At 52.5% G+C, this 57,671-nt stretch carries 50 protein-coding genes (1 of these 50 running past the window's edge); 26 read left to right on the forward strand and 24 right to left on the reverse strand.

What is annotated here, in order from left to right:
* Positions 1 to 314 precede the first annotated feature (314 nt).
* The gene (locus tag IC230_RS31085) at positions 315 to 773 is read left to right on the forward strand and encodes a nuclear transport factor 2 family protein (protein ID WP_191042983.1); all 459 of its coding nucleotides are present in this window, start codon (positions 315 to 317) and stop codon (positions 771 to 773) included.
* A gap of 284 nt (positions 774 to 1,057) precedes the next feature.
* On the opposite strand, the gene IC230_RS31090 is transcribed toward IC230_RS31085, so the two are convergent.
* Positions 1,058 to 3,418 (reverse strand): ABC transporter permease, encoded by a 2,361-nt coding sequence (locus tag IC230_RS31090; protein WP_191042984.1) that lies wholly within the window; start codon positions 3,416 to 3,418, stop codon positions 1,058 to 1,060.
* A gap of 36 nt (positions 3,419 to 3,454) precedes the next feature.
* The gene (locus IC230_RS31095; RefSeq protein ID WP_191042985.1) at positions 3,455 to 3,709 is read right to left on the reverse strand and encodes a hypothetical protein; all 255 of its coding nucleotides are present in this window, start codon (positions 3,707 to 3,709) and stop codon (positions 3,455 to 3,457) included.
* A 230-nt stretch (positions 3,710 to 3,939) separates the two neighbouring features.
* Here IC230_RS31095 and IC230_RS31100 point away from each other — a divergent pair, with 230 nt between their 5' ends.
* A complete protein-coding gene (locus tag IC230_RS31100) occupies positions 3,940 to 4,149 on the forward strand; it encodes a hypothetical protein (RefSeq protein ID WP_191042986.1) in 210 nt (69 codons plus the stop codon).
* A 76-nt stretch (positions 4,150 to 4,225) separates the two neighbouring features.
* On the opposite strand, the gene IC230_RS31105 is transcribed toward IC230_RS31100, so the two are convergent.
* Positions 4,226 to 5,302: a Fic family protein gene (locus IC230_RS31105; protein ID WP_191042987.1), complete on the reverse strand. Its 1,077-nt coding sequence runs from the start codon at positions 5,300 to 5,302 to the stop codon at positions 4,226 to 4,228.
* A gap of 752 nt (positions 5,303 to 6,054) precedes the next feature.
* Positions 6,055 to 6,342, reverse strand: a complete 288-nt coding sequence (locus IC230_RS31110) for a hypothetical protein (protein ID WP_191042988.1) — start codon at positions 6,340 to 6,342, stop codon at positions 6,055 to 6,057.
* Between the two features lie 104 nt (positions 6,343 to 6,446).
* Here IC230_RS31110 and IC230_RS34265 point away from each other — a divergent pair, with 104 nt between their 5' ends.
* The gene (locus IC230_RS34265) at positions 6,447 to 6,839 is read left to right on the forward strand and encodes a transposase (protein ID WP_223860969.1); all 393 of its coding nucleotides are present in this window, start codon (positions 6,447 to 6,449) and stop codon (positions 6,837 to 6,839) included.
* The gene (locus IC230_RS34270; RefSeq protein WP_223860970.1) at positions 6,814 to 7,026 is read left to right on the forward strand and encodes a hypothetical protein; all 213 of its coding nucleotides are present in this window, start codon (positions 6,814 to 6,816) and stop codon (positions 7,024 to 7,026) included. The genes IC230_RS34265 and IC230_RS34270 overlap by 26 nt, the downstream gene beginning before the upstream one ends.
* 216 nt (positions 7,027 to 7,242) lie before the next feature.
* Here IC230_RS34270 and IC230_RS34275 read toward each other — a convergent pair whose 3' ends face one another.
* The 19 genes from IC230_RS34275 to IC230_RS31185 all read right to left on the reverse strand — a co-directional run bounded on the left by IC230_RS34275 (position 7,243) and on the right by IC230_RS31185 (position 22,188).
* Positions 7,243 to 7,488, reverse strand: coding sequence for a hypothetical protein (locus IC230_RS34275; RefSeq protein WP_262893198.1), 246 nt, complete (start codon positions 7,486 to 7,488; stop codon positions 7,243 to 7,245).
* Positions 7,489 to 7,532: 44 nt separating this feature from the next.
* Complete coding sequence (locus IC230_RS31120; RefSeq protein WP_223860972.1) at positions 7,533 to 8,129, reverse strand: esterase; 597 nt, start codon at positions 8,127 to 8,129, stop codon at positions 7,533 to 7,535.
* Between the two features lie 49 nt (positions 8,130 to 8,178).
* Positions 8,179 to 8,715 (reverse strand): (R)-mandelonitrile lyase, encoded by a 537-nt coding sequence (locus IC230_RS31125; RefSeq protein WP_191042989.1) that lies wholly within the window; start codon positions 8,713 to 8,715, stop codon positions 8,179 to 8,181.
* Positions 8,716 to 8,746: 31 nt separating this feature from the next.
* Positions 8,747 to 9,304 (reverse strand): DapH/DapD/GlmU-related protein, encoded by a 558-nt coding sequence (locus tag IC230_RS31130; RefSeq protein ID WP_191042990.1) that lies wholly within the window; start codon positions 9,302 to 9,304, stop codon positions 8,747 to 8,749.
* A 7-nt stretch (positions 9,305 to 9,311) separates the two neighbouring features.
* On the reverse strand, positions 9,312 to 9,707 hold the full coding sequence (locus IC230_RS31135; protein WP_191042991.1) for a (R)-mandelonitrile lyase: 396 nt from the start codon (positions 9,705 to 9,707) through the stop codon (positions 9,312 to 9,314).
* Positions 9,708 to 9,754: 47 nt separating this feature from the next.
* Positions 9,755 to 10,525 carry an SDR family oxidoreductase gene (locus IC230_RS31140; protein WP_191042992.1) on the reverse strand — a complete coding sequence of 257 codons (771 nt, stop codon included), beginning with the start codon at positions 10,523 to 10,525 and terminating at the stop codon, positions 9,755 to 9,757.
* Positions 10,526 to 11,337: 812 nt separating this feature from the next.
* Complete coding sequence (locus IC230_RS34280; RefSeq protein ID WP_223860981.1) at positions 11,338 to 11,511, reverse strand: hypothetical protein; 174 nt, start codon at positions 11,509 to 11,511, stop codon at positions 11,338 to 11,340.
* Positions 11,462 to 11,644, reverse strand: a complete 183-nt coding sequence (locus IC230_RS34535) for a hypothetical protein (protein WP_262893201.1) — start codon at positions 11,642 to 11,644, stop codon at positions 11,462 to 11,464. The genes IC230_RS34280 and IC230_RS34535 overlap by 50 nt, the downstream gene beginning before the upstream one ends.
* Positions 11,645 to 11,678: 34 nt before the next feature.
* Positions 11,679 to 13,520, reverse strand: a complete 1,842-nt coding sequence (locus IC230_RS31145) for a xanthine dehydrogenase family protein molybdopterin-binding subunit (protein WP_262893199.1) — start codon at positions 13,518 to 13,520, stop codon at positions 11,679 to 11,681.
* Positions 13,459 to 13,710 carry a hypothetical protein gene (locus tag IC230_RS34285; protein WP_223860973.1) on the reverse strand — a complete coding sequence of 84 codons (252 nt, stop codon included), beginning with the start codon at positions 13,708 to 13,710 and terminating at the stop codon, positions 13,459 to 13,461. Before IC230_RS34285 ends, IC230_RS31145 begins: the two co-directional genes overlap by 62 nt.
* A gap of 40 nt (positions 13,711 to 13,750) precedes the next feature.
* Positions 13,751 to 13,903, reverse strand: a complete 153-nt coding sequence (locus IC230_RS34290; RefSeq protein ID WP_317171881.1) for a hypothetical protein — start codon at positions 13,901 to 13,903, stop codon at positions 13,751 to 13,753.
* Positions 13,833 to 14,732, reverse strand: a complete 900-nt coding sequence (locus IC230_RS31150) for an FAD binding domain-containing protein (RefSeq protein ID WP_223860974.1) — start codon at positions 14,730 to 14,732, stop codon at positions 13,833 to 13,835. Before IC230_RS31150 ends, IC230_RS34290 begins: the two co-directional genes overlap by 71 nt.
* 76 nt (positions 14,733 to 14,808) lie before the next feature.
* Positions 14,809 to 15,432: a (2Fe-2S)-binding protein gene (locus IC230_RS31155; protein ID WP_223860975.1), complete on the reverse strand. Its 624-nt coding sequence runs from the start codon at positions 15,430 to 15,432 to the stop codon at positions 14,809 to 14,811.
* A 193-nt stretch (positions 15,433 to 15,625) separates the two neighbouring features.
* Complete coding sequence (locus tag IC230_RS31160; RefSeq protein WP_223860976.1) at positions 15,626 to 16,924, reverse strand: PQQ-dependent sugar dehydrogenase; 1,299 nt, start codon at positions 16,922 to 16,924, stop codon at positions 15,626 to 15,628.
* A gap of 412 nt (positions 16,925 to 17,336) precedes the next feature.
* Positions 17,337 to 17,690, reverse strand: a complete 354-nt coding sequence (locus IC230_RS31165) for a hypothetical protein (RefSeq protein ID WP_191042993.1) — start codon at positions 17,688 to 17,690, stop codon at positions 17,337 to 17,339.
* A 61-nt stretch (positions 17,691 to 17,751) separates the two neighbouring features.
* Complete coding sequence (locus IC230_RS31170; RefSeq protein WP_191042994.1) at positions 17,752 to 18,993, reverse strand: PQQ-dependent sugar dehydrogenase; 1,242 nt, start codon at positions 18,991 to 18,993, stop codon at positions 17,752 to 17,754.
* 159 nt (positions 18,994 to 19,152) lie between these two features.
* Positions 19,153 to 20,184 carry an SMP-30/gluconolactonase/LRE family protein gene (locus IC230_RS31175; protein WP_191042995.1) on the reverse strand — a complete coding sequence of 344 codons (1,032 nt, stop codon included), beginning with the start codon at positions 20,182 to 20,184 and terminating at the stop codon, positions 19,153 to 19,155.
* Between the two features lie 362 nt (positions 20,185 to 20,546).
* Complete coding sequence (locus tag IC230_RS31180) at positions 20,547 to 21,647, reverse strand: alpha/beta hydrolase (RefSeq protein ID WP_191042996.1); 1,101 nt, start codon at positions 21,645 to 21,647, stop codon at positions 20,547 to 20,549.
* Positions 21,648 to 21,675: 28 nt separating this feature from the next.
* A complete protein-coding gene (locus IC230_RS31185) occupies positions 21,676 to 22,188 on the reverse strand; it encodes a cyclophilin-like fold protein (RefSeq protein ID WP_191042997.1) in 513 nt (170 codons plus the stop codon).
* 230 nt (positions 22,189 to 22,418) lie between these two features.
* On the opposite strand from IC230_RS31185, the gene IC230_RS31190 reads away from it, so the two are divergent.
* The 22 genes from IC230_RS31190 to IC230_RS31295 all read left to right on the forward strand — a co-directional run bounded on the left by IC230_RS31190 (position 22,419) and on the right by IC230_RS31295 (position 57,272).
* Complete coding sequence (locus tag IC230_RS31190) at positions 22,419 to 23,306, forward strand: helix-turn-helix domain-containing protein (RefSeq protein WP_191042998.1); 888 nt, start codon at positions 22,419 to 22,421, stop codon at positions 23,304 to 23,306.
* A 46-nt stretch (positions 23,307 to 23,352) separates the two neighbouring features.
* Positions 23,353 to 23,835 carry a (2Fe-2S)-binding protein gene (locus IC230_RS31195; RefSeq protein ID WP_191042999.1) on the forward strand — a complete coding sequence of 161 codons (483 nt, stop codon included), beginning with the start codon at positions 23,353 to 23,355 and terminating at the stop codon, positions 23,833 to 23,835.
* Between the two features lie 35 nt (positions 23,836 to 23,870).
* A complete protein-coding gene (locus IC230_RS31200; RefSeq protein ID WP_191043000.1) occupies positions 23,871 to 24,530 on the forward strand; it encodes a hypothetical protein in 660 nt (219 codons plus the stop codon).
* A gap of 7 nt (positions 24,531 to 24,537) precedes the next feature.
* Complete coding sequence (locus IC230_RS31205) at positions 24,538 to 26,691, forward strand: xanthine dehydrogenase family protein molybdopterin-binding subunit (RefSeq protein ID WP_191043001.1); 2,154 nt, start codon at positions 24,538 to 24,540, stop codon at positions 26,689 to 26,691.
* A 130-nt stretch (positions 26,692 to 26,821) separates the two neighbouring features.
* Positions 26,822 to 27,949 carry an XdhC family protein gene (locus tag IC230_RS31210; RefSeq protein WP_191043002.1) on the forward strand — a complete coding sequence of 376 codons (1,128 nt, stop codon included), beginning with the start codon at positions 26,822 to 26,824 and terminating at the stop codon, positions 27,947 to 27,949.
* A gap of 29 nt (positions 27,950 to 27,978) precedes the next feature.
* On the forward strand, positions 27,979 to 28,623 hold the full coding sequence (gene paoA / locus IC230_RS31215; RefSeq protein WP_191043035.1) for an aldehyde dehydrogenase iron-sulfur subunit PaoA: 645 nt from the start codon (positions 27,979 to 27,981) through the stop codon (positions 28,621 to 28,623).
* 60 nt (positions 28,624 to 28,683) lie between these two features.
* Positions 28,684 to 29,634 (forward strand): FAD binding domain-containing protein, encoded by a 951-nt coding sequence (locus tag IC230_RS31220; protein WP_191043003.1) that lies wholly within the window; start codon positions 28,684 to 28,686, stop codon positions 29,632 to 29,634.
* A 1-nt stretch (position 29,635) separates the two neighbouring features.
* Entirely contained in the window at positions 29,636 to 31,846 is a 2,211-nt protein-coding gene (paoC, locus tag IC230_RS31225) for an aldehyde oxidoreductase molybdenum-binding subunit PaoC (protein WP_191043004.1), read from the forward strand.
* A gap of 60 nt (positions 31,847 to 31,906) precedes the next feature.
* Positions 31,907 to 33,568 carry a carboxylesterase/lipase family protein gene (locus IC230_RS31230; protein ID WP_191043005.1) on the forward strand — a complete coding sequence of 554 codons (1,662 nt, stop codon included), beginning with the start codon at positions 31,907 to 31,909 and terminating at the stop codon, positions 33,566 to 33,568.
* Positions 33,569 to 34,085: 517 nt separating this feature from the next.
* The gene (locus tag IC230_RS31235; protein WP_191043006.1) at positions 34,086 to 34,916 is read left to right on the forward strand and encodes a helix-turn-helix domain-containing protein; all 831 of its coding nucleotides are present in this window, start codon (positions 34,086 to 34,088) and stop codon (positions 34,914 to 34,916) included.
* A 78-nt stretch (positions 34,917 to 34,994) separates the two neighbouring features.
* Complete coding sequence (locus tag IC230_RS31240; protein ID WP_191043007.1) at positions 34,995 to 35,534, forward strand: SgcJ/EcaC family oxidoreductase; 540 nt, start codon at positions 34,995 to 34,997, stop codon at positions 35,532 to 35,534.
* 470 nt (positions 35,535 to 36,004) lie between these two features.
* A complete protein-coding gene (locus IC230_RS31245; RefSeq protein ID WP_191043036.1) occupies positions 36,005 to 36,769 on the forward strand; it encodes an oxidoreductase in 765 nt (254 codons plus the stop codon).
* Between the two features lie 47 nt (positions 36,770 to 36,816).
* Entirely contained in the window at positions 36,817 to 37,608 is a 792-nt protein-coding gene (locus IC230_RS31250; RefSeq protein WP_191043008.1) for an IS5 family transposase, read from the forward strand.
* Positions 37,609 to 37,697: 89 nt separating this feature from the next.
* Positions 37,698 to 38,537, forward strand: coding sequence for an AraC family transcriptional regulator (locus IC230_RS31255; protein WP_191043009.1), 840 nt, complete (start codon positions 37,698 to 37,700; stop codon positions 38,535 to 38,537).
* Positions 38,538 to 38,859: 322 nt separating this feature from the next.
* Entirely contained in the window at positions 38,860 to 40,605 is a 1,746-nt protein-coding gene (locus tag IC230_RS31260) for a tetratricopeptide repeat protein (protein WP_191043010.1), read from the forward strand.
* 91 nt (positions 40,606 to 40,696) lie between these two features.
* A complete protein-coding gene (locus tag IC230_RS31265; protein WP_191043011.1) occupies positions 40,697 to 45,988 on the forward strand; it encodes a choice-of-anchor Q domain-containing protein in 5,292 nt (1,763 codons plus the stop codon).
* Positions 45,989 to 46,592: 604 nt separating this feature from the next.
* Positions 46,593 to 50,744: a hybrid sensor histidine kinase/response regulator transcription factor gene (locus tag IC230_RS31270; RefSeq protein ID WP_191043012.1), complete on the forward strand. Its 4,152-nt coding sequence runs from the start codon at positions 46,593 to 46,595 to the stop codon at positions 50,742 to 50,744.
* 199 nt (positions 50,745 to 50,943) lie between these two features.
* Positions 50,944 to 55,320, forward strand: coding sequence for a beta strand repeat-containing protein (locus IC230_RS31275; protein ID WP_191043013.1), 4,377 nt, complete (start codon positions 50,944 to 50,946; stop codon positions 55,318 to 55,320).
* A gap of 17 nt (positions 55,321 to 55,337) precedes the next feature.
* The gene (locus tag IC230_RS31280; RefSeq protein ID WP_191043014.1) at positions 55,338 to 55,487 is read left to right on the forward strand and encodes a hypothetical protein; all 150 of its coding nucleotides are present in this window, start codon (positions 55,338 to 55,340) and stop codon (positions 55,485 to 55,487) included.
* A gap of 216 nt (positions 55,488 to 55,703) precedes the next feature.
* On the forward strand, positions 55,704 to 56,108 hold the full coding sequence (locus IC230_RS31285; protein ID WP_191043015.1) for a LytTR family DNA-binding domain-containing protein: 405 nt from the start codon (positions 55,704 to 55,706) through the stop codon (positions 56,106 to 56,108).
* A 247-nt stretch (positions 56,109 to 56,355) separates the two neighbouring features.
* Positions 56,356 to 56,781 (forward strand): type II RES/Xre toxin-antitoxin system antitoxin, encoded by a 426-nt coding sequence (gene parS / locus IC230_RS31290; RefSeq protein WP_191043016.1) that lies wholly within the window; start codon positions 56,356 to 56,358, stop codon positions 56,779 to 56,781.
* An 11-nt stretch (positions 56,782 to 56,792) separates the two neighbouring features.
* Positions 56,793 to 57,272: an RES family NAD+ phosphorylase gene (locus IC230_RS31295; protein ID WP_262893200.1), complete on the forward strand. Its 480-nt coding sequence runs from the start codon at positions 56,793 to 56,795 to the stop codon at positions 57,270 to 57,272.
* A gap of 150 nt (positions 57,273 to 57,422) precedes the next feature.
* On the opposite strand, the gene IC230_RS31300 is transcribed toward IC230_RS31295, so the two are convergent.
* Positions 57,423 to 57,671, reverse strand: the 3' portion of a protein-coding gene (locus tag IC230_RS31300) for a hypothetical protein (protein ID WP_191043018.1). 150 nt of this gene lie beyond the right edge of the window; the window shows 249 of its 399 coding nt (coding positions 151–399); its start codon lies beyond the right edge, outside the window; it ends in the stop codon at positions 57,423 to 57,425.

The raw sequence follows: 57,671 nt of genomic DNA on the forward strand, positions 1-57,671 counted from the left end.
TCAAAACAAAAACTGCCCAATCGCCCTTAGCGTTCAGGCAATCGTTCAACTAACAGGCCCTCGTGCTGTAGTTGATCAAGAGGTTGATGTAAACAGTAAAGATACGTCCCCTCTATGTAGCCGAAGCAAAACACTGCCTGAAGAGCCGTCTCAGTAAAGGCTCCTATTTGTAACGAGATGGATAGTCCTGCCCATAAATAGGGTTTTTGTAGTGATAACTGGTTAGGGCGCAACATCAAAAATTTGTCCCAAAAGCGTTAGTTGAAGTCGTGTTTTCCAAAGTCGCTTTTAACTTTGAGAAAATAGACTCTTCTATGAAACCAACACTCATCCTGTTTTTAGTAATTCTAGGCAGCTACAAAGCCTTTGCTCAGATCGATACGACCAGCTATCCTACCGAAAGACAAGAAATTAGGGAACTCATGGGTCATCGAAAACCAGATGTACCCATTGACTGTAATGACTTCATCGCGGTTGGCCCAAAAGGCGACATTTCCTTTTCCCATCAACAATGGCAAGGGGCACAAGCGAAGGAAAAGGCCGTTTTTAAATCGGTGCGGCCCATACCGGGCCATGAATTTATCCGCATCTACGAGGGTAAGATGGCCGTGGTCAATTTTCTAGCCAATGTCCAACTGGTGGTCGATGGCCATGATGTGAATTTGAAGGTGAGACGATTGGAAGTGTATCATAAAACGTCTAGTGGCTGGTGCCGGGTAGCCGGTCAGGGCACCGAAGTAGACGAGAAGCTGTTTCCGGTAAAAACGAATTAACCCAGGTTTTGTAGAAAGCACCACTTCGCTACCAGGGAGATATTCTCACGAAAATGCTCCTGTATGAGATGAGTGGGAATCTGTCCCTAAATAAGTCATTAAAACGATAGTGACCTTACCAACGGGTAGGGGCAAATGTACCCAATTAATGGGCATCTCAGTGGAACGCATGGTACGCCCCGGCCACATCGGCCCTGGACCCGCTACACTTCAATCAAGAATCCAAATTCTTTGGCAACTCAAGTCATTTAGCCTAAAGACCGGTTCGGGCAGGTTACCCACAGTTACTCGAGCTTCAACGTTGTAGTGGGATTGGCTTGAGCGGCTGCGCTTGAAAAATAGCCAACTGCCCCTAAGGCAACCCCGACAACCAGCAACCACAGTAGACCCATTATCCCATAACTTAACCCATTATTGAAGACAAAATACGTATTCATATACATCCCAATGGCGATTCCACTCGGTAGAGCGATGATCGTCGCCAGGGTCAACAGGTGAATAAACTCCCTCGACATCAACTTGATGATTTCCCCTGTAGTAGCTCCAATGACCTTTCTGATCCCGATTTCTTTCGCTCGTTTTTCTACACTGTATGTCAGTATACCGATGAGCCCCAAGATGGCAATCACGAAGATAACCAGGCCTTCCAGGCCCATTAATTGCATGTCATGGCGAGGGAAATAACGCTCATACATGTCCTCATCTAGCCACGAGAAAGCCATCTCCTGCCCAGGATTGCGTTTATGCCATAAGCTTTGCAGGCTGGCTTCGACCAATTTCCGATCACTGACGGGGTTTGTCTGCAAACACAACACCTTAAATAAGGAAGGAGCGTATTGGAAAACGACCGGCTCGATCTTGCGTTCATAATCATAGTGACAAAAATTAGCCACCACTCCTATGATGGTTGCTGAGAGGGTATCATGTAGTGTAACGAGTTTGCCGATGGCTTCCTGTGGTGAGCCAAGGCCCAGTTTGTCGACTGCCTTTTGATTGACCACAATCAGTGGTGACGCCTGCCCGCCGTGACTGGGCACTAAGTTGGTTCCGGCCACGAACCTAAGGCCCATGTTGTCGATAAAAACAGGGTCGGCCGCATAATAAAACGCCAAATGGGCAGTTTCGCTTTTTAGGGGTTTAATCGTGGATTGTGGGGGTTTATTGCCAAAGGTTAGCGAACTATAGCCTACCTTCTTTACCTCCTTGAGGGCATTAATGTCATTGGCAAAGGGTTGATAGGTGGGGGCCGGTAAGTTGATAGTAAGGATATGATGACGCTGGTAGTTTTCGTTATCGTTGGCCATATACTTGATTTGATGATAGGAATGGCCCATAAAAAATAGATAGATCAAGGCGATAGCAAATTGAACGACTATTAACGATTTGCGAAACCCTAGTTTCCCAAAACTGGCGGGTGCAATGCGTCCCTTCAAGACCTTTACGGGTTGAAAGGAGGACAGAATCAGGCTAGGCGTAGCCCCAGCCACTAAGCCCAACAACAGATTGAGAATCAGGAAGAGCAGGATCAGGTAGCCTAAATGATCAATATCCCAGGTGAGCCACGAAACAGGAAGATAATGCTTGACCAACCATAAGATCAGCAGTCCAACACTCAGGGCTATATACGAAACCAGCACGGATTCGATCAAAAATTGAAAAACCAGCTGCGCTTTCGTGGCACCGGCTACCTTCCGCACCCCAACCTCCCGGCTTCGGTTCATCGATCGGGCCAGGGTTAGATTGATGTAGTTTAACGAGGCCAGTAAGAGGATAATGAGCTGAAAGGCGAAATTGATGGCAATACTTCGAATATCTTGAATGTAGGGATCATTTAGGAGTATCTCGTTGGCGGGTGAAATGTCAGCCAGGTATTGCCCTTTGAAATACAGTTTCTTCCCAACGGATGGTGGGAGTAAGTCATTGATGGTACTGGAGGTTTTGACCAGCTGTTGAGTCAAGTTGGCAAGGGTCATTCCGTTGGCTAGTTTCAAGAAGGTATGCGCCTTTAAGTCGGCCCAGTCATTGGGTTGATACATACTTGCCCTATGACTAGCTATGGGTATAAACACATCGGTTCTGAACTGGGTTTTCTGCGCATTGAATGGTTTTAAAATACCCACGATTTTAAAACTGCCTAGCTTGGGATGTTCCAGGGTATTGCCAATGGGATTGACATCGTTAAAAAACCACCGAGCCGTCTCATGAGTGAGCACAATCGTATTAGGCTCTGTTGGGTAGGAACCTGTTTCTAGTGGAAAGTTAAACAGCTGAAAAAAGAAGGTATCGGTATAAATTGCCTTACTATTTTTTGTTTTAAGTCCGTTACTTAATGTAAAATCAAGCTCTCTGACCAAGGTGGTGGCCTTCTCAATGCCCGCCAGATTTTCTTTGACATAGGTAGCCAATGGTAGCGGACTCGAAGCCCAGCTGGTGATGGAGCCATCGGTAAGTTTTTCGTCGGTTATGAGACGCACAATGCGGGCTTGATCGGGGTGGAAATCATCGTACTCGTAATAGTTGACAATCTGAATTAAGCCTAGTAAGGCGGTCGGAATAGCCAGACTCAATCCGATAATATTAATTAGCGAGAAGAGCTTATATTTTACCAGGTTTCTCCAGGCGATTTTGACGTAATTGTGTATCATGGTCAGGCAGCGATTTAAGAAAAATGTAGTAATGAATTAAGGGTTGGCAGAGCCTTTTGTGTTGTTTGGCCCCAGGTTGGTTTTATCGGCATTTAACTCAGTCAAGACCAGCGCCTTGACCGGACTTAGCTTAATGTCGTACCAGGCATCAATGAGTTCCTGTTTCAGCAGGACTTCAGGAGTATATCCTGGACAACTAATAATGATTAAATCGGTGTCTTCGGCGGCTGACAGGTCGACTTCAAAGCAACCAGTTGGGTTCACCTGGCAGCTAATAGGTTTGTCTTTCACCTGAATGCTAGCCTCTTTTAAAGGTTTATAGGTCCGGTTATCGCCTATTTGTCCATGAAATTACTGAGGCATGGCAAGCCTAGCCAGTAAAACCAAACCAGCCAATAAGACAGCTTTAACCAAAATCATACAAGTAGAAGTTAGTGTATTAAGCAGAATATGTTCCATAGTTAGTGTATAGCATAGTACTGTGCTATACATATTACATGAATGGCTCTATTTCTCGATCTATGGTAAACATAGGTGAAGGCCCTCTCATGGGAACAATCAATCTAGTTACGTGGATGATTGGAAAAACCTTGATACGTGTTATCACAACGCTACGGGTAGCCAGTCTTGGCTTAAACTATTTCGGTAAAGTTATCATCACGCTGAACGTACTGGCCGTCCCGCTCCCATTGGATTTTGCAGGTGAATCACAACCTCGCCTGAAAGGTTAATAATCTCACCAAACGCTCCCACGTGAGACAGAGGAGCGTTCATGTATCGATTTTTGCTTAAGGCATTCAAATGTCATCAACTTGACTTGGTTGGTTTAACCAGGTACACCGTTGCCTTTAATGCCCCAAGCTTTTCAAGCATGCCTTGTTGAACCATGTACTGTAAATCCTTTTTCAGAGTGTTAATCGATAGGTGGGGGAGTCGAGTGGATAAGTCGCTGACCTTAAGGGGGTGGTGCTCTTGTAGAGTAACTAAGATTTGCTGTTGACGCTCATTCAGATACCCCCCTTTATCTTTGTAAAGAGCGTACTTGCTTTCTAATCGGCTTGTTAAGGTTTGTAGACAGTCTAGGAAAGAGATTATCCAATCGCCAATAACCTCCTTCTCGGTACCTCGGTGCTGCTGACCCGCCATCAGTGCTCGGTAGTAGTCGGCCTTGCGCTGCTCGATGATGTTCTCGAAGGATACGTACTGGGCAAAGTCATAACCCATTTTTAACAGTAATAAGGTGGTCAACAACTGGGATAAGCGGCCATTGCCATCCTGGAAGGGATGAATAGAGAGAAACTCGTAGATAAAAAGTCCGATGACGATTAAGGAATGGATTTGGCCACCTTCCAAGCTTCCCCCAACCCATTTGATCATTTGGTACATCTGGGTTTCGGTCAGGTGGGGCGCTGTGGTATTGAAAATGACCCGCTGACTGCCATCCGGATAGTTAGCCACTACCTGGTTTGATAGCGTTTTATAACCACCCCGATGCCGCTGGTCTTTACCGCTATAGCGGAGCAAAACACCGTGTAGTTGCTTAACGTACGCTTCGGTCAGGTCAATCTCTTTGGCATGATCCAGAATCAGATCCAGCGCTTCATAATAACCGAATACCTCCTGTTCATCGCGTGTCTTAAACTCGGTGATCTTTACATTTTTGATAAGTCGCTCTACTTCTTCATTGGTTAAGATAGCCCCTTCAATCCGGGTAGATGAGCCAATACTTTCAATTGTGGCTACCCGCCGTAATTCTCGTAGATAACGATTGTTTTTTTGCTCAATGGCTCCCCACTTTCCCCTAAAAGCATCAATCAACCCAACTCGTCGGATGACTTCCTGCATGGTAGAGAAGTCAAATTCAAGTTTATTTTCAGACGACATGTTTATATTGCATCTGTATTGTATCTGTAAATATAAATTATTGAAGTCAACTTGAGGTTATGTCTGGCTTGAATTTGGCCTCTGCAATGGATGTGGCAAAAGCGTATCATCAAATGATCTTATAGAAATAGCTGACGCGTCCTGGAGTCTTGGCCAGCAGTAGGCAAGCGCAGTCAACGATTTCTTGGAGACAAAGAACTGATTGTAGCACTAGCTATTATGAAATAGCATAGATTAGATTAGCCGTTACCTCAGAATGAACGAGCCACTGTTGGAAACTTCGCTTCACTGAGATTTATGTATTACATCAAAAAAGGGGCGTTTGTAGATACGCTTTCCTAACAATTATTCTAGGCTTGATATTGGCATAGCTAAACAAAGAGGCGGACGGCCGCTGCCGCCAGACCACCACTGCGGCAAAATCATAACCACAGCGGTGGGCCGCATGTATCTGGAAGGTAAATGATGCTATTGAACACGAGAAAGGTGTGCTGAAATAATCACGACAATTCAACAGTGCATATTCTATCGATAGCTTTCATCTAACTGGCCAAAAAACTAGTTATGAGTGACAATTCGTGGGTCACTTAATTGAGCGGTTTTTCTAGCCGTAATAAAGCCAGTTTGCGACAATCTTCCTGCTACTTGGTTACCGTCCAGACTAAAGGTCATAAAACGTAAAAGCGTCATGATTCTATTAGATTGAAATGGATTTATAGTAGCAGATACCAGCATGGTGATCAGATGTTTAGTTAAAAATTTTTTTGTGTAAATTCCGTCAGGTATTTACGCCAATTTGGCCAGGTGTGGCCCCCATCGGTTTCTTTAAATTCATACTTCGTACCAATAGTATCCATTTTCTTTCGGAAGTCCCGAATACCAGCCAGTAAGATGGGAACGTCATCCCGGCCAACAGCCACCCAGTATAATTTGTAGCCATTGTCCATCTGCTTTTTTAACTTTAAATCCAGCTTCTGATACGCCAGTGACTGAGGATGATCTTCCGGTTTATTGTTAAGGCCGGGGGAGAATAAGCCCATATAGTCGAAGGTATTTGGGTAATTCTGCGAGATGTAAGAGCATGTTGGGGAATTTCAAAAAGCTGGTAGTCAGGTCAACTTTGTAGCGACCAAGCAACAAAAGAATGACCTCTCAGTGGCAACCACTGACCGACTACCAGTGGGTAGCAATTTCGCCTTTTTTCGATCTAAAACGCAAGCGTAAGCACGATTTACGTCAGATTATGGACGCTATCTTGTGGCTACTTCGTACCGGTTGTCAATGGCGCAACCTACCGCCTTGCTGGCCGCACTGGCAAGCGGTCTACTACTATTTTGACCAGTGGAAAAAAGCCGACCTTTTTGAACGTATCAATGCAGCACTTAACCAACTGGACCGTCAACAGACGGGACGTATGCCACTGCCTTCAGCATTATGCATTGACTCACAGTCTGTTAAGCTCGCCCCTATGATCTGCGAGTTGCGGGGCAACGATGCTCACAAACTCGTCAATGCGGGGCCGCCCGTGCGGCCGTAAGCGCACTTTTGTAGTCGATATGCAGGGGCGGTTATGGATGGCCGATGTGGATACTGCCAACCGAGCTGATGGGACCCTGGCGGTGCCGTTAGTGTTGGGCATCTTGTGGCGAGTTGGCGAGCGGCTGGAAAAAGTCTTTGGAGACCAAGCCTACAATGGTGTTTTCGCGGCTGAATTAGCCCAGTGAAGTATCGACTTTGCGAAAGCATCCCGTCCTGAATCAGCTCGTGGTTTTGTGCCCGTCGCCAATCGCTGGGTCGTTGAGCGGAGCATTGCCTGGACCAATCGCTCGGGCGACCCCGTTCTTTCGTAGGGTGATCAAAGATTACGAGCACACAGTATCTTCTTCGGTGGCTTGGCTCTATTTAGCCAACAGTCAACTTATGTTGCAACGGATCGAGGATTACAACCAAACATGATTTCCCAACATGCTCTTAGCTGTGTGATGTCCGCCCATAGACAACCCGGCAATCGCTCGCCCAGCTTTGGTTTTCCGGATCCGGTAATTACTGTCCACGAAGGTGAGTATATCCCCGAAGGTTTCTTCAAATTTGCCATCCATTGTTTGGGGTAGCATAAAACTGGGTTTCGTATACCCATCACTTCCTTCACCGGGCGCAGCATCCTGCGACACATTGCCATTGGTCATGACCACGATTATGGGTTTTGCTTTTCCCTGGGCAATCAGGTTATCTAAATCTGGGAAGCTCTGCCTAAACCCATCCAAGCTTCCTCATCGCCCCCAATCCCATGCATCAAATACAGTACCGGATACGTTTCTTTGCCCATTTCATAGCCAGACGGGGTATAGATGGTAATCCGACGAGACTTATCGTTGCCTGGTGAGTTGTACCAGCGACGGCTCACTGATCCGTGAGGTACGTCATTCACTTTGTACAGATTGGCGAACTCTCCATCAATCAGCAGCGCATTCGACACATTGGCAACATCCCGGATGACATGGGCATTGTTAGGATCAATAGCTCTTAACCCGTCCACGGAGAAGGAATAGGTATAGAACTCAGGCGACAAAACGTCCGTGGTATAAGACCAGATTCCATCCACTCCTTTTTGCATCGTTGCGGAAGGACGAGCGAATCCCTCACTGCGCATCCAGTTACCTGAAATGGTAGCCGTCGTAGCCGTTGGAGCCTTTAGCCGGAACGTTACCGAATGGTTATCATGGATTTCAGGAGAAACGAGCGGAGGCTCTCTAGTCAGCGCCTGCTGACCTTGACTGGTGGTGGACAAAACCCCAGTCAATAAAACGAGTAAGGCGTACTGTTTCATGTGTAAACGGGGTGAGGTCGATAGGTTTGACTGAAGATGGACTAACGGCTTATTTTTGATTGTATTCCTGATCTGTGACGGCCTGTAGCCACTTGACAATGCCTTTTTCGGTGTTTGGGATGATATACAGGTGGGTCATTTTACTGTCGGGACTGGCTCCGTGCCAATGAACTACATTAGGCGGGCATTTCACGACGTCACCTTTGCGAATCACTTGCCTAGGCTCCCCTTTGATCTGGTGGTAACCGATCCCATCCGTAACAATGAGGATTTGCCCGGCCGGATGAGAATGCCAGTGCGAGCGGGCACTTTTCTCAAAGGCGACACTGCCCGAAATGGTCGTAAAGATCGAGTCATTGGGGACCAAGCTCGTCACCCAAACGGTTCCCGTAAACGTGTCAGCAGGACCTTTTTTCGCTGCCTGCGGACCTGTCACGGTGTTAGCCGTCTGGCCTGAAGCCAAACCAGGCCAGACGGCTAAGACGATGAATACGAACAGCAGGTTGAATGCCCGGCCGGCAAGCTGCGGCCTAGCTACCGGACGACCGGTGATGTGGATTATCTTGTTGTCGATTGAATAGTTCATGATCGTTTCGTTTGTCTTTCTGTTGCTTTACTTATAGGGTCTTCACCACCTTCGCCGGTACCCCGGCAACGACCGTGTTGGGTGGTACGTCCCGACTGACGACAGCTCCGGCGGCCACCACCGCGTTTTCGCCAACTGTAACGCCTGCCAGAAGGGTGGCACCTGCACCAATCCAAGCATTCCGTTTGATCAGAATAGGTTGAAGAAGGAGTGTTTTGCGATCAGCGGGGTCTAGCGGGTGATTTTCGGACGTGAGCTTGACGCTGGGACCGATCTGTACATCGTCTTCTATCATAATCCCACCACTATCCAGAAACGAACAGTTGTGGTTGATAAAGACGTTTCTGCCCAGGCGAATGAACTGACCAAAGTTGGTATAGAACGGAGGGAAAATCGTTGTCGATTCGTCGATCTCAGTGCCAATGATGGCACTCAACTGGCTGCGAACCTGATCCAGCTCGGTGGCCGTGGCGTTCATCCGGACGCATAACTGAATGGTACGGGCCACGACCTGGCTAAACCGGCCATAGTCAGGATCATCTTTCCGGAGCGACTCACCAGCCCGCATCCGTTGAAAAATTGTTGTCATGTTGGGGTCAAATTGCGTACTCACGCTCACTTACTTTCTCTAGCCAGGTTACCACTTCACCGTTTACCTCCTCCTGAATGGCTAGGTGGCTCATGGCTTTCGTTGGCGAAGCACCGTGCCAATGCTTTTCGTTGGGTTCGAACCAAACGACATCGCCGGGATGAATTTCTTCAATGGGGCCTCCTTCGCGCTGTACCCAACCTATCCCGGAGATAACAAGAAGTGTTTGACCCGCCGGATGGGTGTGCCAGGCCGTTCGGGCACCGGGCTCAAACGTGACACTGGATGCGGCCCCACGTCTTGCTTCGTTGGCACTAAACAGGGGGTCGATCCGCACGGCTCCGGTGAACCAGTCTTCGGGGCCTTTGGCGGAAGGCTGTGAACCTACTCGGGTGATTTCCATGTGTGTGTCTTTATTAATTGGCATGAAGTGAACACAGACTGAATGTACTAGACGGTCTGACCGCCATCAACCACCAGCGCGTGACCAATGGCAAAGCCCCCCCCCTCGGAACACAGCCAGATGACAGCACTGGCAATCTCCTCAGGTTTACCCATCCGACCAATAGGTTCCTGCGCTATCACCTGCTGACGACCTTCTTCAGTACCGCCGCTAAAGCGATCCATCATCGGGGTTTCAATGATGCCCGGACAAACAGCATTAATGCGGATGTTTTGTGCAGCATAATCCAAGGCGGCTGATTTGGTCAGACCGATAATGCCGTGTTTGGCCGCCGCGTAAGCACCCTGGCCCGGAATCCCTTTGACCCCAGCCCCGGATGAGGTATTTACAATAGCTCCGCCCCCCTGCTGGAGCATCAATGGAATTTGATACTTCATGCACAGAAAAACGCTACGGAGATCGGTATTAACGATGCGGTCCCATTCTGCTTCGTCAATATCGGCCAGTGGTATTTTGGGCTGCTCCACGCCAGCATTGTTGAAGGCATAGTCCAGCCGACCAAACGTGTCAATTACCTTATCCAAGGCAGCCTTTACCGCTCCGGTCTGGGTTACGTCGCAGGGGATGGCTAGTGAGCACCCGCCCTCTTGCTCGATCAGTTGAGCGGTTTGCTGAAGTGTTTCCGCCGTAACATCAGTTATAACGACGCTAGCTCCCTGGCGTGAAAAAGCAAGAGCTGTTGCCCGACCAATTCCGGTGCCCGCGCCGGTAACGAAGGCTACCTTACCCGTAAAAATTTTGTTTTCTATTGTGTTCATAGCGTTGATGGCATTATCTGCCTCAATTGGAAATTGGCATAAAAAAAGCTAATTCACTGATTTTCAGAAAGGCGGTACTTCGTAAAAAACCGTCCTCAGAGCTCCACGAATGAAAGTCGATTGTTGTCACGATACGTCGTCTCTACGCCGGGATGGAAAAACAGAGGCCGGTGGTAAATCCGACTCCTTATCAGGTTACCGTTTGCATTTCGTTATCAGGTGTAACAGGCAATCGTTTTGTCGATCACCGTGAGCTGTTAGCATTCATCGGCTCAATTACTTAGCTGTTTAGTAAACTGTTGCAAAATTAGCTGATTCTAATACCATAAGATTTATACATTCTACGGTTTCACTTACCACTTTTACTGGTGCCGACGGGGGGCAATAGATACGTGAGTGATTTAGGCTGGAATAAGCCGGAAGAACTAGTGACGGCGAACGTCATAAGCCCTGCGGAAACGGGGGATTGACCCCTGAACTGGATCAGCAGGTTTTGTTCGAAGCGATGTGAGTTAATGCGCTTCTTGAAGAAATCAGAATTAGATCACATGCTTCTTTATAGGTACAGGTCGTTCTCCATAGCGCTTCCTTTTTATTCGCGCTGTCGGTACCAAAATGTTGCCGTCGCATACCGAGTGAACTTAGCAACAGCCCCGGAGATAAATGCTTATGGTTGTCGTAGAATCGGGTAACACCGGGCATCTGACCCAGCTATGATCAGGGCTGGTCAGGTATCACCGGGCTGCATAATGACACAGTATAGCGGGTAAAGCATTGGCAGTTTACTGCCGCCACTTTACCCGCTATACTGATTAGACGGGCTGACGCAACGCTTCTAGCATTTTATTTGGCGTGATAGGCAGGCTGCGTAGCCGCCGACCGGTAGCGTGGAAGATGGCATTACCCACGGCTGCTGAGGTGCCCACCATCGAAATCTCACCAATGCCTTTCACCCCCCATCGCGTTAATGTAAGGATCCTTTTCATCAATGAACTCAACAATCATATTGGGAATGTCGGCATTTGTACATATGTGATAATCGGCCAGGCTGGCGTTGGTGTAGCGGGCCAGATTCGGATCACGCACGGTTTGCTCCATGAGAGCTGCTCTAATACCCATTGTGCTGCCACCGATGATTTGGGAACGAGCCGTTTTAGGATTCAGAATGCGCCCCCCCACCAATGACGCTCACCCATTTCGTGACGCGCACAGTGCCCAGTTCGGGGTCGACATGCACCTCGCAGAAGTGAGCCCCAAACGAGTGCATTGAATGCCCCGCATTTTCTTCTTTGCCCGCGTCATCGCTCTTTGCGTTGCCGCTTTTGCCCGACGGAGCCGCACCGGCAAACTGGGATGCCTCGTAGTCTGCGCCCACATGGCCTTGTCCCAGCCCTTCCACATCGAAAATCTGGCCGCGCTGCATCAGAACTTCAAAATTTTCACCCTTGACCGGATCGACTTTCAGTTGCAGGCGACCTTTTCTCACCTCTACGTCGGTAGGCCTGGCTTGGTAAAGTGGCGATTTTTTATCGGCTATGGCGACCTTAATGAGCTTCTGCCACACGTCTTGAGCCGCCACATATACTGAAGAAGAAACAGTGCCCGCTACCATCGAGCCGCCCGAAATAATCGTGGTTGGTAACATCGTATCACCCAGTTCAAAGCGCACTTTATCGGGCGCAATACCCAGCGAATCGGCCGCTACCTGGGTAATAACGGTGTAAGTGCCCGTACCTAAATCCGTGGCCCCCACCTGAACCACGGCATGACCATCGCCGTATAGACGTACGCGGGCGTTACCCTGCGACGTATTGACGGGGTAAGAGGCCGTAGCCATGCCCCAGCCCACGAGTAGTTTGCCCTCGCGGGTAACCCCGGCTTTGGGGTTGCGCCGGCTCCATCCAAACAGTTCAGCCCCCCGGGCATAGCATTCCTTTAAACTTTTACTGCTCCAAGGATGACCGTTGCTAGGGTCCTTGTCGGCGTAGTTACGCAGGCGGATTTCGATAGGGTCAATCCCTAGTTGGGCGGCCAAATCATCCATAGCGCACTCGATAGCAAACGAACCAGGTGCTTCGCCGGGCGCCCGCATCCAACTCGAGGTCATCACATTTGCTCGTGCTAACTTAGTCGTAGCCTCGAAGGCGGGGCACTGGTAAAGCATCCCAATGATTTTACTGTTCGACTCAGCGTAGTCATCCCATTGTGAGGTAGTGGATTGCTTTTCGTGGAGCAGAGCCAGCAGCTTACCGTCCTTAGTGGCACCCACCCGAAGGGTTTGCTCTTGGTCTTCACGGTGGCCCATACTGGTAAACATCTGGGGCCTGGTGAGCACCAGCTTTACCGGACGACCCACGGCCTTAGCTGTCAGGGCCGTTAGCACGGTGTGGGACCAGATCGGACCTTTGCAACCAAAGCCACCGCCGAGGTATTTGGTAATGACCCGTACCTGATCAGTGGGCAGGCCCAGGAAGGCAGACAAAGCACGTTGCTGCCACGATACACCCTGAGCCGTATCGTAGACGGTGAGCCGGTCGGCAGCTTCCCAATGGGCGATGGTGGCACCCGGCTCCATTGGACTGTGATGGTTGGTTGCGTGGGAATAGGTAGCCGTTAGTTGCACCGGGGCGGCAGCGAAGGCAGCAGCGGCACCGCCCCGGCGCTTGGTACCCTCAGCATCACCGTTGGGGGCTTTCGATGGGTTGTACAGCTTCGTCTTGGGGTCCAGATAGGAGGCTACAGGCGTTTCGGGAGCTATTGTTACACGCAGTTTTGTCGCAGCCTGCTGGGCGTGCTCCAGCGTATCGGCCACGACAATAGCTACGGGCTGAGCCGCATAAAAAATCTGATCCGACTGCAGGGGCATAAAGGTCATCTGGACTGATGGGCCAATGGCTTTTTTGCCGGCATCCGATTGGGCCGTGAGCGTAGGCTTAGGCAGGTTCTGATGCGTAAGAATGGCCAGTACACCGGGTTCGCGCTGCGCTGCTGTCAATTGCGGTAATGCGCCCCCTGGCTACATTGCTGGTCTTGATGACAGCGTGTACCAGACCAGACAGTTGGTTGTATTCGGCAGAATACTTGGCTGCTCCGGTCACTTTGGCCCAGCCATCGACGCGGCTTAGTGGCTGACCGACGGCGACGGATTGGGGATTGGTTTGCGAAAATGTTGGGTCGTTATCCATAAAAGAAAATGGCTGTAAACACGTGTTGAGTAAGACCGGATCAGGCATTGACTAGTTGCTCCAAGGCGCGTACCAGCGTGTTTTGTGCCAGTTCTACCTTGTAAGCATTATGCTCACGGGGCTTAGCCCCTTGCAGAGCTGCCCCTGCCGCTGCCCGGAATGTAGCTTCGGTAGCCGGGGCACCGATCAGCACTTTTTCCGCTTCGCGCGAGCGCCAGGGTGTTGCGCCCACCCAGCGCAACGTGGGCCGCTCGTATGGTACCGCTCTGTACGTCCAGCCCCACAGCCGCCGAGGCCAAGGCGTAGGCATAGCTGGCCCGCTCGCGCACTTTCAGGTATGTTGAGCGTTTGGCATGAGCTGCCATCGGAATGGTCACGGCCACGATCAACTCGCCCGGTTCCAGCACCGTTTCTTTCTGGGGAGTGTTGCCGGGCAACAAATAAAAATTCGTCACGAGCACCTGGCGCTGCTTTCCCTTGGTGTTTTCCAGGGTCAGCACGGCATCGAATGCGGCCAGGGCTACGCTCAGGTCACCGGGGTAGGCGTTGGCAATGCAGCTCTCGCTCACCCCCAAGATAGCCAGGTTATGGTTGTCACCGGTCAGGGCGGGACAGCCTGAGCCGGGTACGCGCTTGTTACAGGGAAAGGCCGCATCCCGGAAGTAACCGCATCGAGTACGCTGTAGGATATTCCCCCCGATACTGGCCATGTTGCGCAGCTGAGGGGAAGCCGCCAGCAATAAAGACTCCGATACAGCAGGAAACAGTTCCTTCACTAGCGGATGCTCGCCCACGGCGTTCATCCGCTCCATCGCTCCAATGCGCAGTCCGTCTTTGGTCTGCTCGATGCCCGTAAAGGGTAGCCGGGTGATGTCAACCAGGCGCGGGGGCTCAGTCAAGTTAGCCTTCATCATATCCAGCAGCGTGGTGCCGCCAGCAATGTAAGCTGACTGAGGTTTTTCGGTCAAAAAGTTTACAGCGTCTTTGGCCGTTGTGGCCTGCGCATAACTAAAGTCGTTCATCAATAACGCTGTTTTAAGGAGTGAGAAACGGACTGATAACCAGGTATTCTACCAATCCGAGATACCCTGTTTCGATTTAAGCCTTATCGGCAACTTCACGCACAGCGGCCAGAATGTTAGCATAGGCTCCGCATCGACACAGATTACCGCTCATCCACTTGCGGCACTGGCTATCAGTTTTGGCATGACCTTCCTTTACGCACGCCACACCCGACATGATCTGGCCCGGCGTACAATACCCGCACTGAAACCCATCATGCTTCAGAAAAGCCTCCTGCATGGGGTGTAACGTATCTCCTTTCGCCAGCCCCTCAATAGTGGTAATCTCTTTGTCCTGAACCATAACGGCTAAGGTCAGGCAGGAATTAACCCGCTGACCGTCGATGAACACCGTACAGGCACCACACTGACCGTGATCACAGCCTTTTTTGGTGCCCGTCAAATCCAGCCGTTCGCGCAAGGCGTCGAGCAGGGTCACGCGGGGTTCAGCCTGCACGGTGCGTGGCTGTCCATTAATCCGTAGGGTCATCTTTGTGACAACTTCTAAAACGGGGGAATTAGCCATTAGCGAATCAGGCTGGCCAGCCAGCGGTGGGGCCAAGGCGAATCCAAGCAACCCGCCCGCCTGTTTCATAAACGAGCGCCGGGAGTCATTTTCGGCCTTCGGGCCCCCCGTATCAGGAAATAGGTCAGATGACATAGGATACTGGTTTAGTTGTTGTTACTATTAAGCGGCCTGTTTATGACCAGTTCTTATCTACATTATGAAACATGCTTATCGGCGGTGCTCTTCATCAGTTAGTTCTACTTGTTAACTAGAATAAAGGGGCAACAGTCTGTGAAAAGCTTGACTCTTATTTCCGTAGGCTCAGAAGGAGCAGCCCTGTTTGAATTTACTTAGCGGATATGCGTAGCAGACGACCATTTTCAGCGTCCGAAACCACCCACAAATTGCCATCTGGTCCCATCACCACATCCCGCATGCGCTGGTGCTGGTCCAGCAATAACCGCTCTTCGCCAACTACTTTATTATCCTTAATTATAAGGCGTACCAGGTGTTGGCCCGCCAGGGCACCAATGAATAAGTTGTTTTTCCATTCGGGCATTGCGGTGCCCGTGTAAAATGTACAGCCCGAAGGCGCAATCGTGGGGTCCCAATAATACGTCGGTTGGGTTAAACCCGCTTTCTGGGTAATGTCTCCCTCAATGGGTTTCCAGTCGTATTCTACGCCATAGGCAATCACGGGCCAGCCATAATTCTGCCCAGGCCTGACGATATTGACCTCATCGCCCCCCTGCGTACCATGCTCATCTTCCCACAGATCGCCGAAAACGGGATGAAACGCCAAGCCCTGCGGATTGCGAAAGCCCACTGCCCAAAGTTCAGGTAGCGCGTGGGTGCTGTCGGCAGCAAACGTAGGGTTTCCGGCTGCAGGTGTGCCGTCGGTATTAATGCGCAGAATTTTACCCAGTGACGACGATAGCCACTGGGTTTTCAACCGTGTTTTCTCAAACATCCGCTCACTGGTAGATACGAGTAGTTTTCGTTCCTTGTCGAATAGCAGCCGCGACCCGTAGTGGGCATAGCCTCCACCGGTCGAATCATTGACCCGGTAAATGACTTTCATCTTTTCCAGGTGAAATTCGTCATCAGCTAGTTTTGCCGAAGCTACGGCTAGCCCCGTAGCTTTTCCCCGTTTTTCAACGAAGGTGAAGTACAGCATTTTGTTATTCTTGAAGCTGGGATCAATGACAATATCGAGCAGGCCCGCATCCCCACTGTAAGCAATGTTTTCTGGCAGCCCCTTTAAGGTATCGCTGACCAGACCGCTTTGTGTGACGATGCGCAACGTGCCGGGCTTTTCGGTCACCAGCATCCGTCCGTCGGGCATAAAGGCCAGACTCCAAGGGTGCTTTAATGTAGTAGCGATCACATCTACTTTGTAGGGCGTTTTGGTAACGACGGCCCCAACGCGGGTCTGCCCAGTGAAGGCGGGTTTCTGTCCCTTTCCGTAGGGCGTGCGCTGTTCCCAAGGCTGACCCACCACGGGCGTTTCGGCGGGGGGGCGTGTGCCTGCCACGTCCATGCCGTTGCCATTTATATTCTGAGCCCCTACAGGAAGAAGCACCAGTCCGTTTGTTACCACCAGACTAGCTACCAGAAGATAGGCATTTATTTTAAAGTGTTTCATTTGTTGTTGAGTGTGAGCAAAAAGTGAACTAATTATTGGAATAAAAACGAGTAGAGTCTGGTAAACCTGTGCCGCAGAATCAGACGCCAACGAGTACCTGGTTAGAATAAGCCCGTTCATGAATCGGGGCCCTACGCGCTGAGTTAGAAAACCATCTGAGCGCTCCCTAAAAAAAAGCGTTGATTTCGCCCAGAATCGACTAGCAAATCGATTATTTCCCCATTCGGGAATCAGATAGGCCGTCATACTTGTCATTCCACTCGGAGAAAAAGATGGGTCGTACTAATAAACGGACTACTCCAATCCTTCTTTCCTGGTTTCACCACCTAGCAAACCGCCGGTATTGACTTGCCCTTACTAAATAGGGGACCAACCCCACACTAACCGGGTGATCTGCTGATAAATTGATTGCCTAATTCAATCCAGCCTCAGGATAGTTTTGATAGAAGCTTGACAGGACGGGGAGAGGTACGAGCATCCAAGCTAAAACCGTATCGACCGGTTCGTATGTCCATGCCAGGTTTCTATTAATGGTGTTAACTGTATTGTATTGGTCAGACAGTTTATTCGTCAAGCCAAAATAACGTTCGCAATTTTTGCAAAACTGGTTTTGTTTATGGTCATAAAAACCCGCGACCACGCCAACAAGCGCAATGTTTAGAATGAGTTGGTAACTCATTTCTTCTTCCAGACTTAATTGGGGCGGTTTTGCGCTTCCCGGATACCAGGCGTAGGGTCTTATTTTTGTTAAGAAATGGCCTTCCATACGATTTCATTAGTTGGGATATATCAGTGTATGTTGGTAATCCGATTGCAGTTAAAGACCCTTATCGCCGATCGATCCGATAGAGTCTGCCTCCGTCAGTAATCGCATACAAGGCCCCATCTATCCCCTGGGTGACGTCCCGGAAACGCTGCCCCTCACTCACCAGCAATCGTTCTTCACCCACTACCCGATTATTTGCGGTCACCAGGCGTACCAGGTGCATCCCACTCAGTGAACCAACGAACAGATTATTTTGCCATTCTGGAATCTGGTTACCAGCATAAAACGTCATCCCGCTGGGGGAAATAACGGGATCCCAATAATAGACGGGCTGTTCCAGTCCTGCCCGTTGCTGGATACCCTCACCGACACGGGTACCACTGTATTCTATGCCATAGGTAATGGTCGGCCATCCGTAATTAAGCCCAGGCTGAACGTAATTAATCTCGTCACCCCCCCGGGGCCCGTGCTCACTTTCCCACAGCTCACCCGTTACCGGGTGAATCGCCAGCCCCTGCGGATTTCGATGGCCAATGGAAAAGAGTTCGGGCAACACCCCGGTAGTGGTGGTGTAAGGATTACTACTGACAGCCCCCCCATCTTTGGTGATTCGAACGATTTTACCCAGAGCCGAGCCGATGGACTGCGCTTGTGGTCGGGTCGTTAAATCTGATCGCTCGCCGGTGCTGACCAGCAGGTTTCCATCCCGATCAAACACCACTCTACCACCATAGTGCGCCGTTCCCTGATATGCTGGCAGAGCTCGGTATATGACGGTTGCTCCCTCAATTCTTGTTTCGTTGGTGGATAAAGTACCCCTGGCCACAGCCGTCAGGTTGCCATCAGGACGCGATTCTGAAAACACCCAGTAAACCATTCGGTTCGTCGCAAAAGCAGGATCTATCCGAACACCCAACAATCCTCCCTGCCCGGCAGAATTAACCACTGGAATACCGGTGATAGGTTCGCTGAGTTGGCCGGTTGGGGTTACGATGCGCATTGTGCCGGCTTTTTCGGTGATGAGCAGTCGCCCGTCGGGCAGACTGGTTATGCCCCAGGGACTTCTGAGATTCTGCGTTAATACGGTGCTCTGGTAATTGGTCAGGGTTCTGACACCAGCAATGCGGGTCTGGCCCGAAAAGGCCGGACGATAGGTTGTATTGGCCGGGTCTGTTTCGACCGCTGAGGAGCCAGAAGACCCAGGGGCGGCATTTGAGGGATTTGCGTTGTCTACCCCGTTGGTATTACAAGCTGTCAACGCAAAGCAGGTGCTGGCGACGATAATCAGCATGTGTTTTTTCATAGTGAGTTGAGCGTTAAATTGTCATGGATCAGTTAAAAATAAACGTAGCCAAGCTGGTTGGACTATCCACAGAGTAACCCGGATCTATCGGTATCGCCTGCGATGGTTTTCCCAGGCAAGACCATACTGACTTTTCCCAACGATCAACGGCTGATTTTATCATCTTGGGAAGGATGCGCCCAACCCTTTCCCAAACACTTTAGCGTGAAATATGGCCGCTCCCTGGCCCCCTACGCCATCGCTGGTGACTGCATACAGGTCGTTTGTGCCGGGACGGATTGCCAGGCTGGTCGAGTGCAGGTTGTGCCCACGTTCGCGGTCGGGCAACAGCACCTGACCGATGGGAATGCCGTTTCGGTTGAATATAACTATGCGCCCCTGCCCATACATGGCTACGTACAAGTTACCGTCAGCATCAGTGCGCATCGAATCCGGGGCCGGGCCGACGAAGTGATAAGCGACAGCTGAGCCAATTGACGCGATAGTCGTCGCGTCGGATAGCGTAATTCGGTGCAGTAGATTACGGCCAAACTCGGTCGTCCATACCTGCTTGCCATCGGGGCTGAGCGCAACACCATTGGCCATCGCCAGGTTCGGCACGACCACCTTGATCGAGGAGAGGGTCGGACTGGCGTAATAGACCCCACCCTTCGGCTCGGTCGACGTGCCCCGGAAGTCAGTAAAATAAAAGCCGCCCTGGGCGTCAAACACTAGGTCATTGGGCAAGTATCCAGCCGCTGGGGCAATGATCGTATGTATGCCTGAACCGTCAGGATTCACCGCGAAGACAGCGCCCACGTTTTTGTTCAAGTCCATAGCAGCAATGAATAGCCGCCCATCTTTGTGGAAGGCCAGCCCCCCCGGAGCCAGTGACTCTAGGGTAGTAATGGTGATTAATCGCTTATCGGGTGTTAAGCGTAGCACACGCCGACCCGATACGTCGCAAAATACCAGATTACCCTCTTGATCGAAGATCGCTCCTTCGAGTACCCGGTCTTCGTCGGACACCTTAAAATGAAGTTGCGCCACCACAGTCTGCAACAGACGCTCAGAAGGCGGAATTGGTACCGCACCCCGCGTCTGCTTATCATAAACCAAGCCGACGGAAGCCGGGGTCTGCTGGGCTGATGCCTCTACCGAAGCCCATACGCCCGCAAGCAAACATAGAGTAACAATCCTTTCAAATCTCATGGTACCTTTCTGAATAATTTACGGGGCATCTGCTCAAAAAAGGCGTGTCCAGTGTCTTCGACCTGGATATATTGTACGGGCTGTCCGGCCTCTTTTAGCCCATCTACATAGCGCTGCACCATAGTATGGTTTACGATTGGGTCTTTTGTCCCCGTACCATGAAGTGCGAAAGGCTCCGGTCACCTACCGGGGGTACATGCTTTTTGGAAGAAATAGCATCCCAATAACCCTGGTCGTTTTGTTCCAGGCAGTAGAGGATTGCTTAAGTGCCTATGCCCTGCAACTAATACTGAACCAGGTTATCAAAGCAAACCAGCTAATAAGGAGGTTTCATAATAGCCTTTTTTAGATGCTACTTGGTGTCAATTGGCCGAACCATATGCGGCTACCTTTTCTTTCTGGGCAGGCTTGCCTGATTTTAGGTGTTCATTAAAGAAAGAGGTCAGCTTATCAAAGGGAATAATATCCAGCTTATCATACAAATCAACATGACTGGCTCCAGGAATAATCAGCAGCTCTTTGGGCCCATCGGCTGCTTTGTACGCATCTTCGCTGAAATAACGGAAGTGGGCCTTTTCCCCGGCAATCAGCAAGATCGGGCGTGGTGCGATTTCGTTAATATATGTCAGCAACGGCATATTCATGAACGACAGCGCAGAGGTAGCGGTCCACGAGCCGTTTGAGTTGATTGAGCGGGGATGAAAACCACGGGGTGTTTTATAATAATTGAAATAATCGACCACAAATTGAGGCTCGTTGCCCTGTAGCTTTTGGGGTAGATTATTAGTGGATGGAGCCGGTGTTCCCTTTTCGGCATCTATCCAACGCTGCTGGCTCATTTGCTCCAGCATGTTCGTGCGTTGTTCGGTGGTTAGTTTGTCAAAATAGCCTTTTGCCATCAGCCTAGACATATCATACATACTGGTGGTGGCAACGGCTTTGATGCGTTTATCCACAGCGGCAGCATTGAGTGCCATGCCTGCCCAACCACAAATACCAATGATGCCGATCCGGTTTCGGTCCACCAAAGGTTGCAGACCCAGAAAGTCTACGGCTGCACTGAAATCTTCGGTATTGATGTCGGGGGAAGCAACATGGCGGGGCTGGCCACCGCTTTCACCGGTATAGGACGGGTCAAAGGCAAGGGCGGCAAAGCCACGCTCGGCCATATGTTGGGCATACAGACCCGACGACTGTTCTTTAACCGCACCAAACGGACCACTTAGCGCAAGTGCCGGCAACGAACCATTATCGCTATTTTTGGGTATGTATAAATCGGCGGCAATGGTGATGCCATACCGATTTTTGAACGTCACTGCCTGACGGGTCACCTTGCCGCTTAGCGTAAACGTTACGTACTCGGTCTTCTCCATTTTTTGTTCTTTTCCTGGTGGTGTTCCTTGGCCAAAAGCCTGCCCCAACATCAGTAGAAAGGGGGCTATCGGTACGATAAGTCGTTTCATGTTGTGTTTTTTATTTTGTTCGCTCGGTTTACTCTAACTCAAACGTGACGGTTACGCTTCCCGAACCCAGGGCGCGCTCCAGTCCCGCTGGATTATCGATTTGCCCCAGTTTTGTGTAGCTGTAGACCGTTGGAAACGTTTTATAGAAGAGCACTAGCGTGTTGGAACCATACAGCATCAGATCACCGGTATTGATGGTACGAGGGTTTGCTGAATTCGTGGGCAGCGGTCCCGCGTTCGAGTTGGTCGGAAAATCATATAGCTTTTCATTGCCGTTCAACTCGCTCATCGAGACGGTCATAGGCAGCCTGGCTTTAAAGGCTGTAACGGTTGGATTGCTGAGCAGCGTTGCCTGAAAGGTATTGGAGCCAACCCGAACCCGGAGTCGATTGGATGAATTATCACTGACGGGGTTCGTAGCCGTGCCAGTGCTGTCCGGCCTGATCGGACTTGCTTCCGCCATTGGGCTATCCGTTTTGCAAGCCATACCACCCACCAAAAATAGCAGTAGAGGCAAGCAACGTATTTTGGTTAGCTTCATAATCGTTGACAAGGACAAGCCTCATTTCTAAGGATTTATCCTGTTTTTAGTAAATCGTTGGCAAAATTACCGGGTGTCTGTCTGGTACCTTTTATACATTTTACTGTTTTACTTACCATTTTTACTGACACCTCGATACGGTACGATTTTCGGCGGTAGCTTTAGCTAAAAGTTGGGTGGGACACACGGACGATCAGTCGCTGCTAGCACCCCGCACCGACCTATACGCGATGATCGTTTACGACACTATAAGAAAATACGCGGATACGTTTGGGAATAAAACCCAGCACCCGCTGATTAGTCTGGTTGATTTCAATCAGTCTGAACCCTTGAAACGGGAAAAGTTTACGCTGAATTTTTATGCCGTTATCCTGAAGGAAACCCATTGTGGCGATATGCGGTACGGCAATCAATACTACGACTATGCTGAAGGAACCATGGTCTTTTTCGGGCCTGGACAGGTCATTTCCCATGAACCCCAAGGTGAAATGCATCAGCCCTACGGGAAGGCCCTGGTCTTTCACCCTGACCTCATCAAAGGCACCAGCTTAGGCAAGCAGATTCATGCGTATTCGTTTTTTGGCTATCAGTCCCATGAGGCACTCCATCTTTCGGATAAAGAAGGGGAGGTTGTAATGACTTGTTTGGGCAACATCACGGCTGAAGTGAGCCAGAACATCGACCGGCATAGTAAGGAGCTGATCGTTGCCAACCTGGAATTACTGCTGAAATACTGCTCCCGTTTTTACGACCGCCAGTTTATCACCCGCGAGCACGCAAACCACGGGATTATCGAGCGGTTCGAGCAGAAACTGACCGACTATTTAATGAGTGAAGAGCTCAGAACCGATGGTGTCCCGACGGTGGCTTACTTTGCTCAGGAGCTGCACCTGTCTCCCAATTACTTCGGCGACTTAATTAAAAAAGAAACCGGCAAGTCGGCCATGGAATTTATCCAATTGCATCTGATTGATCTGGCCAAAGAACGAATTTTTGATACAGGTAAAACGCTCAGTGAAATTGCGTACGAACTGGGCTTCAAATACCCGCAGCATTTTACCCGTTTCTTTAAGCAAAAAGTAGGGGTTTCGCCTCAGGAATACCGGAGCCTGAATTAAAAGGAAACCTGCTTAAATAGAGTAGTAGCGTCAACCAGCAACGACTATGTCAAGTATCATCATTACCATTAATGGCAAGGACCATTCGCTCGATGTCGATCCCCAAATGCCGCTCCTGTGGGCCATTCGGGATGTGGTCGGCTTAAAAGGCACCAAGTACGGTTGTGGCGTCGCCCAATGCGGAGCCTGCACGGTTCACCTCAACGGTGAAGCCGTCCGTTCCTGCGTGACCAAAGTCAGTCGGGCGGCCGGCCAGAAAGTCGTCACGATCGAAGGACTGTCCAAAAATAACGACCATCCGGTGCAGCGGGCCTGGCAGGAAATCGACGTACCTCAGTGCGGCTACTGCCACTCGGGCCAGATTATGTCGGCGGCCGTGCTGCTGCGCGATAACCCCAACCCTACCGACGCCGACATTGACGCGGGCATGGCGGGGAACATTTGCCGGTGCGGCTCCTACCTGCGCGTTCGCAAAGCCATTCATTTGGCAGCGGGCATGGAGCGAAAGGTGAGCAGCCGTAATGAATAGACGACCTGGTACCTATCCCCGATATTTTTCATTTTATGAACCCACGTTCACCCCATACCAGCCCCCGGTGGCTGAATCAGAAAACGATGGCAATGCTGTCAGTTGGTCTCTTCGTAACGACCGTCGTTACGTCGGCGTTTACCGAAGAACGGACCCCGACAACCCGCCCATTCACGCTCGTTCCGGCGACTGCTCCGGTCGGCAGGGACAGCATGGCGTCGGTGAAAGCCTTTGCTAATGTATACAAAGTGTTGATGAGTCCCCGCTGCATGAACTGCCACCCCGCCGGCGACATTCCGCTACAGGGCGATGATAGTCACCGGCACGCGATGGCTCCCCGGCGCGGCATCGATGGCAAAGGCGTCTACGCTATGAAGTGCACCAATTGCCATCAGCCCACCAATACACCCGGTCTGCACACCCCGCCGGGTAACCCCGACTGGCACCTGCCCCCGGCCACGGCCCGCATGGTGTTTCAGGGACGTACTCCGAACCAACTGGCCCGCCAGTTAGTCGACCCCAAACAGAACGGCGGTAAGAACATGGCGCAGTTGCTCGAACACGCCCACGACGGGCTGGTGGTAGCGGGCTGGACCCCCGGCGAAGGCCGCACGTTGCCGCCCTTGAGCCACGCCGAATTTACCAAAGCCTGGACTACCTGGATCAAAACCGGTGCCTTCGCGCCAAAACCCTAAACTGATTATGGATACGCAATCCGTTTCCCGCCGGAATTTCCTGAAAGTATCGGGTCTGACCGGAGTCATGCTTTCGCTGGGCCTTTACTTGCCTACCCACGCTGAAGAAGCCGAGATTATCAACACCGCCGGGGCAGCGGACCTCGGCACCGACCTGAACGCCTGGATTCGAATCGATGCCCTGGGCAAGGTGACCATCACAGACCACCGGGCCGAGATGGGTCAGGGATCGTATCAGGCCGTGCCACAGATCATTGCCGAAGAACTGGAGGTGCCGCTTAACGAAGTGGCCATCGTTTTTGCGCAGGGTAACAGAAAATACGGCAGTCAGATCACCGGCGGCAGCTCAACCGTGCGGGGTTCGTACAAAAACCTGCTCAAACTGAGTGCCACCGCCCGCCAGATGCTGATTCAGGCCGCGGCCAACCAGTGGGCCGTACCCGTTACAGATTGCTACGCCGAAGCCGGCCACGTGATTCATAAGCCCTCGGGCAAAAAAGCGAACTACGGAACGCTGGTGGCCGATGCCGCTAAACTGGAACCACCCAAAGACGTGGTGCTGAAAAAACGGGCCGACTACACGCAGATCGGCAAGCCCCTGCACCGACCCGATACCCCCCTAAAAACCAACGGCACGGCGGGCTTTGGGCTGGATAAAACCCTGCCGGGCATGCTCTACGCAGCTGTCGAACGGAATCCCCGGTTGCGCGGCAAGGTAAAAAGTTTCGACGACACTGCCGCCCGCAAAGTCCCCGGCGTCAAGCAGATACTGAAGGTAAAGATGCTGGTACACAGCACGCCCCGGGAAGGTGTGGCCGTTATTGCCGAGTCAACCTGGGCGGCTTTGCAGGGCAAAAAAGCGTTAAAAGTAACGTGGGACGACAGCGGGTTTGAGCATCTGAGTTCCGAGGAGATTTACAAACGGCAGCACGAAGCCCTGCAAACGAACGAGGGGCTGTCGCTCAAACAGCAGGGCGACGTAGCGGACGCGCTGGCGAAGGGATCGAAAAAGCTGGATGTAGTCTACCAAACCCCCTATCAGTCTCACAGCTGCATGGAGCCGCTCAACTGCACGGCGTATTATCAGGCCAGCAAGGTCGAAATCTGGGGACCGATTCAGGCCCCTGACATGGTGCAGGATTTTATCAGCAAAGAAATGAAACTACCCCGTGAGAAGGTCATCGTCAACATGACCTTTCTGGGGGGCGGCTTTGGCCGGAAGGCGTTCACGGACTATCCATACGAAGCCGCAGTTATCTCCAAAGCGGTCGGCGCGCCGATTCAGGTCGTCTGGACGCGGGAAGATGACAGCACGCAGGGGCCCTTCCGGCCCGGTATTTCGTACCGCTGTGAAGGTGCCGTGGCAGACGGAAAAATCAGCGCGTTTAAGCTGCGGATGGCGGGTCAGAACCTCGGTCATTGGATGGGTGCACCCAAAGACAAACCCAACAATAGTACCAACGAGGGGTTTCTGAAACCCTACACCGAGAGCATTAAAAACCTGAGCATTGCCGACGTGCCCTTCGAAACGCCCATCCCGGTACTGTGGTGGCGGTCGGTGTACGCGTCGACCAACGGCTTTGCCTACGAGAGTTTTATGGACGAACTGGCCCACGAAGCCCGCAAGGATCCAATGACCTTCCGACGCGAGCACTTGCCCGACGAACGGGTGCAAAAGCAGCTCGACAAACTGGCCGAAGTATCGGGCTGGAACAGCCGTAAACCGGGCGAGGGCTATGGCATGGCCATTACCGAATGCTTTTCCAGCACGGTCGGGCAGGTAGTGAAAGTATCGAAGAACCCCAATGGCGGGGTAAAAATCGACCACGTCTGGGCGGTGATGGACTGCGGCTGGTATGTCAACCCCGACACCGTAAAAGCGCAGGTTGAGGGCAGCATTGTGATGGCCCTCGGTGCGGCCACGCAGCATGAAGTGACGTTCAAAGATGGTATGGCGGTCGACAAGAATTTCTATTCGTACCTGATGCCACGCATCACGGATATTCCGCCTATCGACGTGTTTATTATGGAAAACGACGCCGATGCCGGTGGGGTCGGTGAGCCGGGGCTACCCGCCTTTTCCCCCGCCCTGACCAACGCCATCTTTGACCTGACGGGTAAACGCGTCCGTAAATTACCCTTCAGCCTGGCGACAGTATGAGTTGAGGCATCACCGGTGTAAACACCGGAGTCCTCCTCTCCTGCGACCTTACATACCTGGTAACGTAGGTTAAATCTGGCAAATCGCTCAACTAATAGGGCCGTGCAGAAGCAGCCTGCTCGACGAACCGATGAAAGAGATTAAGCGTATACTGGAGGTCTATAACCACCTCGACCTGTCCCAGCGCAAAGTTGCGCTGGCGACTGTAGTTTATGTACAGGGTTCCGCCTATCGTCGGCCCGGTGCCCGGATGCTGGTTACCGATGACGGTCGCTGGGAAGGAGCCATCAGTGGTGGCTGTCTGGAAGGCGATGCCCTGCGAAAAGCACGACAGGTTATGCTTGATGGACAACCCATGGTCGTGCGCTATGACACCATGGACGATGATGCCAACAGCCTGGGTATAGGCCTCGGTTGCAACGGAATCATTGACGTATTCATCGAACCCATTGACCCGGGTGAGTTCCGGAATCCAATCCGACTGCTGGAGGAGTTTGTCCGTTTGCGTGACCAGCGCGTTATCGCAACGGTTTTCCGGGCGAATGCAGAGACGGGACTTTGCACCGGGATGCGGGTAGTCCTAACCGAAACCGCCACAGAGGAACCGCCCGGCTGGCTTCGCTCCGACATGGTTCTGTGCATGGCGACGGGCAAAGCCAGAACCGTCCGCTACGAAGTAACCGGTCAGCCCGTGGACGTATTCATTGAGCGAATCGACCCCGGTATAGAACTGATTATTTTCGGTGCTGGCTATGATACGATCCCCCTGACCCGGCTGGCCACTGAAATCGGCTGGTCCGTAACGGTAACCGAAGACTGCATTGCGCACCTGGCTCCCAAGCGGTTTCCCCAAGCAACCTGTCTGCTTTATGCCGATGCGACGACCATTACGGAGAAGCTGACGTTGACCGACCGCACGGCTGCGGTATTGATGTCACATAATTACAACTACGATCTGGCAGTCCTAACCAGGCTGATACCGACCCGTGTACCTTATATCGGCGTGCTGGGCCCGCGCAAACGCTACCAGAAGATGCAGGCCGAATGGGAGCGCAGTGCCAAAGGATTTGCGCAGTCAGCGTTGAATCGGGTGCATTCGCCCATTGGTCTGGATGTGGGAGCCGAAACCCCCGACGAGATTGCGCTGGCGATTCTAGGTGAGATTAAAGCCTTCTTCAGCGACCGTTCCGGTGGGTTTCTGCGTAAAAAACCCGGTTCGATTCATGCGCGGCAGGCCGCTCTTCATGAACAGGATTGATCATTCCAATAACCTTTCCAGATACTAGTATGGACGAATCAAACGAGTCGACAATTACAAGGCGGGAAATGATTGCGGCAACAACAACTGCCGTCACCGCCCTGGCCTTTTCAGGGATGACTGGTGTGCAAGCAACCTCAATCCAACACACGGTGCCGCTTTCACTGGCGCAGGTATCGTTTACGGTGAATGGGAGGGCCCAGTCGCTGAACATGGACACCCGCACTACCCTGCTCGACGCCCTTCGGGAACATCTCCAGTTCACCGGCACCAAAAAAGGCTGCGACCATGGTCAGTGCGGGGCCTGTACGGTACTGGTCAACGGTCGGCGTATCAACTCATGCCTGTCACTGGCCCTTCAGCATCAGGGCGATACCATCACCACCATTGAGGGACTAGGAACGCCGGACAAGTTACATCCCATGCAGGCCGCTTTCGTCAAACACGATGGCTACCAGTGCGGCTACTGCACACCGGGTCAAATCTGCTCAGCCGTTGCGGTGCTGAACGAAATTAAAGCGGGCATACCCAGTCACGTCAGTGCCAGTTTACTGGAGAAACCTGTGGCCACCAATATGGAACTGCGCGAGCGGATGAGTGGCAACATTTGCCGATGCGGTGCTTATTCCAACATCGCCGAAGCGATGAGCGAAGTGGCCCAAAAACAAGCCTGAATCACCGGCTCATACCCGATCACCACTAACCATAGCCATCAGTAAACCAATAAGGGGCTTATGAAAACATTCACGTACGAGCGGGTGAACACACCGGTCGAAGCGGCTGCGGCTGCGGCCCGAACGCCGGGGGCTAAATTTCTGGCCGGGGGTACCAACCTGCTCGATCTGATGAAGTTGGAAATCGAAGCACCACCCCATATCATCGACATTGGTAAAATTGGCCTCGATAAAATAGAGTCAACCCCAGCCGGTGGTCTGCTCATCGGGGCGCTGGTGAACAATACCGATCTGGCGGCTCACTCCATCGTGCGTCGGGATTACGGGCTTTTATCCCGCGCACTGCTGGCGGGCGCATCCGGGCAGTTGCGCAATAAGGCCACTACCGCCGGTAACCTGTTACAGCGCACCCGTTGTCCGTATTTTTATGATACGAACCAACTCTGCAACAAGCGCGTGCCCGGCAGCGGCTGCGCGGCCATTGCCGGATTTAGTCGCCAGCTTGGCATCATCGGTACCAGTAATGCCTGCATCGCTACTTATCCGGGCGATATGGCCGTGGCGATGCGTGCCCTCGATGCAACGGTAGAAACGGTAAACGCTAAGGGTGCCAAACGCGCCCTCTCGCTGGATCGGTTTTACCGCCTGCCGGGCCAGACCCCGCATCTGGAAACAATACTGGAGAAAAACGAACTGATTACGGCCGTCCTCCTGCCGCCACCCGTGGGCGGAGTCCATATCTACCACAAAGTACGTGACCGGGCCTCCTACGCGTTTGCGCTGGTTTCGGTGGCCGCCATTATTCAGAAAAATGGCTCGGGCCGGGTGGCCGTTGGGGGAATAGCGCCCCGGCCCTGGCGGGTTGAGGGGGCCGAATCCCTACTGCCGTCGGGCGCGAAAGCGTTTGCCGCGCAATTGCTGACCGGAGCACGACCTACCAAAGAAAATGAGTATAAGCTGGCTCTGGTCGAGAGGACCGTGGCAGCCGTTTTAAACGAAGCCAACCACTGACATGAAATTTGAAACGCCTGCCGGCATCAATCCAATTGACAAACAAACCGTCATTGGTAAGCCAACCGACCGCATCGAAGGCCCGCTGAAGACAACGGGAACAGCCAAATACGCTTATGAACACAACGACGTAGTGTCCAATCCCGCTTATGGGTACGTCGTCGGCGCGGCTATTGCCAAAGGACGAATCAAGTCCATCGACCAGACGAAGGCAAAGGCCGCACCCGGTGTACTGGCGATCGTAACAGCCGCCAGTGCCGGACCACTCAAGCCGGGTCAATTCTACGTCGACAAGTTGCTGGCCGGGCCAGACATCGACCACTATCACCAAGCTGTCGCCGTGGTGGTAGCCGAGACCTTTGAGCAGGCCCGCGCTGCGGCTTCGCTGCTGAAAATAAGCTACACAAAAACCAAAGGCGCATTCGATCTGGCGGCCGCCAAAGATTCGGCTCCCGTTCCTAAGCAAGGTCAGTTTGGCCCGCCCCCGCAAACAAACGTGGGTGATTTCGGGGGGGCCTTCGCATCGGCACCCGTTAAACTGGATGAAACTTATACGACTCCCGACCAGACCCACGCCATGATGGAACCTCACGCGACCATTGCCCGGTGGGACGGGGACAAACTCACGTGCTGGTCTTCCATCCAGCAAATCAACTGGGGCGTTCGCGACATAGCCACGGTGCTGGGCATCCCGAAAGAAAATATTCGGCTGATATCCACCTTTATTGGTGGCGGTTTCGGTGGTAAAGGCACCGTCCTGTCCGACATCATCGCGGCTTCCCTGGCCGCCCGGGCTGCGGGTCGACCAGTGAAAGTAGCCCTGCCCCGCCCGCTGATTATGAATAACACGACCCACCGCCCAGCGACGATTCAACGCATCCGGATCGGGGCCACCCCCGACGGAACCATCACGGCCATCGGGCATGAAAACTGGTCAGGGAATCTGCCCGGTGGCCGTCCTGAATCGTCGACCGCATCGACGCGGTTGTTGTATGCGGGTGCCAATCGATTCACGCAGTTGCGGCTGGCGGTGCTCGATCTGGCCGAGGGGAATGCCATGCGCGCACCGGGGGAAGCTACCGGCATGATGGCCCTGGAAATTGCCATGGATGAAATGGCCGAAAAACTGAAGATGGACCCGGTGGCCTTCCGCCTAAAAAACGACACGCAGGAAGATCCCGAAAAACCGGGGCGTAAATTTTCAACCCGAAAACTGGTCGAGTGCCTGCAAACCGGAGCTACCAAGTTTGGTTGGAGTAAACGGCAAACTCAGCCCGGCACCGTGCGCGAGGGTCAATGGCTGATCGGAATGGGCGTAGCATCGGCCATCCGGGGAGCGCCCGTTATGAAGTCGGCGGCTCGCGTGCGGCTAAGTCGGGAGGGCATCGTTACGGTCGAAACCGACATGACCGATATCGGAACGGGTAGTTACACTATTATTGGCCAAACGGCGGCCGAGATGATGGGCGTAAGCCTGGATAAAGTGGTGGTCACACTAGGTGATTCGACGTTTCCCGAATCACCTGGCTCGGGTGGACAGTGGGGAGCGGCCTCCGCTACGTCGGGCGTTTATGCCGCATGCGTCAAGTTGCGCGAAGCCGTAGCCAATTCGCTGGGCGTTCACATCGAGGATGCCGAGTTCGTGGGTGGACAGGTACTGGCGGGCAACCGCAGCCATCCACTAGGCGATGCAGCCAAAGCTGCCGAACTGGTAGTCACGGATGAAATGACCTACGGAACCCTTTCCAGAGAGTACGCGCAGGACACCTTCGGGGCTCATTTTGTGGAAGTGGGCGTGAACAGCTATACAGGCGAAGTTCGAGTCCGGCGAATGGTGGCCATTTGCCATGCCGGGCGAGTTCTGAATCCCAAAACCGCCCGTAGTCAGGTCATCGGTGCCATGACGATGGGCGTGGGCGCGGCCCTGATGGAAGAACTGGTTGTGGACAAGCATGTTGGTTTCTTTGTCAACCACGATCTGGCAGGCTACGAAGTGCCCGTACACGCCGATATTCCGCATCAGGAGGTCATTCTGCTCGAAGACATCGACCCTACTATGTCGCCCATGAAAGCCAAAGGTATTGGAGAATTGGGTATGGTTGGCGTGGCAGCAGCGGTCGCCAACGCCGTTTATAATGCCACGGGTATTCGGGTTCGGGACTACCCCATCACCCTCGACAAGCTAATCGATAAGCTTAGCATTAATGGGTAATTCTAATCCAGTGACTATTATTTATAAAAAGCAAGCGTAAACGCCTGACCCACCAACCTGATGAAGCACCTGCACCGACGCGATTTCTTGACCCGTTCGGCCCTGGCAACGGCCGCTATGGCCACGCCCCGATACGGATTTTCGAGCCTTGTTAAGGCCGACGAATATGTTGAGGTAGTCACCACCCATGGTCGACTTAGAGGGGCACGAAACGAGGGCGTAACAATATTTAAGGGTATACCCTACGGAGGGCGTGTTTCCGGCGATCGGCGCTTTCGACGGCCCGCTCCCCTTGCCCCCTGGACAGGTGTACGGGACGCGCTCCAGTTCGGCTCACCCGCCATTCAGGCACCCCGGCGCAACGAACCGGACCCCGCCGAAGACTGTCTGTTCCTGAATGTATGGACCCCGGCCAGCGATAATCGGAAACGCCCGGTGATGTTCTACAGTCACGGGGGCGGATTCGTGGGTGGCTCCGGGGCATCGGGAGCACAGGATGGTGCAAACCTGGCCCGAAACTTCGATGTGGTCGTCGTGGAGACCAATCACCGGCTGGGCCTGCTGGGGTTTCTTTATCTGGACGAACTGGCCGGTGCCGACTATGCTGAGTCGGGTAACATGGGCATGCTCGATATTGTGGCTGGTCTGAAATGGGTGCATAACAACATCGCCCAGTTTGGCGGAGACCCCAGTAACGTGATGATCTGGGGCGAATCGGGTGGTGGCGCTAAAACGTCCTGTTTGTACGCTATGCCCGAAGCGGCTCCCTATTTCAACAAAGCATCGATCGAAAGCGGGCCGGGGGTTCGGATGCTACCTAAAGATGTTGCCGCCGAAACGACAGCCAGGCTGCTGAAAGAACTTAATATTGCCCCCGAAGACTGGCGTAAACTACTCGACGTACCGGCAGCCGGTTTGCTGGCGGCCCAAAACAAGCTCCCGCCCGTTCCCCCTTTTCAGGAGAAAAGTAACCCCCATAGCCAGGCCCGCCGGGACTACAGCGGATTTGGGCCTGTGGTGGACGGGGTCGTACTGCCGCATCATCCCTTTGACCCGACTGCACCGGCTATTTCCCGGAATAAGCCGCTGCTGGTGGGCTGGAACGAAGATGAGTACACCTTCTTCGCCTGGCAAAGTAAAGACACCGAGTTTGCCAAACTGGATTTTGAGGGTATCCAGAAAAAACTGGAGCCACAGTACGCGCAAGACGCGTCCAAAATTGTTGATACCTATCGGAAAGAAAACCCTAACGCATCAGCACCGGCTATCTTTGTGGCTATCTCCTCTATTACCATGATGGGGTTAGGGTCGGTAGACATTGCCGAGAAGAAAGTAAAACAGGGTGGCGCGCCGGTGTATCTGTACAATTTCGGCTACAAGTCGGAGAAGAAAATTCCAGGCACGGACTATGCGTTGGGTACGCCCCATGCGATGGACATATCGTTTAAATTTAACAATGAGCTGCCTCCCCGCGACGGTTCAGCCCCCACAGAAAGCTATTTCGGGGGCAATCGGCCGGAACGGTTTGCGGCTTCGCGCCACTTCGCCGAACTCTGGACCACCTTTGCCCGAACGGGCCACCCAGCCGCCAAAGATGTACCATTCTGGCCCGCCTACAATTTCAATACCCACCCCACCCTACGTATCGATTCAACTTGTGAGGTTATCGATAATCGATTTAGACAGGAACTGGCTATGTGGCGCTCAATCGGTGAACTCTGAATGATCAAGCTAGCTTCTTTACAAAACACTCATTAATTCCCTAGAATTAACTAATATCAACTGATGCATAATATAGTAAGTGCGAGGTAATTGTCATTATAGGTGCCAATAATGAGTGCATCTGCCGTTTCGGTGCGATTCGTTCGCCTGAAATCACTGTCTCATAATTCGCTCCTGCCTGAGACGAGGGAGTGGCTATAATTCGGGCGTTTGAAGAAACTGTACCGTAAGGCCTTCGCTATCACTTGGACCCAAAACTCTTCTTTCATAAAGGATAAATTCACTAGAAAGCGCCTAAATTAGCTGTATAACAGAACTCCAGTTTTGGTATACAGCTAATTTAGGTAAACATAATCTAGATGGCTGTTGCAAAAGTCTGAAAGGGGCCTGAAGAGCCAGACTTACTAGCCAACTATATAGCATAATATGGCTAAAAAGTCCGGATCAATGCGGCTTGAAGAACGAACTATTGACTTTTGCAACAGCCACCTAGATTATACAAGATACTTTTCGGTAGATGTTCATCCAATTCTATTCACCTACCCCACCACTGGCTAGATTGGTGAAAGGCTACCAAATTGTGCATGTCCAAACGCCGAAGCACTTACCTTCCGCCGCTCGCCCCTTTCCACCCCATGCGGTTCAGAGTTTGTCATTTTATCCCCGTGATCCGACCCAGATATTCCACCACCGGACGGAACTGACCAGCACCCAACCCAGTTGCATCCTGGTTGGCCCTCAGGTTTCACGCGTTGACCTGACCACAGGACAGGATATGTTAATCGTAGCCACATTTTTTGAGCCGGGTGGATTGCATCGATTACTGGGTATTCCGATGACTGAATTCTTTGACTATGCGCTTGATGTGTCCCTATTGTGGGCTCCCCAGATTCGCCAGGTCGATGAGCAGCTTCGCCAAACCCATAACTACAAGCAGATGCAACTGATCGTTGAAGCCTTCTTGCTGGATCGACTTCGGAAAAAACAGCTTGAGCAGCACCCTATTGATCGGGCTTTCCAGCGAATGGAAGACCCAAGCCGACCCGCTTCGTTGGATTACCTAGCCGATCAGGCCTGTCTAAGTCCCCGGCAGTTTGAGCGTAAGTGCTATGAACGACTGGGCCTTGGCCCTAAAACGTTCAGTCGCCTAGTCCGCTTTAGTAAAGCCGTTCGGTTAAAAGAGAAATGCCCTCAGTTGGATTGGCTAGAGGTTGCTCTCCAGAGTGGGTATTATGATAGCCAACACCTGCGACGCGACTTTAAAGAATTTGCCGGTTCTACGCCAACCTTGCTGTTGAAGGAAGAAACCAGCACCCTCATACGGGGTTATAGTTCCCATAATTTTTAAACGCAAGAATGTCGTTTTTGTACCCCCACTCTGGGCTAAATAGGGAGTAGGTTTGTTCGAATCAAAACTCGATCAATCATGAAACCATTCATTTTATTGGTCTTCATGACCCTCTTGGGTCAGGGAGCCTACAGTCAACAAAAGGCCACATCCCTACCTCAAAAAAACAGCCCAGAACAAAAAGCCATTGAAGCCCAGGTAGACGCTTTTTTTACGAGCTGGAATACCCATGATTTTAGGGACATGAACAAGTATATGGCCCCGGACTGCGATTTTGTCAATATAGTCGGGATGCACTGGAAAGGCCGAGCAGACGTGCAGTATGCGCATCAAACCATGCACGAACAGCACTTTAAAACGATACCGTTGGAAAAGCGGTCCGTAGCGGTTCGGTTTTTAACCCCTGACGTTGCCATTGCTCATGTTTTGATGCACGTCATGGATTCTTACATTACACCTGATGGATCAAAAGGCGGTGATGGGGATGGGTTGGCTACCTTCGTTTTTGTCAAACGAAATCGGGTTTGGCTGGTGGAGGCAGTCGAAAATGTCGTTGTCAACGAAGTAGCCAAGCCGTTTAACCCCATAACCGTGAGAGACCAATCAAAACAGAAGTAAGGTCTGCTACTTTCGGCTCTATGTTATCCAATATCAATAATTCTTTTAGGTGATGGTAGTTATAGAACGGGTCTGGGAATAGTAATAACTTACTGCAGGTCAGTTCGTTGTACTATTCCTAGACCCGTATGCGACTGATTGAAGTTGACAGATGTTAAAAATTCATTGTCTCTCAAAAGGCTCACAACGCGAGATGCACTGCTCCTATTTATTTAGAGAAATTCAATAACACACAGGATTGATACCGAATAGAGAAAGAGGGCCTGAATCTTTTGGGGACCGCTTTCTCGTATTGACCTGCTGGCAACCTCTTCTCCCCTCAAAATTCGTGTAGGCCTCCTAAGTTTACTGAATAGAGTTCCTGCTTAATCTAACGTGAACTTGTCAGCAAACTAACTTGGACGCCTCACCAAAGCAAGCCGGCCCATCCTAAACTACCTTTGTCCTATTAATCTTAACGAAATAGAGACATAAAAAAAACAGTTTTAGTCACCGGCGCTTCGGCAGGAATCGGCAAACAAACCGCTATTTATCTGGCACAAAACGGCTACACGGTCTATGGTGCGGCTCGCCGATTGGAAAACATGCAAGACCTCATACCCTATGGCATCAAATCGATCAGACTTGATATTACGAATGAAGAGAGTGTGCAGGCTTGTGTCGACCAAGTCTTACAAGAGGCCGGAAGTATCGATATTTTAGTCAATAATGCTGGCTTTGGTCTGGAAGGGGCCATCGAAGACGTTCCCATCAAGGACGCCCGGTATCAACTCGAGGTCAATGTGTTTGGGGCGATGCATTTGACCCAACTCGTCCTACCCACCATGCGGGCAAATAAATACGGTAAGATTGTCAACATTTCCTCCGTCGGCGGCAAGGTTGCGTTACCGTTAGGGGGATGGTATCACGCCAGCAAGTTTGCCCTGGAAGCCTTAAGTGATAGCCTGCGCAATGAAGTCAGGGGATTTGGCATTGACGTCATCGTGGTTGAGCCGGGAGCTACCCGGTCCGAATGGGGTACCATTGCCACCGATAGCTTGCTGACCATATCGGGGCATACCGCTTACCAAGGCTTAGCCACTAAAGCCCATACCCTCTTCACCCGGTTATCGAACAATATCCAGGAACCCATCGAGATCGCCAAACTGATTCGAAAAGGGATCGAAGCCGCCAGACCAAAAACAAGGTATGTACCTAAAGAATTGAACTCTCGGGTCCTCTTAGAAGCTGTTTGAATTAATGTTTTAGCCACGCAAAAGCCGCCCGACGGGGTTATGCTTTTGTGAAGAAGACATACACCTCCGACCTGACGGCTTCGCAATGGCAAGCTATCGAAAAGCTCATTCAAGTCCAACGAAAAAGTATTCACTCGCTCAAACTCATCGTGGAAGCCATCTTTTATCTGACCAAAAATGGGATCACTTGGCGGGACTTGCCGGATAGTTTTCCGCCCTGGCAGACAGTGTATTGGCACTTCCGCAAGTGGAGCCATAACGACACCTGGACTCTGATTGCCAATGAGTTGACGATGCGGGCGCGGCTCATGGCTGACAAAGACATTCAGCCGACGGTGGCCATTATTGATGCTCAAAGCGTGAAAAACACGGCGACGGCCACCGAGTCGGTTGGCTTTGATGGTGGTAAGCTTATCAAAGGCCGCAAACGCTTCATTTTAGTCGACACAATGGGGCATCTGTTGTGGGCGAGTGTGCGTCCAGCCAACGTCGCTGATGGTAAAGCGGGGATTGGGGTATGGGAGCAAGGCGAAATTCATAATGCCGTCATTGAGGCACTCTATCAGGTGTATGCTGATAGTACATTTGGGGGTCAGTTCAAGACTCGTTTAGAGGCCTATTACGACATGAAGGTAGTCATCAGTCGAAGGCCGGTCAGCGACCAACCCCTTGACAGCAAAGTCGTTATTCACAAATGGCGATGGGTGGTTGAACGCACCTTTAGCTGGTTTAGTAACAACCGCCGATTGGCTAAAGACTACGAACGCACTACTATCTCTGCCGAAAGCTTTCTCTGGATTGCCCACATTCGACGCAGTATCAAGTGGGCAGGTCGCTAACTAACTCAAACAGCTTCTTATTCTTTAAAGCCCTTGTATCGGACAAGTTACTGGATAAGTTGATCATGGGTCAACTCAACTAACAACCCATGGAAAGCACGCTCATTCTTCAGCATAATATTCTTTACTCGCGGGGCTACCAGAAGGCCCAACGGAGTGAACATTACTTTCCCGACCATGCGTTAGGCATCATGCTGGCGGGGGAATCGTCTTATTATTCCAACGAAGGCACTTTCGTTATGAACGAGGGAACCATTTGCTTAATGCGGCGGAATCAGTTGTTCAAAAAGCTCAAAAAACCGTCTCCAACGGGTGAACCGCCCACGTTAATCAGTGTATTTCTGGACCAAAACGCCTTACACCAGTATGCCACTGACAATACGATCCTCAAGCAAAAGGCGTATAAAGGCCAGGCGATGATTGACCTGACCAACAATGTGTTCTTGAAGGGCTTCTTTGACTCGCTGCGGCCCTATGTGGCTCACCCCGAAAAACTGACGGCTAAACTGGCGACCCTCAAGACGCGTGAAGCCATCGAGATACTCCTGCAAACGGGTGATGGGCTTGCCTCTTTTTTGTTTGACTTTCAGGAACTCTATAAGATCGATTTAGAGACGTACATGCACCATCATTATCAATACAACATTCCGCTCGCCTCGTTTGCTAAACTCACGGGTCGTAGCCTGTCCACTTTCAAACGGGACTTTAACCGGATCTTTGACACGACGCCCGAGAAGTGGTTACAGAGCAAGCGGTTGGAGCAAGCCCATTACCTGATTTCGACGCAAACCCTTCGTCCCTCCGATGTGTATTTGGAAGTTGGTTTTGAGAACCTGTCGCATTTTTCGACGGCCTTCAAAAGCAAGTTTGGCGTGAAGGCATCTGATTTGTGGACTAACAGCGACCCAGGGGTGTCGTCTGGGAGCTGACAGTGGGTATAGATTAATGGGACTGTGGGAGCGAGCCACTTAATTAATTCTAAAAATTCACTGTCTTACAAAAACGCTCTTTAATGAGAATGCCAACTAATCTATTTCAACACTACTGGTAAGCTCATTCGCCTCACAAAAACTTCTTGGCGGTAGGCCATGATCGTGAATGGTCATTGAAAAGGAGACTATAAGCTCGCTTTAAATAACCCTCAGGTGATTCAGCTTTATAGCTTTGGCTGTATTTCCGCCTAAAAATCAACGAACCATTGTATTTTGGAGGTAGTTTTTAGTCTCGTAGCTTTTTTGACTACTCATCGCTATGCTGTCTGCCTCTATGCATTTGCGGATTGCCAATTCTTTCCACTGGGTATTCTTCGCTGCGCTCTGGCTAACTGTTGTTCATTCAGCCTCGGCCGACCCTTTTCTTCAGCGAGTGGAACGGGAACCCCCGGCGAACCGAATCCGGGTTGTGCTGAACTATTTCGACACCTGCTCATTAGTCGTTAAAAATCAGCCAGCCGCTTTTCGGTTGCTGGATAACCTGGATGCCATTGGCCAGCGGCTGGGTGACGAACAACTCCGTCGCTATGGGCGGATGCTGCGCGGGACCTATGCTAAAAACAACCCCTCTCTCACCGACCACCAGCGGGCCGAACTATTTCTAAACGTAGCTCACCAAGCTGAGGCTGACGACGAACAGATCGCTGGGGTCTGTGAGCATTTTGCTGGTCAGTATTATTATCTCAGCGCTGAATACGGTAAGGCGTTTCAATACTTACTGGCGGCAAATAATCGTTTTCGGCAACTTGGTTACGCGAACATCCCCGAAATACAGCGATATCTGTACGAATTGGCCTTTAACTACTATTATCTCAACGAGGATACCAAAGTGATCGTTCTGCTGACAGAGGCAGCTAAATACTCACCTTTCAACCCTAACCTGCACATTCAGACCTACAACACGCTGGCGATGGCCCAAGCCCGCCAAAGTGGAGACATCCGGTCCAGAGTTGCTGAACGGAATTATCTCAAGGCTTATCAACTGGCTGCCAGCTACCGCGATTCGGTCTGGATGGGCATTACTTACGGCAATTTAGGCAGATTGTATGCCAATCAACGGCGGTGGCGGGCGGCACTCGATGCTTACCGCGTCGATTACCGGTTGGTGATGCGGTCGGCTCCGAAGCGAGGGTACCCTACGGCTAGGATGGTGTCAATGGCAGAGGCATTTTACGAACTTGGCCAGCTGGACAGTTGCCGCGGCTATTTGGCCGAGAGCCTGCGTATGCATCAAATCCACTCGCCGACTGCTGACTACAGCGTGAGTTTTCAGGATGATCTGTTCTGGCATCGATTCTACGATGTCTCCCGGCGATACTACCGGCGTATGGGCAATATAGCCGAAGCTTATCGCAATACCGACAGTATGCTGATGTATCGGGCACGTATCGATAAACGTCACCTTTCCAATGCAGCCAATCAGGCCGAACACCGGCTACTAGTTCAGCTACATCAGGCCGAAATGGGCGTATTGGAACAGCGTAACCTTACCCAGCGACTGCTACTCGATATGGGTGCAGGCGTGGCCCTGGTAGTGGCGGTGCTGCTGGGCCTACTGTACCGCGCCAATTTGCGTCGGCGCCAGCAGGAAGCGTTGACCAATGCCGAACGCGAAAAGCGACTTGAACTCGAAAACCAACAGGTGGTTGCTGACCGCGACCGCGCTCGTGCCGACCTGGCCCAGTTTATAGAAAACCTGCGCCAGGCTGAAATTCAACATGAACTCACCGAAACCAGCCTGCTCACCAACGATGACTGGGCGGAGTTTCGACGGCGCTTTGAGCGAGTATACCCCAGCTTTTTTATCCAGCTCCGAACCCAGTTCACCGGTATCAGCCCCGCTGAGGAACGACTTTTGGCTCTTTCCAAACTCAAAATCGATACCCAGCAAATGAGTCGTATGCTCGGCATTTCGCCCAGCTCGGTGCGCACCACTAAGTACCGCCTACGTAAACGACTGGGTATCAACAGCCAGTCGCCCCTGTCCGACCTGCTCGTTATGTAATTGTCTACGCGTTTGTCTATGCCGCAAACTTGCTAGTAGCGGGGGAAATGGCTCATTTTGCCTGGCCGAATGCCATCTTTCCCCTCTACTCATGACCCACGTATTCCGTTTTATAACGAGCTTTTTTTCGTTTCTGATTATCCTGTTTGGTAGTCATCAGACCTGCATGGCTCAAACGATCCGCTACGTCAGCACTACTGGTACTAATTCTAACCCGGCTGGCGCCACAAGCTGGGCAACAAGCACCAATAGTCTGCAGGGAGCCATCAATGCCAGTGCAACGGGCGATCAGGTCTGGGTAGCGACCGGAAATTATAGTTCCAGTGACTTTCTCAGAAGCACTAGCTTTTCCATGAAGAACGGAGTCGCCATCTACGGCGGATTTGCGGGCACGGAAACCAATCTGAACCAGCGACCTATCGTTAATCCCGTAACAGGCAACCCATCCAGCAGTACGCTCAATGGAAATTTTTCCTGGATTGGAATACTTTTCAACAGCTACCACGTGATTAACAACCCCGCTGGCTTAAACAATACCGCCGTATTGGATGGGTTTATTATTACCGGAGGCAAAGCTGACAATCCAAATGGAGACCCTCAAAATCAAGGCGGTGGGGTGTATAACGATAGAAGCAATCCTCTGTTCCGCAACTGTGTCCTGACGGGCAATTCGGCCTCCAGCGTAGGCGGAGCCATGTACAATAACAATAGTAGTCCAACGCTGATCAACTGTGTATTAAGCACTAATTCAGCAACTCGCAAAGGCGGAGCCCTCTACAACTATGGGGTTGGCAACAGCAGCCCGATGCTGATCAATTGTGTGTTACGGGAGAATACGGCCTCGGGTGGCGGGGCCATGTTCAACGAGGGCTCCAGTGGTAACAGCAGTCCGACCCTGATCAACTGCACGGTGCAGAGCAACTCGGCAACGGAAGGGGGAGTGGCCTACAACTCGGGGCAGTCAAGCGGCAATAGCAGCCCAACATTTATCAACTGTGCGCTGCTGGGGAATCAGGCGGAGCAGGGGGGCGTCGTGTTCAACGAGGGCTCCAATGGCACTACGGTTTCGGGGTTTACTAATTGTTCGTTCCAAAACAACAAGGCCTCGGCGGGCGGTATTGTTTACAGCAATTCCAACGGTAGTGTTTCCCAGTCAGGGGCAGTACTGACCAACTGTGTTTTGTTCAACAATGGCGGAGGCCAAACGTTTGCCAGCCGCTTCAACGACGATCAAATCAGGGCTACGTATAGTTTTCTTGAACCGGCGGTAGCCATAGCAACGGGGGTCAACGTGAGCGGGCCGGGCAACCTGACCACCATGATCAGTACGCCTTTTGCCAGTACGACCAGCGTAGCCCTGCCCCCCTGTTCGCCCGCCACCAACGCGGGTAACCCCGCCAGTGTCACAGCCGTGTCAGGCCCCTACTCAGCCACGGCCCTGCCGGCTACCGATCTACTGGGCAACCCCCGCATCGCGAACGGACGGGTCGATATGGGGGCCGCCGAGTACCAGCCCTCCCTTAGTTTCCCAGTCGCTATTATCCAACCCATTGCTTCCGGCACCGCCCTATGCGCCGGAAGCCGCCTATCGCTGCCCGTCAGCGTATCGGGTACGGGACCGCTCTCCTATCAGTGGTATAAGTATGGGGCCGCACTGACGGGCGTAGCTTCGGCGACCACCGCTACGTTGAGCCTAACCGCGGCCCAGGCCACCGACATGGGTAGCTACCTGGTGACGGTTACAGGAAACTGCAACAGCGTCACCTCCACCGCCTTTAGCCTGACAATCAATCCCCTGCCTACGCTGGCGTTGAGTACCACAGCCGCCTGTGTAGGTTCGCCCCTAACGTTATCGGCCACCAGTGGGCTGAGCAGCTATACCTTCACCGGTGCCAACAGAGTGATAGACAGCGGCCCGGTCAACATGACCAGTGTCAGTGGGCTGTCAGTGGGGAGCTACAGCTTTAGTGTGACGGCTCAGGGAACTAACGGCTGTCGTAACACAGCTAGTGCCTCACTCACGGTCGTCGCCCCACCCACACGACTCTACGTCAACGCTCTGGCGACGGGCAGAGCCACAGGCTTCACCTGGGCCGATGCCTTGCCCGACCTGCAAGCTGCCTTGAGTTTCACGACCTGCTCGGCCAACCTGACCGAAATCTGGGTAGCCGCCGGCACCTACAAGCCCACTACCGCCACCGGCCCCGACAGCCGCACCGCCAGCTTTGCCATGCACAACGGCCTGGCCATCTATGGGGGATTTGTCGGCACCGAAACCAGCCTCAGCCAGCGCAACTGGCAGGCTAATGTGACCATTCTCAGTGGTGACATTGGCACGGTAGGCAACAACGCCGACAACAGCTATCACGTAGTGAGTAACACCGGGCTCAACAGCACTGCGGTGCTGGATGGCTTTACCATTCGGGACGGCAATGCCAATGGCGCAGCGCCCCACAACCGGGGTGGGGGCTTAGTTAATGACGGCAGCGGGACGGGCAGGGTCTGTAGCCCCACCCTGCGCAACTGTGTGATCACAGGTAATTCGGCCCGCTTTGGTGGAGGCCTCTACAACGATGGGAGTTCCAGAGGCAGTAGCAATCCCACCCTAATCAACCTTAGCTTCCGTACCAACTCGGCCAGCGACTGGGGGGGAGCCATCTTTAACTCCGGAACAGGAACTAACAGTATCAGCAGCCCACTACTGATCAACTGTGGGTTTGTAGAAAATCAGGCTGATGGCATAGGTGGGGCCATCTACAGCTTCGCAGCGGGTTCAGGTAGTAACAGCAGTCCAACGCTGATCAATTGTTCCCTACTGGCTAACTCGGCTCCATCAGGCGGAGCGCTCTACAATGATGGTGGGCCTTTTGGTGTCAGCAATTCGGTATTGACCAACTGCGTGGTGTTTGGCAACGGCGACAGCAATACATTCACTACATTCGTCAGTACGTCGTCCAGCGTGACGGCCAGTTACAGCTTATTAGAACCCTCCGTGACAGGCTACAGCAGCGGGCCGGGCAACCTGACCAACGTCACCACCTCACCCTTTGTGTCGGCTACCAGTGTGGTGCTCTCCTCCTGTAATCCGGCCATCAACGCAGGCAACCCCGTCAGCGTGACCATTACATCGGGATCGTACTCGGCTACGGCCCTGCCGGCTACCGATCTACTGGGCAACCCCCGCATCGCGAACGGACGGGTAGACATGGGGGCTGCCGAATACCAGGCTCCCCTTAGTTCGTCGCTGGCCTTCACCCAACAGCCTGTAGCCAGTTCAGTGGTGTGTGGTGGCAGCAGCGTGTCGGTGCCTGTGAGCGTATCAGGCACGGGACCTTTCTCCTACCAATGGTATAAAGACGGGGCGGCTCTGACGGGCATAGCCTCGGCCACCACCGCTACGTTAAACCTGCCTGCGGCCCAGGCCACCGACACAGGCAGCTACTTGGTAGTTGTGACAGTCGGCTGTAGCAGCATCACCTCTACCACCTTTAGCCTGACGGTTAACGCTGCCAGCCGTTTGTACGTCAACGCTCTGGCGACGGGCAGAGCCACAGGCTTCACCTGGGCCGATGCCTTGCCCGACCTGCAAGCTGCCTTGAGTTTCACGACCTGCTCGGCCAACCTGACCGAAATCTGGGTAGCCGCCGGCACCTACAAGCCCACTACCGCCACCGGCCCCGACAGCCGCACCGCCAGCTTTGCCATGCACAACGGCCTGGCCATCTATGGGGGATTTGTCGGCACCGAAACCAGCCTCAGCCAGCGCAACTGGCTGACCAATGTGACCATTCTCAGTGGCGACATTGGCACGGTAGGCAACAACGCCGACAACAGCTACCACGTAGTGAGTAACTCCGGGCTCAACAGCACGGCGGTGCTGGATGGCTTTACCATCCGGGACGGCAATGCCAATGGCGCAGCGCCCCACAACCGGGGTGGGGGCTTAGTTAATGACGGCAGCGGGACGGGCAGGGTCTGTAGCCCCACCCTGCGCAACTGTGTGATCACAGGCAATTCGGCCTCTAACATGGGTGGGGGCATCTACAACGGGGGTACTGTTTCCGGTAGCAGTAGTCCAACGCTGATTAATTGTATACTGCAAGGGAATTCGGCTTCTCAACAGGGTGGGGCACTCCACAACGATGGTAGTAATGGCAGCAGCAGTCCACTGCTGATCAACTGTGCATTTGTTGGTAATCGATCTGACGTCTATGGCGGGGCCATCTACAACAGTGGTTATTACGGCGTCAGCAGTCCGACGTTGATTAACTGCTCACTACAAAATAATTCATCGACCAGTTCGGGTAGTGCGATGTTAAACTTTGGTCTTTTTGGCATCAGCAGTCCGGTATTGACCAACTGCGTGGTATTTGGCAACGAGATAAATAATTTATTTGGTTCTGTGTCGGCCAACTATAGCTTGTTTGAGTCGGGGATGATCGACGCGAGAGTGATCGACAGTGGTCAGGGCAATCTAGCTACCACCGTTTCGCCTTTCCTTAACCCCACCAGTGTGGTACTCACCTCTTGTTCACCCGCTATCAACGCAGGCAACCCCGCCAGCGTGACTGTTACGTCGGAGCTGTACTCGACCACGGCCCTTCCGCCCGTCGACTTATTGAGCAACCAGCGCATCTTTGGTGGACGGGTGGACATGGGAGCCATCGAATACCAGGCTGCCTCTACTGTAGTAACCATTACCAATCCCACCACCACCACCGCTTCGGTGGGTATCCCCTTCAGCCAAACTTTCTCAGCTGCGGGGGGAAGCGCTCCCTACAGCTTTAGTCTGACCAGCAGCCCTCCCCCTGGTCTGAGTATGGTCAGCACGGGCGTTTTGTCGGGTACACCTACCCAGGCGGGCAGCTTCACTCTCACCGTGCTGAGTCAGGACGTCACTGGCTGTTCGGGGATGAGTGCGCCCTACGTTCTGACGGTCAATCAACCCGCCCCGCCCCGCCCCGACCTCTCGCCCCTGCTCTACGCCCGGCCCACACTGGTCTATGGCCAATCGACTTGCACGGTTATGGTCGATGTGGTGGAGCTTAATTCGGTAGCGACCAGCGGCAGCTTTACGGTTCGACTCACCAAAGATCAACTGCTCAAGCTGACCTTCGATGTCAACTTGAGCAGCCTAAATGGCCGTGCCGTGCAGAACAGCGTGTGGCGCTTCAGCGATTCGGATCCCAATTACTACGTCCTGACCACTTCCCAGTCCATAGCGGCTGGCGAGAAACTGTCCTTCGGTTTGAGTGGTAGCATTCGTCCGGGCGCTTCGACAGGAATACTCACCATTAGTGCAACGGTGCTGCCTGACACGCTGGTGGAGGGGCGGCTAAACAACAATATTGACGCCGACAAGATCGAGTATTTCCAGCAGTGAAACCGATTCATTGCTGGAGATGGGATTGTCCTGCTTGAGGATAGTAAAGTAATGGGGTCGACTATGAGTCGAGCCGTGGGTCGGCCAGTAGAGGTCATTATTCTGATCATTCCTGGTTAGAAGACCGATAGATAATGGGCTTATGCAACCATTTTTGATGTTTACATGTGGAAATCGCTCATCAGGTATGAGTTACTCAAGCTAAAAATCCGTTGTATGGCTAACCCACGTTCCGGCTGAATGTATATGTATCAATCTCAAAAAAACGCTCCCACGTGAGACGAAGAAGTTTTCATGCATACGCTTCTTGAAAGGGGCGTTTCGCGCAACGTATGTTTATTCATATAAGTTGCTTACTATTAGAACATTAATATTGAGTTTTCTGAGGGAATTTCAAGATAGCATTAGTAGAGACGGTTCAATTATCAACCTGCAAGATGCTCATCTGAAGTGTCCGGTCAAACAGGATCAACCCAGGCGGCAAAGTAGGTCACAAATGGATGTTGAGTCACTGTCAGTATTATAGATAATTTGCTGGAAATTGACTTAAATGAGCGAACTTACAAGCTAATTTAGTTTGTAGTTGACCACATTATAACTCAACTTGAAAGCGGTAAGCTTTGTCCTGGGAATATTATTCTCCCTTTGCTCGGTGGCCGAGGCCCAGCAATTTGCCGCTTCTGTGCAACATTATGGCCCTGAAAACGGCTTATCGCATCGGGAAATAAACGCCATTTTACAGGACCGGCGGGGCTTTATGTGGTTCGGTACCAGGTTTGGTCTAAACCGATTCGATGGGCTGAAATTCACCACATACACCAAAGAGCGTAACGGGCTCGATTTCGATGAGATAGAGTCTATTGCCGAGGACGCCGATGGCCTTTTCTGGCTCATGGGCGCTTATAAGGATAGTAAGGTGCGGATTACCCTGTTTAATCCGTTGACGGGCACGGCTATTTCATTTGATGAGAAATTCAAAAAGTATTCTCTGACAAGCTCTTTACTTGCTGGGCAGCACGTGTTGGGCAGTCCTGACGGCACGATCTTCTTCGCCAATTATCAACCGGCTATCCTGACATCCTACCATCCCAGGTCCGGCCTCCACTACGTGCCCCTTGCCCACTATAAAAATCTGACCATTCACCATGTTACCGCCCGTAACACCATCTGGGCCATCGCTGATGGCAATCAATTGGTCGAACTAACCGCTGATGGACGTGTTCTCCATACCTTCCGACATGATGTAGGCGCCATTCACGTCGGTTTAGGCCAGCCCCATGCGGGTATCGAATTTTTTTATACCGTCTACCGTTCGGACAATAATCTGCAGGGAGTAGTGTATAGCGTAGATCCGTTGGGGAATCGACGTCAATTACCGGCTTCTTTACGGCAGGGGAGAACTGCGTTTTTCTCCCCGGTTTACTATGCGTTCGATCGTAGCGGATTGATCTGGACAGGCACCCAATTACGGAGTGCCACCAAAGGAACCCTACTGGATTTGAAGGAGCAACTGGCAGGCCAGTCGATTGATAATCGCTGTTTCTTCGCCGACAGAAACGGCTGGATGTGGTTAGGGACCAGTTTTGGCGTGTACCAGGTAAAGGTAACTGAAAACTACTTTCACCGCTTCTTTTACGAGCCAACCAATATCCAGGAAAAGGCGGCATCCATTCGGGGTATCTCCGTTATTGGGGATAAGCTATACGCTAACCTGGAAAAAAAGGGCTTGTTTAGCTGCGATCTATCGGGTGAGTTAGCCAGAAAGCTATTGGTAAGTGGCATTTCTTATGGCTTAACCAATAGTCAGCCTGGAAAACTAAAAATAGGCCAGATAGATTTAGTCACGTATGACATTCGAACCGATTCGCAAACGCGCTCTCCATTGCCCAATGGCGGATCGATCTGGACAATGTCCCCGTTTAGTAACCAGCACTTTCTGGCGGGTGGAATAGTAGGTCTCTGGCTTGTCGAGACAAAAACGGGACAGGTTTTGCCGTTTACCCGCTATAACCAGTTTCCCGAACTAGCTAAGTCGTATGTGCTTCATATCGGTGCCGATCGCCAGGGCACCCTTTGGATCTGTGCGACTACGGGTTTATACACGGTTGATCCATCAGAGGGCATCACGGCTCGTTACTGGAATGGAGGCAAGGGGCGCTTTCGGCTGCCTGCTGACAGTTATCAGCATTTTTACCAGGATTCCCAAGGCCTGTTTTGGCTGGCAACGGCTAATGCCGGGCTCATTCGGTGGAACCGGCAGCAAAACACCTACCGGCAATTCAGGCGTACCGATGGGTTATCCAACGACAATATTTACGCCGTCTACGCCGACCGGCGGGGCCATCTGTGGCTGAGTAGTGACTACGGCATTATGCAGTTTGATCCAGTCCGAATGACAACCCGGTCGTACACGGTTCAGGATGGCATTACCCACAATGAATTCAACCGCATTGCTCATTTTCAGGCCCAGAACGGCCAGCTTTATTTCGGCGGTCTGAACGGCATAACCGCATTTAGTCCACCCGATTTTGAACACGAGAAACCTCCGATTACCCTTCCGCTTCAAATCGTCTCGTTTCGCCAGTTTGATAATGCGCTGGACAAACTGGTTGACAAAACCGAAGAAGTGGTAAAAAGTAACCGGATTAGTCTACAGCCCGGTGACCGGACGAGTGTGCTGGACTTTGCGCTGCTCAATTACACCGACGCTCAAAAAAACGTGTACGCTTACCAGTTTAAGGGACTGGACAACGAGTGGACGTATCAGACTGAGCCCTCCATCCGGTTGAGTAATTTACCCTACGGCGAGTATCAATTAATAATAAAAGGGCAGGCGGCCGATGGGCAAATGTCCTCGCCGAACCTGACCATCCAGGTCATCGTACAACGTCCGTTCTATCTGCGCAACTGGTTCCTCCTGCTCATGCTGGTTTTGCTGATTGGCTCGGTGTGGGGATGGGGCCGGTGGCGAGCCTGGAGGCACCAGCAGGAACAGGCCCGCTTACAGACCCAGATCAAAGAGGCCACTGAGCTTATTGCTCAACAGGCACAGGACCTTCTGCGGCTCGACGAAACCAAATCACGTTTTTTCGCGAACATCTCGCACGAATTTCGTACGCCACTCACCGTCATTCTGGGCATGGCAGCCAGCCTGAACCAAAAGTTCGACCCCGAATTGCGACAGATGGCCAGCCTTATTGAGCGTAATGGCAGCAACTTACTGCGGCTGATCAACCAGATCCTGGACCTCTCCAAACTCGAAGCCGGGGAGATGGCCATTCACCTCGAACAGGCCGATCTGGTCAACTTCGTCTGCTACGTCGGGGAGTCGTTCCATGCCATCGCTCAGGCGAAGGGTGTACACCTACAGTTTCAGTCGAAGGAAGCGCACTGCGAAGCGGACTTCAACAAAGATAAACTCCAGGATATTTTAGCGAACCTGCTGGTCAATGCCCTGAAATTTACCCCTACGGGTGGTCAGGTAATCTACAGGGTTGCCGTTCAGAACCGTTGGCATTCGCTTACTGCGGCAGGATACCACGAGGAGCTCACTCCGACTAGTCACCTCGATCAGCCGTGGATTCAGATCACGGTGAGCGATACCGGACCCGGCATTGAGCCAGTCAGTCTGCCGAGGATCTTTGATCGTTTTTATCAGAGGGAGAATCCGCAGAACGCATCGGGCGGAGGTACCGGCATTGGCCTCTCATTAGTACGGGAATTGGTGGGGCTTATGCAGGGTGGTCTAGCCGTTCGTAATCGGCCCTGCCTGGATGGGCCCTGCCTGGATGGGCATGGACAGGAAGAAACCGGCCAACCCTGGTCGAACAATTCGGGGCAGGCCCTTTACAGCCGGGGAGCTGAGTTTGTCGTCAGTTTACCCCTTACCCGTCGGGCACCCCTGGCGGAAGGGCAAGTTTCCGCTCCGTCATCTATACATCCAGCCCAACCCCAGTGGGGCGAACCCACGCTGGACGTGACCCGTGAGCGGCCCGTAGTGTTACTGGTGGAAGACAATGAGGACGTAGCCACGTATATTCAGATTTGTCTGCGGGGTGAGTACCAGGTGATTCGAGCCGAAAATGGGCAGGTCGGCGTTGACCAGGCGCTGGCGACTAGTCCGGACCTGATTCTGAGTGATGTGATGATGCCCCTCAAAGATGGCTTTGCGCTCTGCGACACCCTGAAGCATGACGAACGGACCAGCCACATTCCCATTGTGCTGCTGACGGCCAGAGCCGAGGTACGTGACCGAATCGCGGGGTTACGCCGGGGGGCAGATGCCTATCTGGTGAAGCCTTTCTCGCCCGAGGAGTTGATGATCGTGTTGAGTAACCAGCTACAGATCCGGCGCTTGTTGCAGCGCTATTATAGTCAACTAGCCCTGGGCGTTGCCGAGCCGATTCCAAACGATGCGCCTGAGACGGGGGAAGACCAGTTCCTGCTCAGGCTTCGCAGCAACGTACTGCCGCATCTGGATAACCCGGCGCTGGATATTGAGATGATCTGCACGATGATGGGGACGAGTCGCAACTCACTGCACCGCAAGATGACCGCGCTGACGGGGCTGTCGATGAACCGATATCTGCGAACACTGCGCCTACAAAAAGCCAAAGACCTACTCCAATTACCTGACCTGAACATTACCCAGGTCGCCGATGCGGTAGGCTTCCAGGACCCCAGTTACTTCGGCCGGGTCTTTGCTGAGGAATTCGGCCTCTCGCCCAGTCAGTACCGCGATGTAAACAAAAAATAATCGCTTTCACGCCCGGTTGGGACAATTCTCCGAGTTTTTGGGTGAAATCTCCGACTCACTTGCTGACAAAACGCCTAATCTTGCCCCAGCGATAAATGGGGCATTTTGATTCGTACGTCCTGTACATCCGCCGGTTTTTCTAGCTGTCCGCTCGGTCCGTTGACCGGGGTTAGCTTCTACCGATCTTTCTACCTAGTCTATGAAAACACGATTACTTCCTGCTGGTTTTGCGCTTCGGCCTGATCGCTCTCTTTACTACACCCTACTGCTAATGATCGTTAGTATCAGCTCCGTTTTAGCCCAAACGAGTACCATCCGCTACGTTAAAGCGGGCGGTACGGGCAATGGCAGCGCGTGGGCCAATGCCAGTGGTGATTTGCAGGCCATGATCAACGCCAGTGCCGCGGGCGACCAGGTGTGGGTGGCTGCTGGTATCTACAAACCCACCTCCACCACAAGCCGAACCGCCAGTTTCGCGATGCGGCCTGACCTGGCCATCTACGGTGGTTTTGTGGGCAATGAAACGTCCCTCGGCGCCAGACCAACGATAAACCCCATCACGGGTAACCCTGGCAGCGGCCAACCGTCCAGCACAACCCTCAGCGGGGATATCGGTACGGTAGGCGATAACTCAGATAATAGTTACCACGTCATCGCTAATTTTAATTTTCTAACGACCACCGCTATTCTGGATGGGTTTGTGATTACGGGCGGTAATGCCAATCTGTCTAGTTCAGATAACTCTACGAACAGTGGTGGGGGTATGCGCAACTTTACCAGCTTTCAGGGTGAACACACGAACCCCCTAATTCGAAACTGTTCCTTTGTAGCCAATTCGGCGTTGTCTTCAGGCGGGGCAGTCTATAACGGTGCCGTTGGGTGTGCCAGCGATGGCAGCCCTACGCTGATTAACTGCTTCTTTCAAGGAAATTCGGCCAAGCAAGGCGGGGCAATGGCCAATAGTGGGTCAGCGAACGCTGATTGTGGTGGCCGAAGCAACCCTACGCTGATTAACTGCTTCTTTCAAGGAAATTCGGCCAGATTTGGTGGGGCGATGTTCAATAGCGGGTTTGGTGGTAATTTTAATGCTGGTTTGGGCCAAAGCAATCCTACGCTGACCAACTGTTCGTTTGTGGCCAATTCGGCAATTGATGATTACGGTATAGGCGGGGCAATGTATAACGTTGGGACGAGCAAAGGCAGGACCAAGGCCACGCTGACCAACTGCTCCTTCCTGAATAATACGGCTACCTACCAGGGTGGGGCTATAGCCAACGATGGGAGTGATGGCGTGTGCAGCCCCACGCTGACCAACTGCTCCTTTCAAGGCAATACAGCTTCCTACCAGGGCTGGGCCATGTTCAATACGTCCAACACGACGACTGGCGAATGCATACCCAGCATGTTCAACTGTGTGGTATTTGGCAATGGGGGCCCCAAAACGTTCTACAATATAGAAGTTTATCCACAGGTCTATTCCTCGTTGGTCGAGGCCTCGGTAACGGGCTGGTTAGGGATGAATTATCGCAATAACCTGACGACAACGGTCTCGCCCTTTGCTGGTACGAACACCACCCAGTTACGGGCCAACTCGCCCGCCATCAACGCTGGGGATGGCAGTGTCGACGCTGGCGCAACGGACTTAGCGGGTAATCCCCGTATTGTGGGCTGCAAGATAGACATGGGCGCCTTTGAATTTCAGTATACCTTCCTGCCAATTGCCATTAATGCCCAACCCGCCAGTAGTTCGGTGGTCTGTGCGGGTACTGCTGTCTCGGTGCCGGTAAGTGTAAGTGGTACGGTCTCGGGCTACCAGTGGTACAAAGACAGCTTTAGTAATCCCGTGGCGGGCCAAACCTCGGCCACGCTCACCCTGAACAATCCACAACCTGGCGATGCAGGCAGTTATTCGCTGGTGGTGACCAGCAACTGCAACTCACTCACCTCTACCGCCTTCAACCTGACGGTCAATAAATCAACGGTCAGCATTAGCCCCAGTTCAGCAACGGTCTGTCAAGGGCAGTCAGTAACCTTAACCGCCAGTGGAGCCAGTGCCTATACCTGGAGCAACAATACCACAGGCAACACCCTAACGGCGACCACCACCGGCACTTACTCCGTAACGGGGGTAGATGGCAATGGCTGTTCCAACACCGCTTCTGCTCAGGTTACCGTGTACAGACCCACCGTTAGCATCAGTCCCGGCTCGGTCAGCATCTGTGAGGGGCAGTCCGTAACCTTAACCGCCAGTGGAGCCAGTACCTACACCTGGAGCGACAACACCACCGCCAACACGCTGACGGCAACCACCACGGGCAGCTACTCCGTGACGGGGGTGGATAGCAGGGGCTGCTCCAACACAGCCACGGCCAGTGTAACGGTCAATAACGTACCTACTGTTAGCATCAGCGCCAGCCCGTCGGCCACCATTACTCAGGGCAGCTCCGTTACCCTGACGGCGGTAGCCACCGGGGCTACTGTCGTCACCTGGGTAACGGGCAGCACCAATAACTCGATCGTGGTCAGCCCCACCACCAGTACGCCCTACTCGGTAACGGCCCGGAACGCAGCGGGCTGTACCGCCAGTGCCAGCCTGACCATTACCGTTCTGCTTCCCACGTGTAACCCGATCCAATATGTAACCCAGCAGGGGGCGGGTCTACGCGATGGCAGCAGTTGGAGCAACGCGTTAGGCGCCAATCAGCTCCAGCTCGCTATCAATACGGCGGCCGACTGCGGGGGTAATAGGCAGGTGTGGGTGGCTACCGGAACGTATAAACCGACTACCGGGAGTGACCGTAATGCCAGCTTTTCTATGCGAAACGGGGTAGCTATCTACGGTGGTTTTGCGGGCACCGAAGCAGCCCTGACCGATCGCCCGGCCATCAATCCCGTCACAGGACAGCCTTCCAGCACCACCCTCAGTGGGGATATTGGCAGCCTGGGCAACACCAGCGACAACAGTTTTCGGGTCATCAGCAATCCGGCTAGTCTGAGCCTGACCACCACAGCGGTGCTGGATGGGTTTGTGATCACGGGCGGAGCGGGTGGCACCTTGGGGGGCGGTATGTACAACGATGCCAGCAGCCCTGCCATCCTCAACTGTAGCTTTGTTGCGAATTCAGTTTCGGTGACCAGTGGTTCCACCAGCCGGGGCGGGGCGATGTACAATGGCAACAGCAGCAGTCCACAACTCACCAATTGTCGGTTTGAGGGCAATTCCGTTTTGGGTTCGAATGGCAACTTCAGCTACGGTGGGGCGATGAGTAACCTTACCAATAGTAGCCCGCTTCTTCTCAACTGTAGTTTCCTGGGTAACTCGGTTTCGGGAAGTGCCAGTAACTACGGGGGAGCGATGGCCAATAACGTTAATAGCAACCCCCAGTTGATTAATTGTAGTTTTCTCTCGAACTCGGCCGTGGGCGGTACCACTACCCGGGGTGGAGCCATCAATAACGGTAACGGCTGCACCCCTCAGCTGACCAACTGTAGTTTTCTGAGCAATTCGGTTTCGGGAGCCTCTACTAACCAGGGTGGGGCGATCGCCAACAACACCAGTAGCGTGCAACTCACCAATTGTGTGGTGTTTAGTAACGGCGGGGACAATACATTTTATAACGTGAGCAGCCCCACCAGCGTGTCCATCACGGCGAGCTACAGTTTGTTCGATAACACCGTAACGGGCTACACCACTGATCCCACCAACCTCACGGCGAGCAGTTCTCCTTTTGCCAGCACCACCAGCGTGAGCTTGAATTTCTGCTCACCAGCCATCAACGTGGGCAATCCTGCCAGCCTCACCTCCGTAACAGGCCCTTACTCCGGAACGGCTCTGCCCACCACCGATCTGGCAGGCAATGCGCGGATCGTGGATGGACGGGTCGATCTGGGCGCCTATGAGTACCAGGGCAGCCCCATCACGGCGATGGCCTCCTCCCTAACCGCCCCGGTGGGTGGGGTGGTTAGCCTGAGCGCCAGCGCAGGAGACAGCTTCCAGTGGACGGCTCCCCCGGGCGCTACCCTGAGTTCCCCCACCACCGCGTCCACCGTCTCGGCCACACTGACCAGCGCCGGCCTGCAGACCTTCACCCTTGTCGTCAGTCAGGGCAGTTGTAGCCAGACGCTGACCGTCGGGGTAACGGCCATTCGGCTGGCGGACCTGACGCCGGTGCTCTACGCCCGACCCACAACAGCCTACGGCATCACCGATCTGACGGTGGTGGTGAATGTGGTGGAGCTGAACGACGTGGCCACCAGCGGCAGCCTGACGCTCAGGCTGACCAAAGACGCTAAAGTCACCCTGAGCTTACCCCAGAGTGCAACCCTTGTCGGGGGGCGAGAGGTGGCGAACAACGTCTGGACGTTTAGCGAGACGGACCCCAACTACTATGTGCTGACGACGAATCAAGTCATTGGGGCTGGGGATAAACTCTCGGTTGGCCTGACGGGGGTATTGCGCCCGGGGGCCACCACGGGTGTGATCAACCTGAGTGTGGTGGTGCTGCCCGGCGGTATGACCGAAGCGCGCGCCACCAACAACGCCGATGCTGACAAGATCGATTATTTCCAGCAGTAGCGACAAGCCGGTCCGCCATGGCCCCGTTTTTACCCAAACCACTTCCCGGCTGGCTTTCCAGCCGGGAAGTCATATCCTTCACGAACCAACCTCTCAGCATTGCTTCCGCTAACGCACCGGCCCGGACACCTTTCCGTCTACCCTGGCTCAGCAGGCCCAGGGACTGAAAACCGATGCGAAGCAGCCATGGGCGCTGCCACAACTAGTGGTTCACTTGGCGGCTCAGCCCACTCAGTACAGCTTCTGGCTAGAAGAGCTAAGTCTTCCTTAATCGGTCCGTAGGGCCACGCCACTAAACTGAATCGCCTTCCTTCTCGTCCATGATCTTTCTGCCTCAATCCTGTCCACCAGACGAGTGCCCTGACTGGCCTCCGCTACAAATCATGCGTCTACGAGCCGGAAGGCAGCCCGTGGCCCCATCCGAACTGGTGTATCTATCGAGAGCGCATAAGTATAGTTGGTTGCACTGCCGCGATGGGCGTCAATGGCTGGTGCCCTATAGCCTCAAGCGGCTGCAGGCCCAGCTGCCCCCGGCAAGCTTTGTGCGGCTGCACCGTTCGTATCTGGTCAATCGTTGGTTTCTCGATCGGGTCGAGACGCATCCGACCAGCCATCACCGCTTATATTTGGTGAGCGGCATGAGTCCATTGGTGTCGCGGGGGCACTGGGTACGCATCCGACAAGAACTCGGGCTGGTTCAGCAACCCGGAGTGGCTTTACCCATTAATGGATATCTTGGTCGGGGATACTACCATCCTCGTCGGCTGAGGCTTTATGTCGGGTTCTGAGCCATTTATCTAGCCAGTGGTCCCGGTGGATCTGGTCGAACGGACATCATTGCTAACCGATTTGCTCGATAAAGGCCACAACAACGTAGGATCGGCGTAATTCCCGATTCTCACATAAACGCTCCCCAAAATGAGACGTCTTTTTACCCAACTCCCTTCACACTTTTAGTCATTGTTGAACCAGAAGCATCAAAAGATAGTTACGACACTATCAAATGAGACTATAAGCTCTCTTTGGTAGTACAACATGGCAACGCAAGCTTCTGCTTACATTAGCGAACAAAATCCCTTTCCTCAGCCTCTGACGGCTCTTCAACTCATTGACCGCTCTCGCCAAGGACTAATGGGCACTGAGGCCGGACACATTGCCGGGTTATTGGGAGTCACGGATAAGGAGATGGCTAGGTTACTTAATCAGTCAGTGGCTACCTTCCACCGACAGGCTAAGGCTGGGCGACTCGATGCCGCCACTTCCGAAAAGCTGCTGCTATTGGGTCGATTGGCGGGCTATGGAGCAACCGTTTTCCAAGACCAAGGCAAGTTTAATCGTTGGCTACGTCGACCCTTACGGCTATTAGGGGATCGGTCTCCCTTAGATCTGCTGGATAGCCCCACCGGTGTCCAGTTGATCGAAGACATCTTAGGGCGGATTGAATATGGAGTCTTTAGCTAATGGCCATCACTTTGTATCGTATCCAAACCGACGCGCATCGTGACAGCATCCTAGAGGGCATAGGGGCTAAACTACGGGGTGGGCGCTGGAATGCTAAAGGACGGCCTATGGTCTACACGGCCACTACCCCCGAACTATGTTTTCTAGAGTACATGGTGCATCTGGACGGCACGCCTTTAGCGGACCTGCCTCCGCTGATCCTATGTGAAATTGTCGTACCCGACCACTCAATCATCTTTGTAAGCGTGGAAGAACTGCCTCTTGGCTGGGATGATCCCTATGCCACTCCTGTAGGCTTGCCGTTTTTTGCCGACCAGCAGTTCGAGCGCCACAAGAGTTTATGTTTGGCTTTACCTTCAACTGTAGTTCCCCTGTCGCCTTCCCGCAATGTATTGTTAGACCCCTTACATGCTCAGCGTAGCGAGTGCCACGTCCTCTCGATTCAACCTTACCCGATTGATCCCCGTTTACCAACGGCGGCATTAGCCTAAATGACAGGGCATTTTTGGTGATACCTTTTTATAGGCTAATGTTAGCCGTCGCTTTAAATGGGGGGTTAATGATACATCTATAATGAGGAAATGAAAATTTTTATTATCTTGATTTACCCCCCCTTATTTTGTAAGGCTTATTAACTCTGTTTAATGACGACCACCCCCAATTGCAAGCCCAAAGTTAATATCAAAGTAGGAGCTTTTGCTCACAAATCCGTAGACTTGACCGTTATTAAAGACGGCAACACCGACTGTATTAGGGATAAGATTGTAATCCAGACTTAATTGGAAATGCCCCGTTTTAAAGCCTGCTCGGATCAAACCTCCCAACTTATTACCCCCAGCAAGTACACTCTTTGACTGTTCTTGCCCCCCTTTAGAGATACTCAATTCCGT

Source organism: Spirosoma validum (genome assembly GCF_014699035.1).
In the GTDB taxonomy this organism is placed as follows: Bacteria; Bacteroidota; Bacteroidia; order Cytophagales; family Spirosomataceae; genus Spirosoma; species Spirosoma validum.

Bases quoted from the DNA above. Each gene is read 5' to 3' on its own strand.
- IC230_RS31160 (WP_223860976.1), bottom strand. From the start codon at position 16,924: ATGAAACACTTTAAAATAAATGCCTATCTTCTGGTAGCTAGTCTGGTG.
- IC230_RS31190 (WP_191042998.1), top strand. From the start codon at position 22,419: ATGATCGTTTACGACACTATAAGAAAATACGCGGATACGTTTGGGAAT.
- IC230_RS31230 (WP_191043005.1), top strand. From the start codon at position 31,907: ATGAAGCACCTGCACCGACGCGATTTCTTGACCCGTTCGGCCCTGGCA.
- IC230_RS31165 (WP_191042993.1), bottom strand. From the start codon at position 17,690: ATGGAAGGCCATTTCTTAACAAAAATAAGACCCTACGCCTGGTATCCG.
- IC230_RS31135 (WP_191042991.1), bottom strand. From the start codon at position 9,707: ATGGAAATCACCCGAGTAGGTTCACAGCCTTCCGCCAAAGGCCCCGAA.
- paoA (WP_191043035.1), top strand. From the start codon at position 27,979: ATGGACGAATCAAACGAGTCGACAATTACAAGGCGGGAAATGATTGCG.
- IC230_RS31125 (WP_191042989.1), bottom strand. From the start codon at position 8,715: ATGAACTATTCAATCGACAACAAGATAATCCACATCACCGGTCGTCCG.
- IC230_RS31180 (WP_191042996.1), bottom strand. From the start codon at position 21,647: ATGAAACGACTTATCGTACCGATAGCCCCCTTTCTACTGATGTTGGGG.
- IC230_RS31240 (WP_191043007.1), top strand. From the start codon at position 34,995: ATGAAACCATTCATTTTATTGGTCTTCATGACCCTCTTGGGTCAGGGA.
- IC230_RS34275 (WP_262893198.1), bottom strand. From the start codon at position 7,488: ATGACCAATGGCAATGTGTCGCAGGATGCTGCGCCCGGTGAAGGAAGT.
- IC230_RS34535 (WP_262893201.1), bottom strand. From the start codon at position 11,644: ATGGGTATTAGAGCAGCTCTCATGGAGCAAACCGTGCGTGATCCGAAT.
- IC230_RS31220 (WP_191043003.1), top strand. From the start codon at position 28,684: ATGAAAACATTCACGTACGAGCGGGTGAACACACCGGTCGAAGCGGCT.
- IC230_RS31130 (WP_191042990.1), bottom strand. From the start codon at position 9,304: ATGACAACAATTTTTCAACGGATGCGGGCTGGTGAGTCGCTCCGGAAA.
- IC230_RS31265 (WP_191043011.1), top strand. From the start codon at position 40,697: ATGACCCACGTATTCCGTTTTATAACGAGCTTTTTTTCGTTTCTGATT.
- IC230_RS31155 (WP_223860975.1), bottom strand. From the start codon at position 15,432: ATGTCATCTGACCTATTTCCTGATACGGGGGGCCCGAAGGCCGAAAAT.
- IC230_RS34270 (WP_223860970.1), top strand. From the start codon at position 6,814: ATGCGGGGCCGCCCGTGCGGCCGTAAGCGCACTTTTGTAGTCGATATG.
- IC230_RS31255 (WP_191043009.1), top strand. From the start codon at position 37,698: ATGGAAAGCACGCTCATTCTTCAGCATAATATTCTTTACTCGCGGGGC.
- IC230_RS34265 (WP_223860969.1), top strand. From the start codon at position 6,447: ATGACCTCTCAGTGGCAACCACTGACCGACTACCAGTGGGTAGCAATT.
- IC230_RS31235 (WP_191043006.1), top strand. From the start codon at position 34,086: ATGTTCATCCAATTCTATTCACCTACCCCACCACTGGCTAGATTGGTG.
- IC230_RS31200 (WP_191043000.1), top strand. From the start codon at position 23,871: ATGAACCCACGTTCACCCCATACCAGCCCCCGGTGGCTGAATCAGAAA.
- IC230_RS31195 (WP_191042999.1), top strand. From the start codon at position 23,353: ATGTCAAGTATCATCATTACCATTAATGGCAAGGACCATTCGCTCGAT.
- parS (WP_191043016.1), top strand. From the start codon at position 56,356: ATGGCAACGCAAGCTTCTGCTTACATTAGCGAACAAAATCCCTTTCCT.
- IC230_RS31185 (WP_191042997.1), bottom strand. From the start codon at position 22,188: ATGAAGCTAACCAAAATACGTTGCTTGCCTCTACTGCTATTTTTGGTG.
- IC230_RS31205 (WP_191043001.1), top strand. From the start codon at position 24,538: ATGGATACGCAATCCGTTTCCCGCCGGAATTTCCTGAAAGTATCGGGT.
- IC230_RS31120 (WP_223860972.1), bottom strand. From the start codon at position 8,129: ATGAAACAGTACGCCTTACTCGTTTTATTGACTGGGGTTTTGTCCACC.
- IC230_RS31085 (WP_191042983.1), top strand. From the start codon at position 315: ATGAAACCAACACTCATCCTGTTTTTAGTAATTCTAGGCAGCTACAAA.
- IC230_RS31260 (WP_191043010.1), top strand. From the start codon at position 38,860: ATGCTGTCTGCCTCTATGCATTTGCGGATTGCCAATTCTTTCCACTGG.
- IC230_RS31275 (WP_191043013.1), top strand. From the start codon at position 50,944: ATGAAAACACGATTACTTCCTGCTGGTTTTGCGCTTCGGCCTGATCGC.
- paoC (WP_191043004.1), top strand. From the start codon at position 29,636: ATGAAATTTGAAACGCCTGCCGGCATCAATCCAATTGACAAACAAACC.
- IC230_RS34280 (WP_223860981.1), bottom strand. From the start codon at position 11,511: ATGAAAAGGATCCTTACATTAACGCGATGGGGGGTGAAAGGCATTGGT.
- IC230_RS31175 (WP_191042995.1), bottom strand. From the start codon at position 20,184: ATGAGATTTGAAAGGATTGTTACTCTATGTTTGCTTGCGGGCGTATGG.
- IC230_RS31280 (WP_191043014.1), top strand. From the start codon at position 55,338: ATGGCCCCGTTTTTACCCAAACCACTTCCCGGCTGGCTTTCCAGCCGG.
- IC230_RS31285 (WP_191043015.1), top strand. From the start codon at position 55,704: ATGCGTCTACGAGCCGGAAGGCAGCCCGTGGCCCCATCCGAACTGGTG.
- IC230_RS31150 (WP_223860974.1), bottom strand. From the start codon at position 14,732: ATGAACGACTTTAGTTATGCGCAGGCCACAACGGCCAAAGACGCTGTA.
- IC230_RS31105 (WP_191042987.1), bottom strand. From the start codon at position 5,302: ATGTCGTCTGAAAATAAACTTGAATTTGACTTCTCTACCATGCAGGAA.
- IC230_RS31110 (WP_191042988.1), bottom strand. From the start codon at position 6,342: ATGGGCTTATTCTCCCCCGGCCTTAACAATAAACCGGAAGATCATCCT.
- IC230_RS31210 (WP_191043002.1), top strand. From the start codon at position 26,822: ATGAAAGAGATTAAGCGTATACTGGAGGTCTATAACCACCTCGACCTG.
- IC230_RS31100 (WP_191042986.1), top strand. From the start codon at position 3,940: ATGGTAAACATAGGTGAAGGCCCTCTCATGGGAACAATCAATCTAGTT.
- IC230_RS31140 (WP_191042992.1), bottom strand. From the start codon at position 10,525: ATGAACACAATAGAAAACAAAATTTTTACGGGTAAGGTAGCCTTCGTT.
- IC230_RS31090 (WP_191042984.1), bottom strand. From the start codon at position 3,418: ATGATACACAATTACGTCAAAATCGCCTGGAGAAACCTGGTAAAATAT.
- IC230_RS31170 (WP_191042994.1), bottom strand. From the start codon at position 18,993: ATGAAAAAACACATGCTGATTATCGTCGCCAGCACCTGCTTTGCGTTG.
- IC230_RS34285 (WP_223860973.1), bottom strand. From the start codon at position 13,710: ATGGATAACGACCCAACATTTTCGCAAACCAATCCCCAATCCGTCGCC.